Origin of the sequence: Streptomyces sp. NPDC101219 (genome assembly GCF_044767675.1) — a bacterium.
GTDB lineage: Bacteria > Actinomycetota > Actinomycetes > Streptomycetales > Streptomycetaceae > Streptomyces.
In genome coordinates, this window is sequence record NZ_JBIWOK010000001.1 from 330791 (window position 1) to 387508 (window position 56718).

The 56718-nt window shown below is 73.3% G+C and carries 49 protein-coding genes and 1 pseudogene (2 of these 50 only partly in view); 32 read left to right on the forward strand and 18 right to left on the reverse strand.

What is annotated here, in order from left to right; translation table 11 throughout:
• Positions 1-297: the 3' portion of a flavodoxin domain-containing protein gene (locus ACIRPP_RS01625; protein WP_403636987.1), read on the forward strand. 219 nt of this gene lie to the left of the window's left edge; only the last 297 of its 516 coding nucleotides appear in the window; its start codon lies beyond the left edge, outside the window; the stop codon is at positions 295-297.
• A gap of 182 nt (positions 298-479) precedes the next feature.
• On the opposite strand, the gene ACIRPP_RS01630 is transcribed toward ACIRPP_RS01625, so the two are convergent.
• Positions 480-2570 carry a SpoIIE family protein phosphatase gene (locus tag ACIRPP_RS01630; protein ID WP_403637569.1) on the reverse strand — a complete coding sequence of 697 codons (2091 nt, stop codon included), beginning with the start codon at positions 2568-2570 and terminating at the stop codon, positions 480-482.
• A gap of 238 nt (positions 2571-2808) precedes the next feature.
• Here ACIRPP_RS01630 and ACIRPP_RS01635 point away from each other — a divergent pair, with 238 nt between their 5' ends.
• Positions 2809-3153 (forward strand): DUF6343 family protein, encoded by a 345-nt coding sequence (locus ACIRPP_RS01635; protein ID WP_403636988.1) that lies wholly within the window; start codon positions 2809-2811, stop codon positions 3151-3153.
• Between the two features lie 42 nt (positions 3154-3195).
• Here ACIRPP_RS01635 and ACIRPP_RS01640 read toward each other — a convergent pair whose 3' ends face one another.
• The 7 genes from ACIRPP_RS01640 to ACIRPP_RS01670 all read right to left on the reverse strand — a co-directional run bounded on the left by ACIRPP_RS01640 (position 3196) and on the right by ACIRPP_RS01670 (position 8746).
• Positions 3196-3603: a helix-turn-helix domain-containing protein gene (locus ACIRPP_RS01640; RefSeq protein ID WP_403636990.1), complete on the reverse strand. Its 408-nt coding sequence runs from the start codon at positions 3601-3603 to the stop codon at positions 3196-3198.
• A gap of 101 nt (positions 3604-3704) precedes the next feature.
• Positions 3705-5102 (reverse strand): hypothetical protein, encoded by a 1398-nt coding sequence (locus ACIRPP_RS01645; RefSeq protein ID WP_403636991.1) that lies wholly within the window; start codon positions 5100-5102, stop codon positions 3705-3707.
• The gene (locus ACIRPP_RS01650) at positions 5099-6385 is read right to left on the reverse strand and encodes a glycosyltransferase (protein ID WP_403636992.1); all 1287 of its coding nucleotides are present in this window, start codon (positions 6383-6385) and stop codon (positions 5099-5101) included. Before ACIRPP_RS01650 ends, ACIRPP_RS01645 begins: the two co-directional genes overlap by 4 nt.
• Positions 6386-6583: 198 nt before the next feature.
• Positions 6584-7150, reverse strand: coding sequence for a cellulase (locus ACIRPP_RS01655; protein ID WP_403636993.1), 567 nt, complete (start codon positions 7148-7150; stop codon positions 6584-6586).
• A gap of 11 nt (positions 7151-7161) precedes the next feature.
• Positions 7162-7668 (reverse strand): SigE family RNA polymerase sigma factor, encoded by a 507-nt coding sequence (locus ACIRPP_RS01660; RefSeq protein WP_403636994.1) that lies wholly within the window; start codon positions 7666-7668, stop codon positions 7162-7164.
• Between the two features lie 271 nt (positions 7669-7939).
• Positions 7940-8290, reverse strand: a complete 351-nt coding sequence (locus tag ACIRPP_RS01665; protein ID WP_403636996.1) for a hypothetical protein — start codon at positions 8288-8290, stop codon at positions 7940-7942.
• A 78-nt stretch (positions 8291-8368) separates the two neighbouring features.
• Positions 8369-8746 carry a DUF6479 family protein gene (locus ACIRPP_RS01670; protein ID WP_403636997.1) on the reverse strand — a complete coding sequence of 126 codons (378 nt, stop codon included), beginning with the start codon at positions 8744-8746 and terminating at the stop codon, positions 8369-8371.
• A 94-nt stretch (positions 8747-8840) separates the two neighbouring features.
• Between ACIRPP_RS01670 and ACIRPP_RS01675 the strand changes: the two genes are divergently transcribed.
• A complete protein-coding gene (locus ACIRPP_RS01675) occupies positions 8841-9215 on the forward strand; it encodes a four-helix bundle copper-binding protein (RefSeq protein ID WP_403636998.1) in 375 nt (124 codons plus the stop codon).
• A gap of 114 nt (positions 9216-9329) precedes the next feature.
• A complete protein-coding gene (locus ACIRPP_RS01680) occupies positions 9330-10508 on the forward strand; it encodes an acyl-CoA dehydrogenase family protein (RefSeq protein ID WP_403636999.1) in 1179 nt (392 codons plus the stop codon).
• A 57-nt stretch (positions 10509-10565) separates the two neighbouring features.
• On the opposite strand, the gene ACIRPP_RS01685 is transcribed toward ACIRPP_RS01680, so the two are convergent.
• The gene (locus ACIRPP_RS01685) at positions 10566-12338 is read right to left on the reverse strand and encodes a PucR family transcriptional regulator (RefSeq protein ID WP_403637000.1); all 1773 of its coding nucleotides are present in this window, start codon (positions 12336-12338) and stop codon (positions 10566-10568) included.
• A gap of 218 nt (positions 12339-12556) precedes the next feature.
• On the opposite strand from ACIRPP_RS01685, the gene ACIRPP_RS01690 reads away from it, so the two are divergent.
• The 10 genes from ACIRPP_RS01690 to ACIRPP_RS01735 are packed head-to-tail and all read left to right on the forward strand — an operon-like array spanning position 12557 to position 22660.
• The gene (locus ACIRPP_RS01690; protein ID WP_164441458.1) at positions 12557-13045 is read left to right on the forward strand and encodes a general stress protein; all 489 of its coding nucleotides are present in this window, start codon (positions 12557-12559) and stop codon (positions 13043-13045) included.
• A 44-nt stretch (positions 13046-13089) separates the two neighbouring features.
• Positions 13090-14982: a molecular chaperone DnaK gene (gene dnaK / locus ACIRPP_RS01695; RefSeq protein WP_403637001.1), complete on the forward strand. Its 1893-nt coding sequence runs from the start codon at positions 13090-13092 to the stop codon at positions 14980-14982.
• Positions 14983-14991: 9 nt separating this feature from the next.
• Positions 14992-15615, forward strand: coding sequence for a nucleotide exchange factor GrpE (locus ACIRPP_RS01700; RefSeq protein WP_403637003.1), 624 nt, complete (start codon positions 14992-14994; stop codon positions 15613-15615).
• 6 nt (positions 15616-15621) lie between these two features.
• Positions 15622-16578: a DnaJ C-terminal domain-containing protein gene (locus ACIRPP_RS01705; protein WP_192230062.1), complete on the forward strand. Its 957-nt coding sequence runs from the start codon at positions 15622-15624 to the stop codon at positions 16576-16578.
• On the forward strand, positions 16575-16982 hold the full coding sequence (locus ACIRPP_RS01710) for a chaperone modulator CbpM (RefSeq protein WP_403637005.1): 408 nt from the start codon (positions 16575-16577) through the stop codon (positions 16980-16982). The genes ACIRPP_RS01705 and ACIRPP_RS01710 overlap by 4 nt, the downstream gene beginning before the upstream one ends.
• Complete coding sequence (gene clpB, locus ACIRPP_RS01715) at positions 16973-19612, forward strand: ATP-dependent chaperone ClpB (RefSeq protein WP_403637006.1); 2640 nt, start codon at positions 16973-16975, stop codon at positions 19610-19612. The genes ACIRPP_RS01710 and clpB overlap by 10 nt, the downstream gene beginning before the upstream one ends.
• Positions 19609-20067, forward strand: coding sequence for a thioredoxin (trxA, locus tag ACIRPP_RS01720; RefSeq protein ID WP_403637007.1), 459 nt, complete (start codon positions 19609-19611; stop codon positions 20065-20067). Before clpB ends, trxA begins: the two co-directional genes overlap by 4 nt.
• A 6-nt stretch (positions 20068-20073) precedes the next feature.
• The gene (locus ACIRPP_RS01725) at positions 20074-20334 is read left to right on the forward strand and encodes a UBP-type zinc finger domain-containing protein (protein WP_403637009.1); all 261 of its coding nucleotides are present in this window, start codon (positions 20074-20076) and stop codon (positions 20332-20334) included.
• On the forward strand, positions 20334-22115 hold the full coding sequence (locus ACIRPP_RS01730; protein WP_403637010.1) for an FAD-dependent oxidoreductase: 1782 nt from the start codon (positions 20334-20336) through the stop codon (positions 22113-22115). The genes ACIRPP_RS01725 and ACIRPP_RS01730 overlap by 1 nt, the downstream gene beginning before the upstream one ends.
• 47 nt (positions 22116-22162) lie before the next feature.
• On the forward strand, positions 22163-22660 hold the full coding sequence (locus ACIRPP_RS01735) for an Hsp20/alpha crystallin family protein (RefSeq protein WP_403637012.1): 498 nt from the start codon (positions 22163-22165) through the stop codon (positions 22658-22660).
• Between the two features lie 91 nt (positions 22661-22751).
• On the opposite strand, the gene ACIRPP_RS01740 is transcribed toward ACIRPP_RS01735, so the two are convergent.
• Positions 22752-22970 carry a hypothetical protein gene (locus tag ACIRPP_RS01740; RefSeq protein ID WP_403637014.1) on the reverse strand — a complete coding sequence of 73 codons (219 nt, stop codon included), beginning with the start codon at positions 22968-22970 and terminating at the stop codon, positions 22752-22754.
• A 143-nt stretch (positions 22971-23113) separates the two neighbouring features.
• Here ACIRPP_RS01740 and ACIRPP_RS01745 point away from each other — a divergent pair, with 143 nt between their 5' ends.
• The 3 genes from ACIRPP_RS01745 to ACIRPP_RS01755 are packed head-to-tail and all read left to right on the forward strand — an operon-like array spanning position 23114 to position 25924.
• On the forward strand, positions 23114-25045 hold the full coding sequence (locus ACIRPP_RS01745) for an MFS transporter (RefSeq protein WP_403637015.1): 1932 nt from the start codon (positions 23114-23116) through the stop codon (positions 25043-25045).
• Between the two features lie 21 nt (positions 25046-25066).
• Entirely contained in the window at positions 25067-25459 is a 393-nt protein-coding gene (locus ACIRPP_RS01750; RefSeq protein WP_362099999.1) for a DUF2267 domain-containing protein, read from the forward strand.
• Positions 25460-25495: 36 nt separating this feature from the next.
• The gene (locus ACIRPP_RS01755; protein ID WP_403637017.1) at positions 25496-25924 is read left to right on the forward strand and encodes a DUF2267 domain-containing protein; all 429 of its coding nucleotides are present in this window, start codon (positions 25496-25498) and stop codon (positions 25922-25924) included.
• A gap of 258 nt (positions 25925-26182) precedes the next feature.
• On the opposite strand, the gene ACIRPP_RS01760 is transcribed toward ACIRPP_RS01755, so the two are convergent.
• Positions 26183-26632 (reverse strand): DUF1931 family protein, encoded by a 450-nt coding sequence (locus ACIRPP_RS01760; protein WP_403637019.1) that lies wholly within the window; start codon positions 26630-26632, stop codon positions 26183-26185.
• A 248-nt stretch (positions 26633-26880) separates the two neighbouring features.
• Between ACIRPP_RS01760 and ACIRPP_RS01765 the strand changes: the two are divergent.
• From ACIRPP_RS01765 to ACIRPP_RS01780, 4 genes and pseudogenes are all read left to right on the forward strand, one after another.
• A pseudogene (locus ACIRPP_RS01765) lies at positions 26881-27972 on the forward strand (hypothetical protein).
• Between the two features lie 133 nt (positions 27973-28105).
• A complete protein-coding gene (locus ACIRPP_RS01770) occupies positions 28106-29023 on the forward strand; it encodes a DUF6891 domain-containing protein (protein WP_403637020.1) in 918 nt (305 codons plus the stop codon).
• Positions 29024-29243: 220 nt separating this feature from the next.
• The gene (locus ACIRPP_RS01775) at positions 29244-31508 is read left to right on the forward strand and encodes a tetratricopeptide repeat protein (RefSeq protein ID WP_403637022.1); all 2265 of its coding nucleotides are present in this window, start codon (positions 29244-29246) and stop codon (positions 31506-31508) included.
• Positions 31509-31568: 60 nt separating this feature from the next.
• On the forward strand, positions 31569-33137 hold the full coding sequence (locus ACIRPP_RS01780) for a phytoene desaturase family protein (RefSeq protein WP_403637023.1): 1569 nt from the start codon (positions 31569-31571) through the stop codon (positions 33135-33137).
• A gap of 30 nt (positions 33138-33167) precedes the next feature.
• Here the strand turns inward: ACIRPP_RS01780 and ACIRPP_RS01785 are convergent, their stop codons facing one another.
• Positions 33168-34946 (reverse strand): serine hydrolase, encoded by a 1779-nt coding sequence (locus tag ACIRPP_RS01785; RefSeq protein WP_403637024.1) that lies wholly within the window; start codon positions 34944-34946, stop codon positions 33168-33170.
• 214 nt (positions 34947-35160) lie between these two features.
• Here ACIRPP_RS01785 and ACIRPP_RS01790 point away from each other — a divergent pair, with 214 nt between their 5' ends.
• The 3 genes from ACIRPP_RS01790 to ACIRPP_RS01800 all read left to right on the forward strand — a co-directional run bounded on the left by ACIRPP_RS01790 (position 35161) and on the right by ACIRPP_RS01800 (position 39405).
• Entirely contained in the window at positions 35161-36273 is a 1113-nt protein-coding gene (locus ACIRPP_RS01790) for an NAD(P)H-dependent flavin oxidoreductase (RefSeq protein WP_403637026.1), read from the forward strand.
• On the forward strand, positions 36270-37829 hold the full coding sequence (locus ACIRPP_RS01795; protein WP_403637028.1) for an acyl-CoA synthetase: 1560 nt from the start codon (positions 36270-36272) through the stop codon (positions 37827-37829). The genes ACIRPP_RS01790 and ACIRPP_RS01795 overlap by 4 nt, the downstream gene beginning before the upstream one ends.
• Before the next feature lie 67 nt (positions 37830-37896).
• Entirely contained in the window at positions 37897-39405 is a 1509-nt protein-coding gene (locus tag ACIRPP_RS01800) for an acyl-CoA synthetase (RefSeq protein WP_403637030.1), read from the forward strand.
• 54 nt (positions 39406-39459) lie between these two features.
• On the opposite strand, the gene paaK is transcribed toward ACIRPP_RS01800, so the two are convergent.
• The 3 genes from paaK to ACIRPP_RS01815 all read right to left on the reverse strand — a co-directional run bounded on the left by paaK (position 39460) and on the right by ACIRPP_RS01815 (position 45076).
• Positions 39460-40755, reverse strand: coding sequence for a phenylacetate--CoA ligase PaaK (gene paaK, locus ACIRPP_RS01805; protein WP_403637032.1), 1296 nt, complete (start codon positions 40753-40755; stop codon positions 39460-39462).
• 202 nt (positions 40756-40957) lie between these two features.
• Entirely contained in the window at positions 40958-43300 is a 2343-nt protein-coding gene (locus ACIRPP_RS01810) for a sulfatase (protein WP_403637034.1), read from the reverse strand.
• A 117-nt stretch (positions 43301-43417) separates the two neighbouring features.
• The gene (locus tag ACIRPP_RS01815) at positions 43418-45076 is read right to left on the reverse strand and encodes an acyl-CoA synthetase (protein WP_403637036.1); all 1659 of its coding nucleotides are present in this window, start codon (positions 45074-45076) and stop codon (positions 43418-43420) included.
• Positions 45077-45285: 209 nt separating this feature from the next.
• Between ACIRPP_RS01815 and ACIRPP_RS01820 the strand changes: the two genes are divergently transcribed.
• From ACIRPP_RS01820 to ACIRPP_RS01850, 7 genes are all read left to right on the forward strand, one after another.
• Positions 45286-46086: a crotonase/enoyl-CoA hydratase family protein gene (locus ACIRPP_RS01820; protein WP_403637038.1), complete on the forward strand. Its 801-nt coding sequence runs from the start codon at positions 45286-45288 to the stop codon at positions 46084-46086.
• A gap of 22 nt (positions 46087-46108) precedes the next feature.
• Positions 46109-47053 (forward strand): Zn-ribbon domain-containing OB-fold protein, encoded by a 945-nt coding sequence (locus tag ACIRPP_RS01825; RefSeq protein WP_403637040.1) that lies wholly within the window; start codon positions 46109-46111, stop codon positions 47051-47053.
• A complete protein-coding gene (locus ACIRPP_RS01830; protein WP_403637042.1) occupies positions 47050-48123 on the forward strand; it encodes a thiolase domain-containing protein in 1074 nt (357 codons plus the stop codon). Before ACIRPP_RS01825 ends, ACIRPP_RS01830 begins: the two co-directional genes overlap by 4 nt.
• Complete coding sequence (locus tag ACIRPP_RS01835; protein WP_403637044.1) at positions 48120-49286, forward strand: thiolase domain-containing protein; 1167 nt, start codon at positions 48120-48122, stop codon at positions 49284-49286. The genes ACIRPP_RS01830 and ACIRPP_RS01835 overlap by 4 nt, the downstream gene beginning before the upstream one ends.
• Positions 49287-49392: 106 nt before the next feature.
• Complete coding sequence (locus tag ACIRPP_RS01840; RefSeq protein WP_164346907.1) at positions 49393-49635, forward strand: DUF397 domain-containing protein; 243 nt, start codon at positions 49393-49395, stop codon at positions 49633-49635.
• A gap of 176 nt (positions 49636-49811) precedes the next feature.
• Positions 49812-50714, forward strand: coding sequence for a universal stress protein (locus ACIRPP_RS01845; RefSeq protein WP_403637047.1), 903 nt, complete (start codon positions 49812-49814; stop codon positions 50712-50714).
• A gap of 112 nt (positions 50715-50826) precedes the next feature.
• Positions 50827-51324, forward strand: a complete 498-nt coding sequence (locus tag ACIRPP_RS01850) for a hypothetical protein (RefSeq protein ID WP_403637049.1) — start codon at positions 50827-50829, stop codon at positions 51322-51324.
• A gap of 93 nt (positions 51325-51417) precedes the next feature.
• Here ACIRPP_RS01850 and ACIRPP_RS01855 read toward each other — a convergent pair whose 3' ends face one another.
• On the reverse strand, positions 51418-52551 hold the full coding sequence (locus tag ACIRPP_RS01855; protein ID WP_403637051.1) for an aminoglycoside phosphotransferase family protein: 1134 nt from the start codon (positions 52549-52551) through the stop codon (positions 51418-51420).
• 232 nt (positions 52552-52783) lie between these two features.
• Between ACIRPP_RS01855 and ACIRPP_RS01860 the strand changes: the two genes are divergently transcribed.
• A complete protein-coding gene (locus ACIRPP_RS01860) occupies positions 52784-54277 on the forward strand; it encodes a hypothetical protein (protein WP_403637053.1) in 1494 nt (497 codons plus the stop codon).
• Positions 54278-54343: 66 nt separating this feature from the next.
• Here ACIRPP_RS01860 and ACIRPP_RS01865 read toward each other — a convergent pair whose 3' ends face one another.
• Positions 54344-55753: a SpoIIE family protein phosphatase gene (locus ACIRPP_RS01865; protein ID WP_403637055.1), complete on the reverse strand. Its 1410-nt coding sequence runs from the start codon at positions 55751-55753 to the stop codon at positions 54344-54346.
• A 307-nt stretch (positions 55754-56060) separates the two neighbouring features.
• Positions 56061-56718: the 3' portion of a chemotaxis protein gene (locus ACIRPP_RS01870; RefSeq protein WP_403637057.1), read on the reverse strand. It continues 437 nt past the right edge of the window; the window shows 658 of its 1095 coding nt (coding positions 438-1095); its start codon lies off the right edge, out of view — the gene reads right to left on this strand; its stop codon occupies positions 56061-56063.

Below are 56718 nucleotides of genomic sequence, written 5' to 3' on the forward strand. Positions count from 1 at the left end.
CGCCGGGACCTCGCCGGGATGCCGCTGTGGTTCTTCAGCAGCGGGCCGCTGGACGCCTCGGCCTCCGAGAAGGACATCCCGCCCGCCCCCGGCGTCCGCCGGCTCATGGACCGCACGGACGCCGTGGACCACGCGACCTTCGGCGGCCGTCTGGAGGACGGCGCGAAGGGCTTCGTCGCCCGGATGATCCTGCGCTCCGGCAAGGGCGGGGACTTCCGCGACTTCGACGCGATCGAACGCTGGTCCGCGCGGGTGGCGGGGGAACTGACCGGGGCCGGTGTCGGCGGCTCCGCCTGACCACCGGGTGCGCCGTCCGGGCGGCGGCGCACCGGGCCGTCGCCGGGGAGGCGAGTCCACCGACCGCCATCGCGCGGGGCCGCGGTGCGTCGCCCGGTCGGCCGCCCCGCGCACCGCTCCGGCCGACCGGACGCTGCGGTAGGGCAAGAGGCGAGCCCGGCTGAGGGCGGGTCCGGCCGTGTTCAGCCGCCGCCCGGGCCGGTGCGGGCCCGGGCCTCGGGGCGGATCAGCAGCAGCGCGATGTCGTCCCCCGGGGCGGGCACGTGCCGGACGAGGTTGTCGGCCATGGCGTCCAGGTCGGTCGGATCGGCGGCCTCCACCAGCCCGGCGAGGGTGGCGACCGCGTCGTCGAAGTCCACCCCGGGCGCCTCGACCAGCCCGTCCGTGTACAGGACGAGCACGCAGCCGGGAGGCAGCGGGAACTCCAGCGCCGGGTAGTCGGCGTGCGGTTCGACGCCCAGCAGCAGACCGGGCGGGACGCGGAGCAGAACGGTCCGTCCGTCCGCGTGCCGCAGCAGGGGCGGCGGGTGCCCGGCGGTGGCCAGGCGGACGCGGCGGCCGGCGAGGTCGAGGTGGGCGTACAGACAGCTGGTGAACAGGCCCGGGTCGAGGTCGGCGAGCAGCCGGTTGGTGCCCGTCAGGACGGTGTCCGGGGGAGCGCCGAGGGCGGCGTGGACGTGGACGGCGGTGCGCACCTGGCCCATGAGGGCGGCGGCGTCCACGTTGTGGCCCTGCACGTCGCCGATGGTGGCGACCACCGTGTGCCGGTCGAGCCGGATGAGGTCGTAGAAGTCCCCGCCGATGCCCAGGCCGCGGGCGGCGGGGAGATAGCGGGCGGTCACCTCGAGGCCGTCGACCACCGGAAGGGTGTGGGGGAGGAGGGCCGCCTGCAGCCGGTGGGCGAGGGCGTGCTTGCTGTCGTAGAGCCGGGCCCGGTCCAGGGCCTGGCCGACCAGCCCGGCCAGGGAGGTCAGCACGGCGCGTTCACCGGGCGGGAAGGAATGGGGCCGCTCGTAGGCGAGCAGCAGGGAGCCGATCGGGCGGCCGGAGGCGATCAGCGGCAGCAGTGCCCACGCGGACATCCCGTCCTCGTGCACCGCGCCCGGGTAGGCGCTCTTCAGTTCCGCGAAGGAGGCGAAGAAGTCCGGCTCACCCGTCGTCAGGGGCCTGACGGCGGGGATGTCCGGGGAGAGCGGCGCGGCGTCGTAGCGGTCGAGGACGTCCGCCTGGTACCCGCGGTGCCCGACGATCATCAGCCGGCCGTCGTCCGCGGTCATCAGCATCATGGCCTGTACGTCGAGCGCCGGCATCAGCTGGTCGGCGGTCTGGTCCACCACGTCCTGCACGCCGACCGCCTCGGTGAGCGTGGCCGCCAGGTGCATGAGGTGGTACAGCACAGTGGAGCGGCCCGGACCGGTGGCCGGCACGGAAGGGGGTTTCGGGGCGCCGTCGTCCGCCCGGCCGGGCAGGATGCGGACGCTGATGCCGGAGGAGTCCGGGTACAGCTCGAAGGTCAGCCACGTGCCCGGGGGCCGCAGCACCGTGAACACCTGCGGGCGACGGGTGACCAGCGCGGCCCGGTAGCGGTCCTCGACATGGGGGACGTCCATCCACGGCAGAGCCTCCCACAACAGGGCGCCCAGCAGGGCGGAGCGGTCTGCGGCCACCAGACCGGCCGCCTCGGGGGTGATGAACGTGATGCGGCCGCTGAGGTCCAGCGCGCACGAACCGCCGGGCAGGCGCTCGACGAAGGCGGTCATCGCGCGCGCCTCGGCGACGGGCCGGATCCGGGGCGGCAGCGGGGGGAGGACGCGGGGACGGCCCCTGGGCATCAGGGGGTCGCCGCGCTCGGCGCTCTGCTGCATGACGCGCCCCAGGTGCTGGCACCCGGCTTCGAGGGCCTCGCGCTCCGCTGGGCTCAGGTCCGGACCGTGGGAGGAGGGCCACAGCAGGACCAGCCCGCCCCACACCGACTCTCCGGCGGCGACCGGCGCGGCGGCCAGGGAGAAGTCGTAGGGCAGGACCAGCGCGGGTTTCGGGTAGCGGCGGGCCATCTCCTCCTGGCCCCCGATCCACACCAGGCGCCGGTGCCGCACGGCGTCCGCCACCGGAATGGGGTCGGTCAGGGCCACCCGCCGCCAGGGGGCGGCCATCTCCTGCGGAGCGCCGGCGACCATCACCAGCCACAGCGCGCTCCCGCCGGGCGGCAGCACGTACAGCAGCGCGCCGGTCGCCCCGCAGTCCCGCACCACCGTGGTCAGCGCCGTGTCCATCAACTGCCCGTCCCGGTCCGCGGCGGCGACGGTCGCGGTGGGGCGGTGCCGCACCGGCCGCACCGAGCGTCGTCCATAGGGGGACCATACGCCCGGCCCCCGGCAGCGGCATCCAGGCACGGCGCCGACGACCCGGGACCGGGGGTTTGCCCTGCCACCCCGGGGCTACGCGAAGAGGGGAGGCCGTGTGCGGTCGACGGTGCCGATCGGCCGCGCCGAGGCGTCGGAGGAGGACAGGATGCAGCACGATCAGCAGGCCCGGACGGGGGACCCCGCCCGCCGTCCGCACCACGGGGCGACCGGCCGGCGCTCCCGGCGCAGCGGCACCGAACCGGTGACGGCCCGGAGCCCGTTGGGGCTGCGCCTGCTCCTGTCCGGCTTCTTCCTGCCGCTGTTCGTCGCGGCGACCGTCCTGTTCGCCCTGTGGGCGGCGGACTCGGACGCCGGCGACAGCCCGGGCCGCGGCCCACTCGTCGGCATCACCGTGGCGTGCGCCGTGCTGGCCCTGATCGCCGCGGCGGACGTCCTGGTCGTCCTGCGGCGGCGCCGGAGCGAGCGCCGCGGCCGCACCGCCGGGCGGTGAGGCGCCGCGCCTTGCGCGGCCCCGTGGCGACGGGGGCGCCGGTCAGGGGTCCGGCTGCTCGCGGGCCTCGCGCAGGCGCCGGTTGTGCCAGAGGACGGCACGGTGGATCTCCGGCTCGTGCAGGCCGGTGCGGCGGGCGACCTCGGCGACCGTGAGGGCGGGCGGGCCCGCGCTGAGCGCCTGGGTGACCTTCGCGGCCCACAGCTCCTCCTCGACGAAGGGGCGGCGCCGGTAGTCCTCCCGGAGCTCCTCGAGATGCTGCTCGCCGCAGGCGGTGAGCAGGCGCAGGCCGTCGGCGCGGCCGCCGCGCCCCTGCGCGCAGGAGGAGTCGGGCACCAGGGCGCACACCGCCCGGTCGGCGGGGAAGACCGCGCCGCACTGGTCGCACAGCTCGACCGGGGGGATGTCGTCGCGGTGGGCATGCCCACCGCGCCGGGGGCGTTTCCACATGAGGACTCCCGCGGACGACGGCGCGACGGCTCGGCTGCGCCGCACCGGCGGATGTCGTCAGTCTGCCCCCTGCGGACGCGGCCGACACGGTCGGCTTCCGGTCACGGCACCCCGAGCTCGAACAGCACGTACCCCGCGTACGAGCCCGAGGCCAGCGCCGCCGTGCCCAGCACCACGGCCAGCGAGGGCCCGCGCAGGCGCCGCATCGCCAGGGCCAAGGGGATGACGAGCGGGAACAGCGGGAGCAGGTAGCGGGAGACGTTGCCGAAGATCTGCTGGGTGCCCATCACCATCAGGTAGGACAGCACCGTGTAGACGACCAGGACGGCCGGCGGGCGCAGCCGGACCAGCAGCACCGTGAGCACCGGCACCAGGAGCACCACCCCGACCCCGACGACGTCCTCGAAGGGCATCGCGAAGAGATAGTCGAAGTGGCCCACGGGCACGGAGGAGAGCACGTCGAGGGTGTGGCGGCCGTAGTCGAACCTGTGGGCCCAGGCGCCGTCCTGGAGGGTGCTGTAGCCGTTCCACTCGCCCATGCGGTATCCGACCCAGCCCAGGTATCCGGCGGTCCCGAGCGGCGCGATCAGCACCGCGGCCAGCGGACGGCGCAGACGCTCCCGGCGGCGCCACACCGCCACCAGTCCGGCCACCGCGAGGGCGGCGACCAGTGCCACGGCGGTCGGGCGGGCCAGCCCGGCCGTGAAGACGAGGACCCCGGCGGTGAGCCAGCGCCGGGTCAGGACGGCGTAGCAGGCCCAGGCCGCGAGCGCCGTGTACACCGACTCGGAGTACACCGCCCACTGCGCGCCCGACCCGGGCCACACCGCCCACAGCCCCACCGCGATCAGCCCGGCCCGGCGACCGCCCAGCCGGGCCGTCACGGCGTGGATCCCGAGGGCCGCGACGAAGGAGGCGACGACCGCGACGGCCATGCCGGAGCCGTACGGGCCGAGCCCGGTCACCTCCGAGACCATCCGCATCAGGGCCGGGTACAGCGGGAAGAACGCCGCCGAGTTGCCCTCCAGGGTGATCAGGCCGGTGGCGCCCGGGACGGGTTCCAGGGCGGGGTCGTAGCCGTGCAGGGCGATCTGCTGGTACCACCAGCCGTCCCAGCTGCCGAGGACGTCCCAGGGGTGCTCGCCGCCGCCGAACCGCGGGTGCTTCTCGCGGAAGTCACCGGCCGCGTCCAGCAGGTACATGAACACGGCGAACCCGGCCAGCTTCAGCACGCCGTACACGGCGAGCACCGGGCCGTGCTCCGCGGCCGCCCGGCGCAGCCACGCGTGCCGGACGGGCCGCCGCGCGGGGGTGCGGGTGGCCGGAGCGGGGTCAGGAGCGGGGTCCGGGGCGCGCGCCGGGACGACCGCGGCCGGGGTGACGGAAGCCGGGGTGCCGGCGGTCGGGGTGCCGGCGGTCGGGGTGCCTGCGGTCGGGGTGACGGCAGCCGGGGTGACGGCGGAGGGAGGCGGGCCGGTCCGGCCGGTGCCGGTGCTCATGGGCGGGGGGTTCCTGTCGTGCGGCGGGAGGCGGAACGGGAGCCGGGGAACACCCAGGCCCGCAGGAGGAGAAAACGCAGCAGGGTCGCGGCGAGGCCGGCCAGGACCAGGGTCAGCAGCTCGGCGCCGGGGGAGGCGCCGGGCACCGCGCGGTGCAGCAGGGCCAGCGAGCCGCTGGTCAGGGCCAGACCGACCAGGAAGGCGGCCAGGCCCTTCAGGTGATGCCGCAGCACCCCGCCGCGCCCCCGTACGCCGAAGGTGAGCCGGCGGTTCGCGGCGGTGTTGGCGAGCGTGCCGGCCAGCAGGGCGAGCGCGTTGGCCGCCTGCGCCCCGGTCCAGGGCCGCAGCACCGTGTACAGCAGCAGGTGGAACAGCGTGCTGGCGGCGCCGACCGCGGCGAACCGCAGCAACTGCGGGACCAGGCCGGGCGGCAGTCCGTCGGCGCGGCGCAGCGCGGTCAACGGCGGCCGCCCGCCGGCGAGGGCGCGCCCGAGCCGGGCCATGCCGCGCAGGTCGGCCAGGGCGGTGGAGAGGAGGTCGACCCGGCTGTCGGGGTCGTCCACCCAGTCCACCGGCACCTCGTGGATGCGCAGCCCGGCACGCTCGGCGAGCACCAGCAGTTCGGTGTCGAAGAACCACTCGCGGTCCTCGACCAGCGGCAGCAGGTGTTCGGCGACGTCCCGCCGCACCGCCTTGAATCCGCACTGCGCGTCGGTGAAGCCCACCGCGAGGGTGCCGCGGAGCAGGTGGTTGTAGCAGCGCGAGATGATCTCCCGTTTGGGGCCGCGCACCACCCGGGAACCACGGGCCAGGCGGGTGCCGATGGCGACGTCCGAGTGCCCGGAGATCAGCGGGGCGACCAGCGGCAGCAGGGCGGCGAGGTCGGTGGACAGGTCCACGTCGAGGTAGGCGAGCACCGGGGCGCGGGACCGGGTCCAGGCGGCGTGCAGCGCCCGGCCGCGCCCCTTCGCGGCCAGCCGGATCCAGTCGGTGCCCGGCAGCTCGCGGGCCAGGCGTGCCGCGATCACCGGGGTGCGGTCGGTGCTGGCGTTGTCGGCGACGGTGATGCGGAACGCGTAGGGGAACGTTTCCGTCAGGTGGGTGTGGAGCCGCCGGACGCAGGGCTCCAGGTCGTTCTCCTCGTTGTGCACGGGGACGACGACGTCCAGCACCGGATCCGGATGGCCCGCGGGGAGCGGCGCGCGGCGCGGCAGTACGGCCGGCGCCGCGGCGGTGGAGGGGGTGCGGCGGCCGGCCGGGGCGGACCGCCTCGCGGTACTCATGGCTGGATCACGGTCTCTCTCGGCGGGACGGAAACGGCGCGCCCGACTGACGGGTGCATGCCGAACAGGTCGGTGGACGGGTGCGGACGGACGGCTCACGGTCGTGGTCGAAACGATCGTGGTGAAAACGGTCGTGGTGAAGCGGTTGTGGGGAAGCGGTCGTGGTCGAAGGGGGCGCGGAACGCGCGCCGGGCGCCGCTAGCCGCTGCCGGCCGACTCCCCACCGGCCGACGACGAGGGTTCTCCGCCGGACGCGCCGGACGCGCCGGACGCGCCGGACCCGCCGGTCGGCGGGGGAGCGTCCGCCGTGGCGGACTGCGACGGGGTCGCCCCGCCCGTCGCCCGTCCGTCCGCCCCCTGGGGGGTGGAGGTCGGCGGCGTGGTCGGTGTGCTGTCGCCCGCGGGCGGCGTGGTGCCGGAGACGTCCGTGGACGACGGGCCGGTGGGCGTCCGGGACACGGTGGCGTCCGGGCTGGCCCCGGCCGTCTCCGTCGGCGTCGGGGCGGCCGGGGGCGGTGTCGGGCTGGTCGTGGGCAGCGGCCCGGGGCCGGCCGGCTCGGTCCGCGAGTCGACGCCGGGCAGCAGGGCCAGCCCGATGCCGAGGCCGGTCACCGCGAGGGCCGAGCCGCCGGCCCGCCACAGCGTCCGCGCGCGTCGGCGGGCACGGATGCCGTGCCGCAGCCGCTGTCGCTGCTCGTCCGCGAAGGGGGTCTGCTGCCGGGTGTCGCGCATCATGCGCGTCAGCTCCCGCTCGAAGTCGTCCATCGCTTCTCCCCTCAGCCCACGGGCCGGACGGCGTCGGACAGGATGCTGCGCAGGCGGGCCACGCCCCGGGAGGCGTGGGACCGTGCGGTCCCCACCGGGCAGCCGAGCGCCTGCGCCACCTGGGCCTCCGGCAGGTCCTCGCAGTAGCGCAGGACGACGGCCGCGCGCTGCCGGGGGGAGAGCAGCGCCAGCGCGGCCTCCAGACGGGAGCGTTCCGCCACCGTCGAGGACACGTCGTCCGGCAGCGGCCGGTCGGGCAGCGCCTCCACCGGGCGCTCGCCCCACCAGCGGCGCCGCGCGGACCGGGCCGCCAGCCGCACCAGGATCGTGCGGACGTACGCCTCCGGCGCCTGCTCGCCGACCCTCGGCCAGGCGAACCACAGCTTCACCAGCGATTCCTGCACCAGATCCTCGGCCCGCTGCCGGTCCCCGCCGGTGAGCAGCCGCGCGACATGGAGCAGCGTCGACCAGCGGGCAGCCACGAACTCGTCGAAGCCGTCGGCCCCGGACCGCTCCATCCCCCACCGCCCCCGCGTCCGAAAATCCCCTTACACAAGAGACAAAGACTCGTGGCCCCCCGGAACGATGCACCCGCCTGCTGTGATCCCGGTCACCCGGTCACCCGGTCACCCGGTCACCCGGTCACCCGGTGACGCGGCCGGTCGGGCGAGCGGTCACCCGGACATGCGGAAGGGCGGGCCGCGGGCACCTGACCGCCCGGAGGTGATCAGGGCCCCGCGGCCCGCCCGTGAAGGTCTCGGCCGTGGAGAAGGGGAGCGCGCCGGTGCGCTACGTGCGGTCGCCCTTGGGCTTGCCCCGCTGGTCGGGCGTGCCGTGCGGCGGCGGCCCGAAGGGCTGCGGCGAGGTGGCGGGGGTGACCGGGGAGCCGCCCCGGGCGGCGCCCGTCTCCGGGCGCAGCGCGCCCGGGTCGCCGGACGTCGGCTCGGCGCCCGCCCGCAACTGCTCCAGCCGGGCCGTCAGCAGTTCGGTCACCGGGAGCCGGTCGGCGTGCGTGCGCTCATAGGCCAGGAGTTCCTCGACCTCGGCGGTGCTCAGGGACCGCACCCGGCTCTCCAGGCCGCCGAGCGGCAGGTGGTCGTAGTCCGGCAGCGGCAGGGCGTTGTGGGCGGGGTCGGCCATGGTTCTCACTTCCCTGTACGGCGTACTGTGCGGGCGCGTCGCGCCGGCCGATCGACGGGCCCGTGCGACATCGCCGGGTCAGCGGGTTCCCGGGCCGCCGCTGCCGAACCCGCCGCTGCTGCCCTCGTCCCAGCGCGGCCGCTCCCGCGATGTGCCGGTCCGCGTACCGGAATTGCCGCGGCCGTCCATCTCATGGGGCGTCAGCCGCTGGTCGCTGCGCGGCATCTCGTTCGGCTCCCGCTGTTCCCGGGTCTCGCGGACGGGGCCGCCCTCGGGCATCCGGGGCTGCTCCTCGGGGCGGGGGCGGGCGGTGTCACCGCGCCGCACGCGACGGCTGCCGAGCGCGAAGGCGGCGATCAGCACGCCCACCACCACGACACCCACAACCAGTCCGATGCCCACGGCGCCGCGGCCCGCGGCGAGGTCGGTCGTCTCCATCCAAGCGGTGTTCACCATGGCCCGCGGGTACCCCCGGCCGTCCCGGACGAACACGCTCCCGTGTCCCGCCGCCGCCGGGTTTGACCGTACCGGGCCCGGCAACCCGCGCTGTGTGACGACGACATTTTCGCAGCAGGAGTTGTTCCGGTTCCTGGAGGACCGCTTCGCCTGCGCCCAGGCGTGCACCGAGTGCGCCCGGGCCTGCGCGCTGCGGGCGAGCCTGGTGGATCCGGACGGGACGCAGGACCAGGAACTGGTACGGCGCAAGGGCATCATGTGCGCGGAGGTCTGCGACGCGACGTGCCGTGTGCTGTCCGAGCAGAACCAGGTGGACGAGGCGGTCATCCGGTCGCAGGTGGAGTGGTGCCGGGAGGTGTGCCTGGAGGCCGCCCACGCCTTCGACGCACATCCCGGCGCCGAGAAGACGGCCCGGGCATGCCGCGACTGCGCGCGGGCCTGCACGGAGTTCCTCGACACCCTGAACTGACCGGCCGGGGCCGCCGGGAGCGGCCCCGGCGGGCACGCGCCCGCCATTCCCAATTACTGGAACAGGTTCTACCGTGTGCGCCGACAGGACCGCCCGGCCGAGCCTGGAGGCGCCGTGCATCTGGACCACACGCCCGAGCAGCGACGGCTGCGCGCCGAACTGCGCGCCTACTTCGCCACTCTGGTGCCCGACCGGGACCGCGCCCGGCAGGCCGACCCGGCCGCGCAGAAGCGGTTCTACCGGGACACCATCCGCCGCCTCGGCGCCGACGGGCGGCTCGGCGCGGGCTGGCCGCGGGAGTACGGCGGCAGCGGGCTCACCGCGACCGAACAGTTCATCTTCTTCGACGAGGCCGCCCAGGCCGGTGTCCCGCTCCCGCTCATGGCCCTGAACACCGTCGGCCCGACGATCATGCGGTACGGCACCGACGAGCAGAAGCGCTACTTCCTGCCCAGGATCCTCTCCGGCGAGATCGACTTCGCCATCGGCTACAGCGAACCCGAGGCGGGCACCGACCTGGCCGCGCTGCGCACCCGCGCGGTGCGCGAGGGGGACACGTACGTCGTCAACGGGCAGAAGATCTGGACCACCAACGGCGACACCGCCGACTGGGTGTGGCTGGCGGTGCGCACCGACCCGGACGCCCCCGCGCACCGCGGCATCAGCATCCTGCTGGTGCCGACCTCCGACCCCGGCTACTCCTGCACCCTGATCGACACCCTCGCCTCGCACGACACCACGGCGAGCCACTACGACGACGTACGGGTCCCGGTGAGCCACCGGGTCGGCCCCGAGAACCAGGGCTGGCGGCTCATCACCAACCAGCTCAACCACGAACGGGTCACGCTCGCCGCCCACGGCACGATGGCCGTACGGGCCCTGCACGACGTGCAGCACTGGGCGCTGGAGACCAAGCTGACCGACGGCCGCCGGGTCGTCGACCTGCCGTGGGTGCGCCGGCTTCTGGCCCGCACCCACACCCGGCTGGAGGCGCTCAGACTCCTCAACTGGCGCATGGTCGCCGCCGTCGAGGACGGCACCCTCACCCCGCAGGAGGCGTCCGCCGTCAAGGTCTACGGCTCCGAGGCCCGGCGCGACGCCTACGCCTGGCTGATGGAGATCGTCGCCGTCCCGGGCGCACTGAAGGAGGGCTCGGCGGGCGCCGTCCTGCACGGCGAACTGGAACGCGGCTACCGCTCGGCGGTCATCTTCACCTTCGGCGGCGGCAACAACGAGATCCAGCGCGAGATCATCTCCTGGATCGGCCTCGGGATGCCCCGGGTCCGGCGGTAGGACGCGGGTGACGAGGATCCCTGGCCGGCACACGGGCCGGTCTCATCGCCGGGCTCCTCAGCCGGGTCCGCCCAGCATGATCTTCCACACCCGGGTCGCCACCTGCAGGTTGAGGCGCTCCTCCACGTTCGTGAGGTCATGGCCGCTGAGCTCGCGGATGCGCTGGAGCCGGTAGCGGAGCGTGCTGCGGTGGATCGCGAGGGACGCGGCGGTCTCGGCGTAGTTGCCGCCGCAGTCGAAGTACCGGGACAGGGTCTCCACGAGCGCCGTACGGTGCCGGCCGTCGTAGTCGACGAGCTGTCCGAGCCATTCGTGAACGAACGCCTCCAGCTCCCGGTACTCGTTGCCGGGCCCCAGGATTCGGTAGAGGCCCAGGTCGTCGAAGAACGACGTGCCGTACCGCTGTCGGGACCGGCGGCGTACCTCCAGGGCACGCAGTGCCTCTTGGTACCGGCCGGGGATGCCGTCCGGGGTGTTGCAACGGGCGCTCACCCCGATCGTCCCGTCCCGGGTGCCGGTCTCCCGGGCGAGCGCCTCGTACAGGGCGTGGTCGTGCGGCCTGCCCTCGGCGACCAGCACCACGTGGTCGGAGCGCTGAGTCACCAGCGACGGCATGCCCACGTCCGAAGCCGTCCGGCCCACGGTCCGCGCGAAGGCGTCGTCCGCGGACCGTCCCCTCCACTGCACGACGATCACGTACTGGGTGCGGTGAAGGTCGTGTCCGGACGCCTCGGACCGGGCGTAGGCGCTCTTCTCGTCCGTTCCCTCCAGAAGATCGTCGACCAACTCGCGGCGCAGCCGCAGTTCGACCTCCGCCAGCCGGCGCTGGTGCGACAGTTCCAGGGCGAGTGATGTGGCGGCGTGCTCCAGAGCGAACACGGTGTACTCGTCGGCCTCGCCCCCGGGGTCGAGCAGGGCCAGCACCCCGAGCACCTCACCGCGTGGGCGTATCAGGGAGATGAGCCGGTCCTTGATCCGCACCGGTCCGTCTCTCCTGGCGACCCCCTGGAGCATCTCCTCATGGCGGGCGGGGTCCGGTTCCGGACAGGGGTCGGGTCGGCCGGGACCGGTCCAGGAGCGCAGTCGGCCGAAGCGGTCCTCGACCAGCACGGGAAGACCGGTGAGCGCATGCAGTGCGCCGGTGATGGCCTCCTCGCCGCCGCCCGCGGCCGCGACCCCGGCGAGGGCCTCGTGCACGGCTCGCTGGTATCCCCCCTCCACGAGCTGGGAGATCAGCCGCCGCTGGAGGGTTGTTCGTTCCCGTCGCAGTCGGTGCAGCTCCAGCGCCTCGTCCTGCCTGCGGCGGTGCGCGACGGCGACCGACAGGGCCGCGGCGGCGAGGCGCACCAGCGTGGTGAGCAGGAAGTGCTGGGCGTGGGTGGGCCGGGAGCGAGAGGTCACCACGAGGTAGCCGTGCAGTCCACCGGGCCCGTGCAGGGCCAGTGCCCGGCCCCGTGACCGGCCGGGAACGGGCACCGGGCTGTCTTCCCCCGTCAGCTCTCGCACCGCCCGGTCGATGGCCGACGCGCGGTCCTGCCCGGCCTGCGGGCCGGGGATCAGCCGGCCGTGCCCTCGGAGGTATCCGGCCTCAGCCCTGTACGGGCCGACGGCCGACACGTGATCCAAGGCAAGGCGCAGGATCTCACTCTCGTCCCGGGTGTCGAACAGGGCACGGGAGAGTGCCGGCAGCTTGCGGTATGCGAGGGCGGAAAGGGGCGGGCGGGAGCTTCTCCGCAAGATCGTGGGGTGCTGTCCCAGACGGACCGACGGAAGACGGCCTTCCTGGTCGGAACGGCGCCGGTACGTGTTCCTGACCCGGCTGCATGCCATGTGATCACTCCTGTCCCTGTGGCCTGGAGCGGTGACAGTGACCCTCCTCGACGACGTCCCGGAGCGAATACCACGATGCCCGGAATGTTCGTTTCGTGCTCGCGGGGGGACGGGCTCCGTCGTTCTTTGATCTGCCGGGTGGAGGCGTGGAGCCGCCCGGTTCGGGAGTCTGGGGCGTGTCGGGTGCCGCTGTGCACACCGGCAGGAAGGACTGGGCAATGACCGAGCAGCCTCGCAGGCCCGTTGCCGCGTACGAGACGTACCAGGAGGCCGAACGCACCGTCGAACACCTCTCGGACCAGGGGTTTCCCGTGGAGAGGGTGGCCATCATCGGCCAGGACGTCCGCCTCGTCGAGCAGGTCGTCGGGCGGATGGATTACGGCCGGGCCGCCCTGCACGGTGCGGTCAGCGGGGCGCTTCCCGGCGCGCTGATCGGCTGGCTCTTCGGCTTGGTCGACTGGGTGGACCCCCTCGTGTCCGCGTTGCTCGTCGCCCTCTACGGCCTGGTGTTCGGGGCGGTCGTGGGCGCGCTGTTCGGCCTGCTGCTGTACGCCCTGCAGCGTGGCCGCCGGGACTTCGCCTCCGTTCGCTCGATGGAGCCCAGCCGGTACGTCGTCGTCGTGGACGAAGCGGTCGCCGACGAGGCCGTACGGCTGCTCGGCGGCTTGCGGCCCACCGGTGCCGGCGGGCGTCCCGCCCATACCTGAACGATCAGTGCCGGCGCATGTCGCCGCACCGGGAGGAGTTCCTCATGGCCAAGGCAGTGGGCATCGACCTGGGCACCACGAACTCGGTGATCGCCGTGTGGGAGGGCGGCGAGTCATCCGTCGTGCCCAACACCGAAGGCAACCGCACGACACCGTCGGTGGTGGCCTTCACCGACACCGGGGAGCGGCTGGTGGGCCAGCTGGCCCGGCGCCAGGCGATCCTCAACCCCAAGGGCACCATCTACTCGGCCAAACGGTTCATCGGCCGGCATTTCGACGAGATCTCCGACGAGGCCAGGGCGGTGGCCTACGACGTCGTCGAGGGCGACGGCGGGGCAGCCCGCTTCAAGGTGCGCGACAAGCTCTACGCGCCGGAGGAGATCAGCGCCCAGGTGCTGCGCAAGCTCGCCGACGATGCTTCCAAGCAGCTGGGGGAGCGGGTCACGGAGGCGGTCATCACCGTACCCGCCTACTTCAACGACGCTCAGCGCACCGCCACCAAGGACGCCGGACGGATCGCGGGACTGGAGGTACTGCGCATCATCAACGAGCCGACCGCGGCTGCCCTCGCGTACGGCATGGACAAGAAGGAGCACGAGACCGTCCTCGTCTTCGACCTGGGCGGCGGAACCTTCGACGTGAGCATTCTCGACGTCGGCGACGGCGTCGTGGAGGTGCGCTCCACGGCCGGTGACAGCCATCTGGGCGGCGACGACTTCGACCGGCGGCTCGTGGATCACCTCGCGGACGGCTTCCAGAAGGAGAACGGCATCGACCTGCGCAAGGACCCGCAGGCGCTGCAACGCTTGTTCGAGGCGGCCGAGAAGGCCAAGACCGAGCTCAGTTCGGTGACGCAGACGCAGGTCAGCCTGCCGTTCATCACCGCCGACGCCTCCGGCCCGAAACACCTCACCGACTCCGTCATGCGGTCCACCTTCGAGCAGATCACCGGTGACCTGGTGGAGCGATGCCTGGGACCGGTGCAGCAGGCCATGTCCGACGCCAAGGTGGGCGAGAGCGACATCGACGAGGTCATCCTCGTCGGCGGTTCCACCCGCGTCCCCGCCGTCCAGGCGCTGGTGCGCCGGCTGACCGGCGGCAAGGAACCCAACATGAGCGTCAACCCGGACGAGGTCGTGGCCCTGGGCGCTGCGATCCAGGCCGGGGTGCTCAAGGGCGAGGTCAAGGACGTCCTGCTGCTCGATGTCACGCCCCTGTCGCTGGGTGTGGAGACGCGCGGCGGCGTCATGACGAAGATCATCGAGCGGAACACCACCATTCCGGTGCGTCGCACCGAGACCTTCTCCACCGCCGACGACAACCAGCCCGCCGTCGACATCGTCGTCCTCCAGGGCGAGCGCGAACTGGCCGCCGACAACCGGGTGCTCGGCCGCTTCCAGCTCACCGACATCCGCCCGGCGCCGCGCGGCGAGCCACAGATCGAGGTCACCTTCGACATCGACGCGAACGGCATCCTCAACGTCAGGGCCCGGGACCGGGACACCGGCAAGGAACAGGGCATCACCATCACCGAGAGCTCCAACCTGGACCGCAGTGAGGTCGAGCGCATGGTCCAGGAGGCCGAGCGCAACCAGGGCCAGGACCGGGCTCTGCGCGAGGCCGTCGATGCCCGCAACGAGCTCGACGCCGTGGCGTACCAGGTCGAAAAGCGCCTCGCCGAGCTGGGCGACGCCGCACCTGCGCACGAGAAGGCACGCGCCGAGATGCTGGTGTCGGATGCCCGGGCGGCAGTCAAGGAGGAGGCAGGCGTGGAACGAGTGCGGCCCCTGACCTCCGAACTCCAGCAGGTTCTTTCAGGACTGGCGGCCCATCACGGCGGCGCCACCACGGGCGGTCCCGAGCAGGACACCACCGGCGGCGGCCCGAGCGGCGGCGGGGACGACGACGTCATCGATGCCGAGTTCGACAAGGACTGAGGAACCGTCATGCCGATCCACCCCAGGGAGTCCGACCCGGCCGTGCCGGACCCGGCCGGCCAGGCTCCGGAGAGCGCCGTACGCTCGCCGGGAGGGGAGCTTCCGCCCTCGGGCCCGCCGGCCGGGCCGGGGTCCGACACGGACGAGGGACCCGGCCCCGACGCGTCCCGCGGTGGCTCCGCACCCTCCGAGGAGGAGCAGCACACGGCCGAGCTGAGGGAACTCGAGGACCGCTGGCGGCGCGCACTCGCCGACCTCGACAACCTCCGCAAGCGCCACGCCAGGGAACTGGAGCGGGAGCGGACGGTCGAGAGGTCCCGCACGGCGGCCGCCTTCCTGCCCGTCCTGGACAACCTCGAACTCGCCCTGGCGCACGCCGGATCCGACCCCGACGCCATCGTCGAGGGCGTCCGGGCGGTCCGCGACCAGGCGGTGAACGTCCTCGAACTGCTCGGCTACCCGCGGCACGCCGAGACCGGCGTCGCCTTCGACCCGGCCTGGCACGAGGTGGTCGGCGTCGTCAACGAACCCGACGCCCCACCGGGCACGGTCGTCGAGGTGCTGCGCCCGGGCTACGGGGACGGCGAACGCCAGCTCCGGCCCGCCGCCGTCACGGTCGCGAAGCGGGAGTGACCCGTCATGGCACAGGACTTCTACCAGGTGCTGGGCGTGTCACGGACCGCGAGCCAGGACGAGATCCAGCAGGCATATCGCAAACTGGCCCGCAAGTACCACCCCGACGTCAACAAGGACCCGGGGGCGGAGGAGCGCTTCAAGGACCTCAACGAGGCGTACAGCGTCCTGTCGGACCCCAGGACCCGGGCCCGCTACGACCGCTTCGGCGAGGACTTCCGGAAGGTCCCCGAGGACTGGGAGGAGCGGGTCGGCGCCGGCGCCGGACCCGGCGGCGGCTTCCGCGCCCGGCGGACCGCGGGTGCGGGCGGCCCTCGTGTCCGGTACACCGGCTTCGGCGACGACTTCGCAGCGGAGGGCGTCGACATCGACGACCTGCTCGGCTCGCTCTTCGGAGCAGGCGCCGCCCGCGGCGGTGTACCGGGGGCGGACCAGGAGGCCGAGCTGCCGCTCACCGTCGAGGAGGCGTACCGGGGCGGCCGCCGCACCGTCACGCTCGCCGGTCCCACCGGGCAGCCGCGGCGGTACGAGGTCGATGTACCGCCCGGCGTCACCGCCGGACAGCGCATCCGGCTGGCGGGCGAGGGCGGACGGGGCAGTGGTGACGCCGCCGCGGGAGACCTGTATCTGCGGGTCCGCATCCAGCCGCACCCCCGGTTCCGGCTGGACGGCCGGGACGTGTACGTGCAGCTTCCGGTCACCCCCTGGGAGGCCGCGCTGGGCGCCACGGTTCCGGTGCCCACCCCCGGCGGCGGCACGGCCAAGGTCACGGTGCCCGCGGGCTCGTCCAGTGGCCGGCGGCTGCGGCTGCGCGGCGAGGGCATGCCGAACCCGCGCGGTGCCGACGGCAACCTCTACGCCGAACTCCGCGTGATGGTGCCGCCCAAGCTGAGCGACCGGGAGCGCGAGCTGTTCGAGGAGCTCGCCGCCACCTCTTCGTACGATCCCAGGAGGACGTCATGAGCGACCGACCCTCATGGGGGGTGACCGGTGGCGGGCCCGCCCGGGCCGGCGGGGGCGGGCCTCCCGCACGGACGGGCGCCGGCTCCACGGCCGTGCGGTACGCGCTCGTCCCCGTGCCCAGGCTTTCCCTGGACACCGTGGCCCGCCGCGCCGGAGTCCATCCCGACCTGGTCCGCCGGTTCGTCGCCCTGGGCCTGGTCGACGCCGAGCGCGACGCTGCGGGGCGCCTGGTGTTCGACTCCAGCGCCCCGGCGGTGCTCGCCCGCGTCCAGCGACTGCGCTCCGGCCTGTGTCTCAACTACGCATCCATCGGTCTGGTGCTCGATCTGCTGGACCGCATCACCCTGCTCGAAGCCGCACTGCGCCGCGCCGGTACGAGGAGTGACATACCGCCATGGACATGAACCGTCTCACCCAGAAGTCACAGGAAGCCCTTCAGGAGGCGCAGACCGTCGCCGTCCGCAGGGGACAGACCGAGGTGGACGGTGAGCATCTGCTGCTCGCGCTCCTCGACCAGGAGGACGGTCTCATCCCGCGGCTGCTGCAACAGGCGGGCAGGGAGCCCCAGGAACTCCGCGCGGCCGTGCGGGAGGAACTTTCCCGCCGGCCCAAGGTGACCGGCCCGGGCGCCGCGCCGGGCCAGGTGTTCGTCACCCGGCGCCTGTCCCGGCTGCTGGACGCGGCCGAGCGGGAGGCCAAACGCCTCAAGGACGAGTACGTGTCCGTGGAACATCTCCTGCTGGCCCTGGCCGAGGAGGGCTCGTCCACCTCCGCCGGACGGCTGCTCAAGGAGCACGGCATCACCCGGGACTCGTTCCTGAGCGCGCTCACCCAGATCCGCGGTAACCAGCGCGTCACCTCGGCCAACCCCGAAGTGGCGTACGAGGCCCTGGAGAAGTACGGCCGCGACCTGGTGGCCGAGGCCAGGGACGGCAAGCTGGACCCGGTCATCGGCCGCGACGCCGAGATCCGCCGCGTCACCCAGATCCTCAGCCGCAAGTCCAAGAACAACCCGGTCCTCATCGGCGACCCCGGCGTCGGCAAGACCGCCATCGTCGAGGGCCTCGCCCAGCGCATCGTCCGCGGCGACGTACCCGAAGGACTGCGCGACAAGACCGTGTTCGCACTCGACATGGGCTCCCTGGTGGCCGGGGCGAAGTACCGGGGCGAGTTCGAAGAACGCCTCAAGGCCGTGCTGTCCGAGGTGAAGGCCGCCCAGGGGCACATCCTGCTCTTCGTCGACGAACTCCACACCGTCGTGGGCGCCGGCGCCGCCGAAGGAGCCATGGACGCGGGCAACATGCTCAAGCCGATGCTCGCCCGCGGCGAACTCCACATGATCGGCGCCACCACCCTCGACGAGTACCGCAAGCACATCGAGAAGGACGCCGCCCTCGAACGCCGCTTCCAGCAGGTCCTGGTCGAGGAGCCGAGCGTGGAGGACACCATCTCCATCCTGCGCGGACTGCGCGAACGCCTCGAGATCTTCCACGGCGTGAAGATCCAGGACACCGCGCTGGTGTCCGCGGCCACCCTCAGCCACCGCTACATCACCGACCGGTTCCTGCCCGACAAGGCCATCGACCTCGTCGACGAGGCGTGCGCCCGGCTGCGGACCGAGATCGACTCCATGCCCGCCGAACTCGACGAGATCACCCGCCGCGTCACGCGCCTGGAGATCGAGGAGGCGGCACTGTCCAAGGAGACCGATCCCGCCAGCAAGGCCCGCCTGGAGGAACTGCGCAGGGAACTGGCCGACCTGCGCGGCGAGGCCGACGCCAAGCACGCCCAGTGGGAGGCCGAACGGCAGGCGATCCGCCGCGTGCAGGGGCTGCGCCAGGAACTGGAGCAGGTCCGCCACGAGGCGGAGGAGGCGGAACGGGCCTACGACCTCAACCGCGCCGCCGAACTCCGCTACGGCCGCCTCCAGGACCTGGAACGCCGGCTGGCGGCCGAGGAGGAGCAACTGGCCGCGAAGCAGGGGCAGAAACGGCTGCTGCGCGAGGTCGTCACCGAGGAGGAGATCGCCGACATCGTCGCCGCCTGGACCGGCATCCCCGTCAGCCGCCTGAAGGAGGGCGAACGCGAGAAGCTGCTGCGCCTCGACGAGATCCTGCGCGAGCGTGTCATCGGCCAGGACGAGGCCGTCCAGCTCGTCGCCGACGCCATCATCCGCGCCCGCTCCGGTATCCGCGACCCCCGCCGACCGATCGGCTCGTTCATCTTCCTCGGCCCCACCGGCGTGGGGAAGACCGAGCTGGCCAAGACCCTCGCCCGGGCCCTGTTCGACTCCGAGGACAACATGGTCCGGCTCGACATGAGCGAGTACCAGGAGCGGCACACCGTCAGCCGGCTCATGGGCGCGCCGCCCGGATACGTCGGCTACGAGGAGGGCGGCCAGCTCACCGAGGCGGTACGCCGCAAGCCGTACTCGGTGGTGCTGTTCGACGAGATCGAGAAGGCCCACAGCGAAGTCTTCAACACCCTGCTGCAGGTCCTCGACGACGGCCGTATCACCGACGCCCAGGGCCGTACGGTCGACTTCCGCAACACCGTGATCATCATGACGTCCAACATCGGCTCCGAGCACCTCCTCGGCGGTGCCACCGCCGACGGTGAGGTCAAGCCGGACGCCCGCGCCCTGGTGATGGGCGAGCTGCGCGGGCACTTCCGCCCGGAGTTCCTCAACCGCGTCGACGACATCGTGCTGTTCAGGCCGCTCGGTGAGCGGCAGATCGAGCGGATCGTGGAGCTGCAGTTCGACGAGCTGAGGCAGCGCCTCGCCGAACGCCGCATCACCGTCGAACTCACCGACGCGGCACGCGAGCTGATCGCCCACCAGGGTTACGACCCCGTGTACGGGGCCCGGCCGCTGCGGCGTTACATCTCCCACGAGGTCGAGACGCTGGTGGGGCGCGCCCTGCTGCGCGGCGACGTACCGGACGGTGCGCAGGTCCGCGTCGACGCCGCGCACGGAGAGCTGGTGGTCACCTACGACCCGCCCGAGGACGAGAAGGGAGCGCGGGCGGCATGAGTACCCTGCACGCCACCCACGTCACCTGCCCCCACTGCGGGCGCACCAACCGGGTGCCCGCGGCCGCCGAGGGCCGCCCCAAATGCGCCAACTGCAAGCAGTTCCTGCCGTGGTCGGCCGAGGCGGGTGACGACGACTTCACCGAGGTCGCCGAGCAGGCCACCGTGCCGGTCGTGGTCGACCTGTGGGCCACCTGGTGCGGCCCCTGCCGCATGGTGAGCCCGGCGCTGGAGAAGGTGGCCGCCGATCTCGCGGGAAGGATCAAACTGGTCAAGGTCGACATCGACAAGAACCCGCGCCTCGCGCAGCGCTTCGAGGTCCAGGCGGTACCGACGCTGCTGATCCTCGACAAGGGACAGACCATCGCCCGGCAGGCGGGGGCCGCACCCGCCCCTGCCCTGCGGCGATGGGTGGAACAGTCGATCGCCGGCCGCGGACCGGCCGGGAAAGGATGACCGGCCATGACCGTACGGACCGACCCCCACCTCGCCCTCGTACGCCCCGTGACCCCGCGCACCGCGGGATGCGAGGAGTGCCTGGCCACGCGTTCGCCCTGGGTCCACCTCAGGCTCTGCCTGACCTGCGGCCACGTCGGCTGCTGCGACTCCTCGCCGAACCGGCACGCCCGCCGTCACGCCGCCGCCGACGGTCATCCGATCGCCGCGTCGCTGGAGCCCGGCGAGAACTGGCGGTGGTGCTTCGTCCACGAGGCGTTCGTGTGATGCGCGGCGACGAGACACGGCCGGGCTCAGCACCTGCGCCGGGCGAGCAGGAGGAGAGCGTCCCCTTCGAGACTCCTGACGTCTACGGCGCCTATCCGCGCCTTTCGGACGACCAGCTGGCCCTCCTGGCACAGCGAGGCCGGCGGCGCACGGTGGACGCCGGTGATGTGCTGATCCGGGAGGGGGAGCGGTGCGAGTCGTTCTATGTCGTCCTCAGTGGGGCGCTTGCCATCGTGGAGGGCTACGGCACGCCTGACGAACGGCTGCTACGCGTGCACGGCCCCGGCCGCTTCATCGGCGAACTCGGTCTCCTGAACGGACAGGTGGCCTTCTACACCGCCGTGGTCAGGGACCCGGGCGAGATCCTGGTGCTGTCCATGGACCAACTGCGTGACCTGGTGACCCGGGACTCCGCACTGGGCGATGTGGTGCTGCGCGCCTGCCTCGGCCGCCGTGCCCTGCTCGTCGGGCAGGGCGCCGGTTTCCGCATCATCGGCTCACGCTACTCGCCCGACACCAGGCGGATGCGCGAGTTCGCCGCCCGCAACCGTCTGCCGCACCGCTGGATCGATCTGGAGACGGACCAGGAAGCCGAGGCACTGCTGCGCCGCTTCGGGGTCGGTCCGGAGGAGACACCCCTGGTGATCTGGCGGGACACGACCCTGCTGCGCAATCCCAGCAACGCCGAACTGGCCCGGCTGATCGGCCTCCCGCCCCTGCCGTCGGGCGACAGCCACGGCGACCTCCTCGTCGTCGGGGCCGGTCCGGCCGGTCTCGCGGCCGCAGTGAACGCCGCCTCGGAAGGCCTCGGAACAACCGTGGTCGAGGCGCTGGCCACCGGCGGCCAGGCGGGGACGTCCTCCCGCATCGAGAATCTGCTCGGCTTCCCGTCCGGCATCTCCGGCGCCGAGCTCACCGAGCGCGCTGTGCTCCAGGCGGAGAAGTTCGGCGCCCGGATCGGCATGCCGGCGGAGGCTGCCCGGCTCGAACGGCGGGGCAGCCACTACGCCGTCGGGTTCACCGACGGCAGCGAGGTCACCGCCCGTACCCTCGTCCTGGCCACCGGCGCCCGCTACCGCCGCCTCCACGTGCCCGGCATCGAACCGCTGGAATCCGCGAGCGTGCACTACTCGGCGACCGTCTATGAGGCCCAGCAGTGCCGTACCGACCCGGTGGCGGTGGTGGGCGGCGGCAACTCCGCGGGCCAGGCCGTGCTCTTCCTGGCCGGGTACGCGCCCGAGGTGTACCTGCTCGTCCGCGGGCCGAGCCTCGACGAGCACATGTCCCGCTACCTGATCGATCACATCGAGCGTCACCCGCGGGTACGCGTGCTCCTGCAGACCGAGATCACCGAGGCGCGCGGCGACAAGGTCCTGGAGGCGGTCACCGTGGTCGACCACCGTGCGGGCACGCACCGCCGGCTCGCAGTGCGGGCCCTGTTCGTCTTCACCGGCGCCGACCCGCACACCGAGTGGCTGTCCGGCGCGCTCGCCCTCGACGCGCGCGGCTTCGTGCTCACCGGCGCGGACGCTCAGGCCTGCTCGGTCCCCGAACTGTGGCAGAGCCAGGGCCGCGACTGCCTGACGCTGGAGACCACCCTGCCCGGCGTCTTCGCCGCCGGCGACGTCCGCAGCGGCTCGGTGAAGCGCGTGGCCTCCGCCGTCGGCGACGGCGCGATGAGTATCCACTTCGTGCACCGCTACCTGGGCCACACGGTCGAGCCCGGCGGTACCGACGACTCCCCGCAGACCCGTCCGAAGGAGTCCGCTTGGCTCGCTTGACACCAAGGGGGCGACGAGATCACGAGAAGGAGAAGGAGGCGATGGGAATGGCCACGCCCGTCCGGCACCGCCGAGGTGCCACAGCACAGGCCAGGCCGCTCGGCTGGGCCCGCAATCCGCTGACGGAGTTCGACCAGCTGCTCAGCGAGATGAGCGGGCTGATCGAATCCACGGTGGGAGGCGCGGCGACCGCAGTCGCGTGGACACCCCTGGCGGATGTCACGGAGTCCGACGACGCCTTCCACGTCGAGATCGAACTCCCCGGCGTCAAGAGCAAGGACATCGACGTCGAGGCGAGCGGCCAGGAGCTGGTGGTCACCGGAGAGATCAAGGAGAAGGAACGCAAGGGCGTCCTGCGCCGGAGCACCCGCCGCACCGGGGCCTTCGAGTACCGGCTGCGGCTGCCCGGAGAGGTCGACACCGAGAAGATCGGCGCGCAGATGTCGGACGGCGTGCTCACCATCACCGTCCCCAAGGCCGAGGTCGCCAAGCCCCGGCGCGTCGAGATCAGCGAGTCGAGTGAGGGCACCGGAAGCAGCGGCTGACGCGAACGCCGCGGTTCCGGACACCCGTCCGGCACCGCGGCTCGGCCGCCGAGCTGCGACATCCGGGGTCGGTCATCAGGTGCGTCCCGTGTCACCCCTCACGCGGTGGAGACCCGCCGCCGGCTTCCTTGCGGCGCCGCAGGCGCCAGCTGCGCAGCAGCCGGAGAGGAAGCAGGCCCAGCGGTGTCCGTCGGCCCATGTCCGCCAGGTCCTCGCGGTCGAACGCCCGTGCGTAACGCTCGGCGTCCTGGGGCGTCGGATACCGCTTGCTTCCCTTCGCTCCGCACTCGCGCGCGCAGCGCCAGAGCATCGTGTCGCCCTCATGCAGAAAGCGATAACGGTGTCCGAGGAGGTGGCAGCGCAGCACAGATGACCACATTAGGCGGACCGGCCCACTCCGGCCTGTTCTGTCCCTCACGGAACGGACCATGGCCCTGAACGAGGAGGCATGGCATGACCACCACCGCCGAGCTCGGTGTCGTCACCACCAAGGTCCCCGCCCGGCTCGACCGGCTGCCATGGTCCCGGTTCCATTGGCGGATCGTCATCGGCCTGGGAACCGTCTGGATCCTGGACGGACTCGAAGTGACGATCGTCGGGGCGGTCGCCGCCCGGATGACCGAGCCGGGCAGCGGCATCAACCTGACCAGTGCCGACATCGGGACTGCCGCCGCCATCTACGTGGCAGGCGCATGTGCGGGCGCTCTCCTGTTCGGGAGGCTCACCGACCGCTACGGGCGCAAGAAGCTGTTCATGCTCACGCTCGGCATCTACATCCTCGCCACCGTCGCGACCGCGTTTGCGCACGACGCCTGGTTCCTCTACCTCGCCCGCTTCGTCACCGGTATGGGCATCGGCGGAGAGTACGCCGCGATCAACTCGGCCATCGACGAGCTGATTCCGGCCCGTAACCGCGGGCAGACGGATCTGGCCATCAACGGCAGCTATTGGATCGGTGCGGCGCTCGGCAGCCTGGTCGCCGTGCTGCTTCTCAACGAGAATCTGCTGTCGGCCGACCTCGGCTGGCGGCTGGCCTTCGGCCTGGGCGGCGTCCTGGGCCTGGGCATCATGCTGGTACGCCGGCATGTACCGGAGAGTCCACGCTGGCTGTTCATCCACGGGAAAGAAGCCGAGGCGGAACGCATCGTCGACCGGATCGAGGCCGAGGTGCGCCAAGAGATCCAGCGCGAGCTGCCGGAACCGGGCGAAGCGGTGACCGTACGGCAGCGCGACGTCATCCCGTTCAGGGAGATCGCCGGCGTGGCTGTGCGGCGGTACCCGCGTCGCGCTGTTCTCGGTCTGGCGCTCTTCGTCGGACAGGCGTTCCTGTACAACGCGATCGTCTTCGACCTGGGCACGATTATGAACGGCTTCTTCGACATCGGATCGGGCTCGGTCCCCTACTTCCTGGCCCTCTTCGCCGTCGCCAACTTCCTCGGACCACTCCTCCTCGGCCGGCTGTTCGACACCGTGGGCAGAAAGCCGATGATCGCGGGCACCTACTTCGGCTCCGCCGTCGTGGCAGCCGTCCTCGCCGTCCTGCTGGTCAACGGCGCCCTGACGGCATGGTGGTTCTTCCTGCTGGTCTCGCTGACCTTCTTCGTGGCCTCCGCGGGAGCGAGCTCCGCCTACCTGACGGTGAGCGAGGTCTTCCCCATGGAGACCCGGGCCCTGTCCATCTCGCTGTTCTTCGCGATCGGCACGGCCGTGGGCGGAATCACCGGCCCGCTGCTGTTCGGTCATCTGATCCACAGTGGCGACGCGGACCTGGTGGCCATCGGATTCCTGGTCGGGGCGGCAGCCATGGCGCTGGGCGGGCTGGCCGAGGTCTTCTTCGGTGTCCGGGCCGAACAGCAGTCTCTGGAGAACATCGCCCGGCCCCTCACCGCTGAGGAAGCCGAGGCGGCCTGGCGCGACGAGCCCGCGCCGCAGGACGCCCGGGACCGCCGCCTGCCCGAGCGCGACCGGCGGGCCGCGGACGAGCGGCAACAGCGGATCGCCGACCGCACCGCGCGCCGCCGGGAGCGGGAGCGCACCGGAGCCCGCCGCTACCGCCCGGGCACCGGGCAGGGAAGCCGGATGTACTCGCCGGGGATGGCCGGCACCGCGGGAACGGCGAGCCGTACGTCCGCCATGGCCGAACAACGCCTCGACGACGAGGTCGAACAGATCACCCAGGCGCTCCAGGAATCAGGTCCGACGAGTCGCGACCAACTCGAACAGGCCGTGGCCGGCCGCTCCTGGGGCCCCGGACGATTCCGCCGTGCCCTGCGTGAGTCCGAGCGGGAGGCCAGGATCAAGGGCGTCGGTAGGGGCACCTATGCGCCGGCGGACGGACGCGGCCGGTCCGGCAGCGCGCCGGACGACCCCCATGACCAGCGGTGACCAGTACAGAAGGAGGCAGCAATGAAGTACGACGCATTCCTCGCCCGGGTACGCGAGCGAGGCGAGTACAAGGATCAGGACGAAGCCGAGCATGTCACCAAGGCCGTGCTCGAAGTGCTGGCCCAGCGGATCAGCCCCGGAGAGGTCAGGGATCTGGCATCCCAGCTGCCCGGCCCGCTGGGACAGTTCCTCCACGACGCCACGCCACAACGGGCGCAGAGCTTCGGGATCGAGGAATTCCACCGCCGGGTCGCCGAACGCACCAACGCCCGGCCCCGTACGGCGCAGTGGGACGCCAGCGCGGTCCTGAGCACCGTTGCCGACGCCGTCACCGGCGGCGAACTGAATCAGATCATCAGCCAGCTTCCCTCGAGCTACGCGGTCCTGTTCGGCAAGGCCGACCTCGCGGACTGAGCCCTCGAGGCACCCCGGAACGAAAGGCCCGCACACATGGTTGAAACAGGTTTCTCCTCGTTCGACACCATGGTGGACAAAGCCAATCGCCTCCTCAAGGAGGTCGAGGAGGCCTTCGGATGGCCCAAGGAACGGCGTAAGCAGTCCTACGCGGCGCTGCGGGCAGTGCTGCACCCGCTCCGGGATCGTCTCCCGGTCGAGACGGCCGTGCAGTTCGGCGCTCAGCTGCCGACCATCGTCAGGGGCGTCTACTACGACGGCTGGAAACCGGCCGAAACGCCTGTGAGGATGAGCAATGAGGAGTTCCTGGCACGGGTCCGGAGTGAATTCCCCTATGCCGTCGAGGGCGGCACCGAGAAGCTGGTGCGCACGGTCCTGAAAACTCTGGCGCTTCATGTGAGTGCCGGCGAATGGGAGCACCTCAAATCCCGGGTGCCGAACTCGTTCGCCGCGCTCCTGCCGTGACCCGGCGAAGAGTGGTCCTCGGTGAATACGTGGTCGAACGCGTCGCCACCCGGTTCGTACGCAGGCTCCACAGCCGCCGTCGAGACAACCCGCCCGGTGCCGATGGAGGGAGGGAGGAAGGCGCTCACCGTTTCCGTGGGCAGCTGCACCGCCCTGGCACGCATGCGCTGGGCGATGGTGTCCCCCGACCCGGCGGACGCGTCCGTGTCCATGCGTTCGATGGTCCCCGCGACGACGGGCCCCCACGATCCGCGCGTCCTACAGGAGCAGGTCGAAGACGGCTCGGGCTTCGTCCCAGTGCTGGGTCTGGGGGTTCTTCAGGTCGGGGTGAAGGATCTTGAAGCTCTGGGCAAGGGCGAGGCTGAGTCCGCCGATGATGTCCGGATAGGCCGCCTCGGTGTCCTGGTCGGGTGTGCGGTCGAGAGGGGGGTGGGTGGCGAGCTGTTCGAGGATCGGCTTGAGTTCCACTTCCTCGTCGATCGCCCGGAAGCGATGGATGCTCTCCTGCAGGCCCTTCGTGATCGGCAGGTCGCACGTGCGGATGATGTCGCGGTCATTGGCCTTGGCTGTGGCCTGGGCGACGGTCAGCAGATCGTAGAGCTTGGCGTCGACGAAATCGCTGTATCGCTTGAGGTCGTTCTTGTCGACGTTCAGCCCTGCGGCCGCACGGAAGAACCTCTCGAACCTGGCGATGGACATCACGGTCATGATGGCAACCTCCGGCTGCGGGCGCCGGGCGGCTCCCAGCCCCCTGTCCTTCAGACCCAGCTTGACCGATGGGGCATGGGAACACTTGCGCATGCCGGGCCCAACCGACCCACCCCGCATTGCCCCGTCAGGACCAGGAGGCGACCCGGCGGCAGGGATCCGACGTGTCACGTGGCGACGGCGGCAATCCGGGGGCATCCTGTGGGCACTTACGGTCTCGTGGGGCAGCCGACGAGAAGGGTCCAGCCATGCCGAAGCCGTCGCAGGGCGTCACGGTCGTGGCTCTCCTGGCAGATCCGGACACGCCGACGGAGATCGCTGAGCGGATGGCCCGGAGACTTTCCGACCGGCTCTCCAGAAAGTCGGGCACGGGGCGACGGTTCGACGTCGGGGTGGTCAGTGAGCCCGTCACCGCGGGGAGCGAGGACCCGCCCACCGTGATGCGTCGGATCAGGGAACGCGCGAACGCGGAGGACTGGGACGTCGTCGTGGCGCTCACCGACCTTCCGCTGCACGCGCACGGACGCAAACTCGTGGTGGATCTGAATCACGAATACCGCCTGGCGCTGCTTTCCCTGCCCTCACTGGGGGCTGGCGGCTGCAGACGAGGGCTCAGAGGGCGGTGGAGGAGGCCGTACTCAGCCTGACGGGTCGGCGGGACGCGCCGCCGCGGGCCTTCGACGATCCTCTCGCGCCGGTCCGTCCAGGCCCGGTCGACGAGGACGACACCGCCGATCTCCGGTACACCACCGGCGGGCCCCGCGGCTACCTCAGGGTGCTCGGCGGCATGGTCCGGGCCAACCGGCCGTGGCGGCTGGTGCCGGGCTTGTCGAAGGCCATGGCGGCCGCACTCGCCACGGGAGCGATCGCCACCGTGAACGCCACCGTCTGGAGCCTTGCCGCGTCCCTGAGCACCCCCCGTCTCGTGATCGCCATGGTCGGATCCATCGCGCTCATGATCGGCTGGCTGATCGTGGACGCGCATTCTGTGGCATCGAACGGCGGAGATCTCGCCGGAAGAGAGGAAGAGGGCGGCTCTGTACAACGCCTCGACGGTCGTGACCGTGGCTATCGGGGTGCTCGTCTGCTACGCGGGGCTGCTGGTCATCAACCTGATGTGGGCGCTTTTCATCCTCAACGACCAGGTGTTCGCTTTCATGACGCGAAGCCCGTTGCACCTCACGGAGTACCTGACGCTCGCCTGGTTCGTCGCTTCGGTCGCCACCGTGGGCGGTGCCCTGGGATCAGGCTTGGAGAGTGACGAGGCGATCCGGGCAGCCGCCTACTCCAAGCGTGAACAGGAACGTCGGCGCAGGCTCGAGGACGACCACGAAGACTAGCCGGGGTCCGGTGCGGGACACACGGCGCTGGTCGGTGCGGGACACACGGCGCTGGTCGGTGGTGGTCCGGATGCGCCACGGTCGCTGACCGGTGCGGGTGCCCGCTGTCAGTGGGGTGTGCCAGAGTCTGCGCATGCTGGAGATCGTGGTGGAGACGGAGAACCGGGAGCGGCACGTCCGTGTGTCCGCGGAGGCGCTGGCCGGGCTGGTCCGGCGCATCGGCGGGCCGGGCGACCGGTTCCTGGTCCTGCAGCGGATACCCGACCTGCCCGACGTCTTCGCCCAGGTGTGGCACGAGTCCGGCGGCGACTACACCCTGGAGCACCGCGACGGCGCCCCGGACCGGCACCGGCGGACGTCGGCCGACGGGTCCGGGACCGTGATCGCGGCGCTCACCGGCTGGGCCCGCCAGGAGGCCGGGTGGGACAGCGGGCCGCGGTGGTCGCCGCTGGACCCGGGCCCCGCCCGCGAGGTGCCGCCGCTCGACCTCGGCGCGGAGGAGCGCGAGCAGTTGGAGGCGCGGGTCCGTGAGGCGCTGGCCGGCGGCTACGTCTCCCGCGCCGACCTGGCGGAGATCGCCGAGGACCACCTGGTCACCGGCGACCGCCGGCCCGTCTCCCGGGAGCAGGCACGGGCGCTGGCCGACCGACTGTGGCTGGAACGGGTCGCCGAGCAGGCCGGCTGGCAGGGGGAGACGGACCCCGAGCGGCTGACCCGCGCGTTCTCCGCGCTGGAGGCCGCCGGGATCACGGCCTGCGAGAACTTCACCTGCTGCCGGAACTGCGGCGATTCCGAGATCGGCGGAGTGGGCCGGCCGGACGCCCGCGGCTTCGTCTACTTCCACTCCCAGGGCACGGACTCCGCCGCGGCCGGCCACGGACTGCCGCTCCTGTACGGCGGTTTCGACGGCGCACCCGCGACCGCGGCGGCCGTCGGCCGGGAGGCCGTGGCCGCCCTCGCGGCGGCCGGCCTCCGTACCGAGTGGGACGGCGACCCCGGCCGGGTCGTCACCGTCACGCCTCTGGACTGGCGCCGCCGCCTGACCGGCTAGCGGCCGGCGGCGGCCGGGGAACCGGACCGGCCCGCACGAGGGCGGGGCGGCCGGGAGGGTCCTGACCCGGCCGCGCGCCGTCCGGGCCGGGGCGGACGCCGGTCCGGCGGATGCGCCCGCGGATGCACGGCCGGGCACCGTACAAAGTCGGACGAGATGTCGCCATACTGGTCGGGCCAGGGGAGGGCGCGGCGGACAGCGACGGGGGCGGGCAGCGGAGATGGGGGACACCAGACTGATCCACGGCCGGTACCGGCTGCTCGACCGGATCGGGCGCGGCGGCATGGGTGAGGTGTGGCGGGCACGGGACGAGTCCCTGGGCCGGCAGGTGGCGGTGAAGTGCCTCAAACCGATCGGCCCCCAGCACGACCAGGCGTCCGGCCGGGTCCTGCGGGAGCGGTTCCGGCGCGAGGCCCGGGTGGCCGCGGCGCTCCAGCACCGGGGCATCACGGTGGTGCACGACTTCGGCGAGGACGGCGGCGTGCCGTACCTCGTGATGGAACTGCTCCAGGGCCGCAACCTCAGCCAGTTGCTGGAGGACAACAAGCAGCACCCGCTGCCGGTCGACGAGGTCGTGGACATCGCCGGCCAGGTCGCCTCGGCCCTCGCCCACACCCACGACCAGGGCATCGTGCACCGCGACCTGAAGCCCGCCAACATCGTGCGCCTGCACGACGGCACCGTGAAGATCTGCGACTTCGGCATCGCCCGCCTCGGCCACGACATCGGCTACACCTCACGGCTGACCGGCACGGGCATCGCCATGGGCACCCCGCACTACATGTCCCCGGAGCAGATCGGCGGCTCGGAGGTCGACCGGCGCAGCGACCTGTACTCCCTCGGCTGCGTGCTCTACGAGATCGCCACCGGCGTCCCGCCGTTCGACCTCGACGACGCGTGGGCGATCCTCGTCGGCCACCGCGACACCCCGCCCCCGCCGCCCCGCGAGCACCGTGCCGAACTGCCCGAGCACCTCGAACGCATCATCCTCGACCTGCTGGCCAAGGAGCCCGGCGGGCGCCCGGACAGCGCACGCGAACTGACCCGGCGGCTGGCCGCGCTGGGCGCCGGAGGGGACCGGCCGGCCGCCCCGCGTGACCGGACACCGGCCGCCGTCACGGCCCGGCCGCCCGGCCCCCACGCCCAGCCCGCGGCCACCGGCCGTGCCGCCCGCCTGCCCTCCTGGACCCGCGGTATGACCACCGGACGCAAGGCGGCCGGGGCGGCCCCGGCCGCGCCCACCGAGGACCCGGCGGCCGCACTGTCCGGGGAGTGGATCGCCCGTCCCGCCGGGCGACGCGACGAGGAGCCCCCGGCGGACACCCGGCCCGCACCGCCGGAGCAGGCGCTGACCACCCTGGCCGGCCGGCACAACGCGGGCCTGAGCCTGGGGCGTCTGGGCCGCTGGACGGAGGCGGGCGAGGTGCACCGCGCGGTGGCCGCCGAACGCGAGCACCTCCTCGGCCCGGACCACCCCGACACCCTGTCCAGCCGCCACGAGGTCGCCCTCAGCCTCAGCCGCACCGGGCGCACCGCCGACGCGCTGCGCGAGTTCCGGCAGGTGACCGACGCCCGCCGGCGCGTGCTCGGCGCCGACCACGCCGACACCCTCTCCGCCCGGCAGGAAAAGGCCCACGTGCTCGGCCGCATGGGCCGCCCCTTCGACGCGCACCAGACGTACCTGGCGGTGCTCGCCGCCCGGGAGCGCACCCAGGGGCCCGACCACCCGGACACCCTGCGCTGCCGCCACGACCTGGCCTTCAACCTCGGCCGGCTCGGCCGGCTGGAGGACTCCTGCACCATGGCCCGCGACGTCGCGGCGGCCCGCGCGCGCGTGCTCGGCGCCGAGCACCCCGACACCCTCGCGACCCGCTTCGAAGTGGCGTACACCCTGGGCCAGCTGGGCCGCTGGGACCAGGCGCTGGAACTCCACCAAGAAGTCGCGCGGGTCCGTGCCGCGGCACTCGGCGCGGACCACCCGGACACCCTGGCCGCCCGCTACGAGACCGTCGTCGGCCTGGGCCGCCTCGGCCGCACCGCCGAGGCGCTGGAGGTCTACCGCACGCTGGTGGCGGACCGGAGCCGGGTGCAGGGCGCCGAACACCCCGAGACGCTGCGGACCCGGCACGGCCTGGGCGTCGCCCTCGGCCGGCTCGGCCGCTGGGAGGAGGCCCTCGCCGAGGCGCGCGCCGTGTGCGCGCTGCGCGAGAACGTCCTGGGCGCCGACCACGCCGACACGCTGGTCAGCCGCCGGGAGATCGCCGTGGCCCTGGGCTGGCTGGGCCGCTGGGCCGACGCGCTGACCGACTACCGGCGGGTTGCGGACGCCCGCGAGCGGGTGCTCGGCGCGGGCCACCCCGACACCCTCGCCGCCCGCAACGACGAGGCGCAGTGCCTGCAGCGGCTGGACCGGACCGGCGAGGCGGCCGAGGTGTACCGCACCGTGGCGGCGCTGCGGCAGCCGGGGGCCGCCGGGGGCGCCTGAGACCCGGTGGGCCGGGGGTGCCGTCTGGCCGGTGCGGATCACCGCGTGCTACGAAGAACCATGACCGCACCCGAGGGAACCGGAACCTACGACGTCGTCATCGTCGGCGGCGGCCACAACGGCCTCGTCGCCGCCGCCTACCTGGCCCGTGCCGGACGCTCCGTGCTCGTCCTGGAGCGCCTGGACCACACCGGCGGCGCGGCGGTCTCCACCCGCCCGTTCACCGGCGTCGACGCCCGGCTGTCCCGGTACTCGTACCTCGTCAGCCTGCTGCCCGGGAAGATCGTGAGCGACCTGGGCCTGGACTTCCGGCTGCGCACCCGCTCCATCTCCTCGTACACGCCCACCGTGCGGGACGGACGGCCCACCGGTCTGCTGGTCGGCGGCGGCGAGGAGCGCACCCGGGAGGCCTTCGCCCGGCTCACCGGCTCCGACCGCGAGTACGAGGCGTGGCGCCGCTTCTACGCCCTGACCGGCCGCGTCGCCGAACGGGTCTTCCCGACCCTCACCGAACCGCTGCCGACCCGCGGGGAACTGCGCCGCGCCGTCGACGACGAGACGGCCTGGCGGACCCTGTTCGAGGAGCCGATCGGGGTCGCCGTCGAGGACCACTTCTCCGACGACCTGGTGCGCGGCGTGGTCCTCACCGACGGTCTGATCGGGACCTTCGCCGACGCCCACGACCCGTCGCTGGCCCAGAACCGCTGCTTCCTCTACCACGTCATCGGCGGCGGCACGGGCGCCTGGGACGTGCCCGTCGGGGGCATGGGGGCGCTCACCGACGCGCTCGCCGACGCGGCGCGCGCCGCCGGCGCCGTCCTCGCCACCGGCCACGAGGCGATCCGCGTCGACACCGACGGCCGCCGCGCCGAGGTCGCCTACCGCACCGCCGACGGCGAGGGCGTGGCCGCCGCCCGCCACGTCCTGGTCAACGCCTCACCGCAGGCGCTCGCCGCCCTCACCGGCGACACCCCGCCGGCCCCGGCGGAAGGCGCCCAGCTCAAGGTGAACATGCTGCTCGAACGGCTGCCCCGGCTGCGCGACACCTCCGTCGACCCCCGCGAGGCGTTCGCCGGGACCTTCCACATCGCCGAGGGGTACGGCGAGCTGGCCGCCGCGCACGCCCAGGCCGCCGCCGGGAAGCTGCCGGAGGCACCGCCCTCCGAGATCTACTGCCACTCCCTCACCGATCCCGGCATCCTCGGCCCGGACCTGGCCGCGCGGGGCTTCCACACGCTCACCCTCTTCGGACTGCACACCCCGGCCCGGCTGTTCGAGCGGGACAACGACGCGACACGTGAGCAGCTCCTGGCCGCCACGCTGGCCCAGCTCGACGCGCACCTGGCGGAACCGCTCGCCGAATGCCTGGCCCGCGACGCGGACGGACGCCCCTGCCTGGAGGCCCGCACCCCGCTGGACCTGGAGCACGACCTCGGGCTGCCCGGCGGCAACATCTTCCACCGCGAGCTGTCCTGGCCCCACGCCCAGGAGGGCACCGGCCGCTGGGGTGTGGAGACCCGGCACGCGGGCGTCCTGCTGTGCGGCGCGGGCGCGGTGCGCGGCGGCGGGGTCAGCGGGATCCCGGGCCACAACGCGGCCATGGCGGTGCTGGAGGCCGGGGACGGGTGACAGCGGCCCGCCCCGAGCGCGCAAGAACGCTCAGTCGGCCGACCGCTCCCACCCCAGGGCGGTGACGCGGGCCGCGTCCGCGGGCCGTCCCTCGTCGAAGAGGACGCCGCGGGACGTCTCCACGCGCAGGGCGTCCACGTAGGCGCCCCGCCCGACGTACAGCCGGTCGGTGGTGTAGCGCCAGCGCAGGGTGAGGTTCCGCGCGTCGGGCAGGGACGCACCGAGCGTGTGCCAGACGCGGCCCGACCAGCCGCCGGCCGCACCCGAGGGGTGCGGCCGGGGCTCCGCTCCCGGGCGCCGGGTGTCGAACGGCACCGGCGACCAGGCCGTGCCGCCGTCGGTGGACGCCTCCAGCACCAGCGTGTCGGAGCCCGGTTCGGTGTCCCACCACAGGGCGCAGCGCAGGCGGGCACCGCCGGCCGAGGTGTCCAGCGGGGGCAGCGTCAGCGTGGCCGTGGCCGAGCTCTCCATGCCGGAGAACCAGGCCGTCCGGCCCCGGGCCGGCCGTACCGGCACCGCCCGGGACAGCTGGTTGGCCGTGGCCACCCGGGGAGCTGATCCGGAGCGCCAGCTGCGCACCGGGTGGACGGAGTTGCCCAGGACGACGAGGAAGGAGTCGGTGCCGGGGTCCAGGACCAGGGACGTCCCGGTGAAGCCGGTGTGGCCCGCCGTGCGCGGGGTGGCCATCGCGCCCATGTACCAGTGCTGGTACAGCTCGAAGCCCAGCCCGTGCTCGTCGCCGGGGAAGCCGGTGTTGAAGTCGGTGAACATCAGCTCCACCGACTCCGGGCGCAGGACGCGCGCCCCGGCGTACACGCCGCCGTTGAGCAGGGTCCGCCCGAGCACCGCCAGGTCCTTCGCGGTGGAGAACACCCCGGCGTGACCCGCCACCCCGCCCAGGCTGTGGGCGTTCTCGTCGTGCACCTCGCCCCACACCAGGCCCCGGTCCAGGCCCGACCAGGGCCGGCGCGCGTCCTCCGTGGCGGCGATCCGCGGACGCCAGGCGGCCGGCGGGTTGTAGCGGGTGCGGCGCATCCCCAGCGGGCCGGTGATGTCGTCCCTCAGCAGCACGTCCAGGGTGCGTCCGGTGACCCGCTCCAGGAGCAGCTGGAGCGAGATCAGGTTCAGGTCGGAGTACAGGTACGCGGTGCCCGGCGCGCCGACCGGCTCCTCGTCGTAGACCAGCCGGATCTTCTCCTCGCGGGTGGGGGCCGTGTAGAGCGGGATCCAGGCGCGGAAACCCGAGGTGTGGGTGAGCAGCTGGCGGACCGTCACGTCCTCCTTGCCCGCCCGGCCGAAGCCGGGCAGGTACGAGGCGACCTTCCCCTCCAGTTCCACGGCGCCGCGCTCGATCTGCTGCACGGCGAGGATCGAGGTGAACAGCTTGGACACCGACGCCAGGTCGAAGACGGTGTCCCTGGCCATGGGGATCTGCCGGTCCGGGGGGAACTCGACGCCCGTGTCGGTCTCCTCGTCGTACGCCCGGTAGCGCACCGCCATGCCGATGGGCTCGTGCAGCGCGATGGTGCCGCCGCGCCCGGCGAGCAGCACGGCGCCCGCGTACCAGGGGTGGGTGGGGGAGGGGCCGAGGAACGCCTCGGCGTCGGTGACCAGCCGGCGCAGCGGCCCGGGCAGCAGACCGGCGCGTCGCGGTGATCCGTACCGCAGGGTCGGGCGGCGGCCGTGGCGCCCGGAGCCGGCCGCGGCGGGGTCGGCGGGGAGGGCGGCGAACACCAGCGCGCCTCCCAGTGCCGCTGCCCCTGCGCCCAGTTGACGACGGGTCATTCCCCGTGCCGTCGCGTCCGCCATGACGTTCCTCCCGTGTCGTGGCCGCACCCCGGCCTGAAAGAATCTTTCGGGATCGTCTCGCGGGGTGAAACTTTCCTGTCAGGTGCGGGATGTGTCAATGGGGCGTGCGCGCCGGACGGGAGGTCCGGTGCCCGGCGTCCCCCGAACGCACACCGAACTGACGAAGCGTCAGAAACCTCTTCCGTGGTACGGCCGGCTGCGGCATCCTGCGTCCATGCAGACGGAGTTGAGCCGCACCCTCGGAATCGAACACGCCGTCTTCGGCTTCACGCCCTTCCCCGCCGTCGCCGCGGCCGTCAGCCGGGCCGGCGGCCTCGGCGTGCTCGGCGCGGTCCGCTACACCGCCCCCGACGAGCTGCGCCGCGACCTCGACTGGATCGAGGAGCACGTCGACGGACGGCCCTGGGGACTGGACGTGGTGATGCCCGCGCGCACGGTGGGAAGCGTCACCGAGGCCGAGGTCGAGGCGATGATCCCGCAGACCCACCGGCGGTTCGTGCGGGACGTGCTGGCCCGCCACGGCGTTCCGGAACTCGCCGACGGGGAGCCCTCCGGATGGCGTGTCACCGGCTGGATGGAACAGGTCGCCCGCACCCAGCTCGACGTCGCCTTCGACTACCCCGTCCGCCTGCTCGCCAACGCGCTCGGCTCCCCGCCCGACGACGTGGTGGCCCGCGCCCACGACCGGGGCATCCGCGTCGCCGCCCTCGCCGGCAGCGCCCGGCACGCGCGCAAGCACCGCGACGCCGGCATCGACATCGTCGTCGCCCAGGGCTACGAGGCGGGCGGCCACACCGGGGAGATCGCCTCCATGGTGCTCACCCCCGAGGTCGTCGACGCCGTCGCACCGCTGCCCGTGCTGTGCGCCGGGGGCATCGGCAGCGGACGGCAGGTGGCCGCCGCGCTGAGCCTCGGCGCCCAGGGCGTGTGGCTCGGCTCCCTGTGGCTGACCACCACCGAGGCGGACCTGCATTCCCCCGCCCTGACCCGCAAACTCCTCGCCGCCGGCTCCGCCGACACCGTCCGCTCCCGCGCCCTGACCGGCAAGCCCGCCCGCCAGCTGCGCACCGAGTGGACCGACGCCTGGGACGACCCGGCCGGACCCGGCACGCTGCCCATGCCGCTCCAGGGCCTGCTGGTCGCCGAGGCGGTCTCCCGCATCCAGAAGTACGAGGTGGCCCCGCTGCTCGGCACGCCCGTCGGGCAGATCGTCGGCCGGATGAACGAGGAACGCGCCGTCCAGGACGTGTTCGACGACCTCACGCGCGGCTTCGAGGAAGCCGTCGACCGCGTCAGCCGCATCGCCGGAAGGAGCGGCCCGTCATGACCGACCCCAGCACACCCCCCACCGGATTCTGGGCCCAGGCCACCGCCGACCCCGCCCGCACGGTGCTCGTCGCCCCCGACGGCACGCACTGGACCGCGGGCCGCCTGCACACCGCCGCCAACCAGCTGGTGCACGGCCTGCGCGCCGCCGGACTGCGCACCGGCGACGCCTTCGCCGCCGTGCTGCCCAACGGCCCCGAGTTCCTCACCGCCTACCTGGCCGCCACCCAGGCGGGCTTCTACCTCGTCCCCGTCAACCACCACCTCGTCGGCCCGGAGATCGCCTGGATCGTCGCCGACTCCGGCGCCAAGGTGCTCCTCGCCCACGCACGGTTCGCCGGACCCGCCCGCACCGCCGCCGACGAGGCCGGCCTGCCGCCCGCCCACCGGTACGCGGTCGGCCCCGCCGAGGGCTTCCGCCCCTACGCCGAACTCCTCGCCGGACAGCCCGGATCGCCGCCCGCCGGCCGCACCCTCGGCTGGGTCATGAACTACACCTCCGGCACCACCGGGCGCCCCCGCGGCATCCGCCGCCCGCTGCCCGGCACACCCCCGGAGGACTCCCACCTCGGCGGATTCCTCGGCATCTTCGGCATCCGGCCCTTCGACGGCAACGTCCACCTGGTGTGCTCACCGCTCTACCACACGGCCGTCCTCCAGTTCGCGGGCGCGTCCCTCCACATCGGGCACCCCCTGGTGCTGATGGACCGCTGGACCCCCGAGGAGATGCTCCGCCTCGTCGCCGCCCACCGCTGCACCCACACCCACATGGTGCCCACCCAGTTCCACCGCCTGCTCGCCCTCCCCGAGGACGTGCGCTCCCGCTACGACGTCACCTCCATGCGGCACGCCGTCCACGGCGCCGCCCCCTGCCCCGACCACGTCAAACGGGCCATGCTCGCCTGGTGGGGCCCCTGCGTCGAGGAGTACTACGCGGCCAGCGAGGGCGGCGGCACCTTCGCCACCGCCGAGGACTGGCTGAAGAAGCCCGGTACGGTGGGCAGGGCCTGGCCGATCAGCGAACTCGCCGTGCTCGACGACGACGGCAACCGGCTCCCGCCCGGCGAACTCGGTACCGTCCACATGCGGATGACGACCGGTGACTTCACCTACCACAAGGACGCGGCCAAGACCCGCGAGAGCCGGGTCGGCGACTTCTTCACCGTCGGCGACCTCGGCCACCTCGACGAGGACGGCTACCTCTTCCTGCGTGACCGCAAGATCGACCTGATTATCTCCGGCGGCGTCAACATCTACCCCGCCGAGATCGAATCCGCGCTCCTCGCCCACCCCGCCGTCGCCGACGCCGCCGCCTTCGGCATCCCGCACGACGACCGGGGAGAGGAGGTCAAGGCGGTCGTCGAACCGGCCCTGGGCCACGAACCGGGCCCCGCCCTGGCCGCCGCGCTCCTGGACCACTGCGCCGGCCGGCTCGCCCCCTACAAGCGCCCCCGCAGCGTCGACTTCGTCACCGAGATGCCCCGCGACCCCAACGGCAAGCTGTACAAGCGGCGGCTGCGCGCACCGTACTGGGAAGGACGCGCCCGCCCCGTGTGACGACACCCGCCGGCCCGCGCCGCCCGGCCCTTGACCTTCCCCGGCCGTGAACCGAGGATCGTCAGTCATGACGGCAGGACACGGCAGCACGGTGGACGGACTCCTGCGACGCAGCGCCCGGCGCACGCCGGCCCGCGTCGCCGTCGAGTACGGCGACCGCACCTGGACCTACGGCGAACTCGACACCGCGGTCTCCCGCGCGGCGGGCGTCCTGCTCGCCGAAGGGCTGTCCCGGGGCGACCGGGTCGCCGCCTACGGGCACAACTCCGACGCCTACCTGATCGCCTTCCTCGCCTGCGCCCGCGCCGGCCTGGTGCACGTCCCGGTCAACCAGAACCTGACCGGCGACGACCTCGCCTACCTCGTCGGCCAGTCCGGCAGCTCCCTCCTCCTCGCCGACCCCGGCCTCACCGGCCGGCTCCCCGGGGGCGTGCCCGTCCTGCCGCTGCGCGACACCGACGACGCGCTGCTCGCCCGGCAGGCCGACGCCGACCCCTACGACGGCCCCGAGCCGCGCACCGAGGACCTGGTGCAGCTGCTGTACACCTCCGGCACCACCGCGCAGCCCAAGGGCGCGATGATGACCCACCGGGCCCTGGTGCACGAGTACCTGAGCGCCATCACCGCGCTCGACCTGTCGGCCGGCGACCGGCCCGTCCACTCCCTGCCGCTGTACCACTCGGCGCAGATGCACGTCTTCCTGATGCCCTACCTCGCCGTCGGCGCCACCAACGTCGTCCTGGACGCCCCGGACGGCGACCGGATCTTCGACCTCGTCGAGGCGGACCGCGCGGACAGCCTGTTCGCACCGCCGACCGTCTGGATCGCCCTCGCCAACCGCCCCGACTTCACCACCCGCGACCTGAGCGGACTGCGCAAGGCGTACTACGGTGCCTCCATCATGCCGGTGCCCGTCCTGGAGCGGCTGCGGGAACGACTGCCCTCGCTGGCCTTCTACAACTGCTTCGGCCAGAGCGAGATCGGCCCGCTGGCCACCGTCCTCGGCCCGGCCGAGCACAAGGGGCGCCTGGACTCCTGCGGGCGGACCGTCCTGTTCGTCGACGCGCGGGTGGTCGACGAGGACGGCAAGGACGTGCCCGACGGGACGCCCGGCGAGATCGTCTACCGCTCCCCGCAGCTCTGCGAGGGTTACTGGGACAAGCCCGAGGAGACCGCCGAGGCGTTCCGGGACGGCTGGTTCCACTCCGGCGACCTCGCGGTGCGCGACGCCGACGGCTACTTCACGATCGTCGACCGGGTGAAGGACGTCATCAACTCCGGTGGCGTGCTGGTCGCCTCACGGCAGGTCGAGGACGCGCTCTACACCCACGAAGCGGTCGCCGAGGCCGCCGTGATCGGCCTGCCCGACGACCGCTGGGTAGAGGCCGTCACCGCGGTCGTCGTACCGCGCTCAGACACCGGCGGGGACGCGCTGGAACAGGAGCTGATCGCCCACGCCCGCGAGCGCCTCTCCCCGTTCAAGGCGCCCAAGAAGGTGCTGTTCGTCGACGAACTCCCGCGCAACGCCAGCGGGAAGATCCTCAAACGGGAACTGCGGGACCGCTTCGCCGGATGAGCCCCGGCCCGGCCCGGGGCGTGACGGGTCCCGGGCCGCGCGGTGCGGGAGGCGCTATCCGGCCCGCAGGTCCACGATCCGGCGGATCTTGCCCACGGACCGCTCCAGGGTCTCCGGATCCACGATCTCCACCGTGACCGACACCCCGATGCCCTCCTTCACGGCCGCCTCGACGGACCGGGCCGCCTTCTCACGCGTCCCGCTGTCGGCGTCGGGCCGTGCCTCCGCCCGGACCGTGAGACAGTCCAGGCGGCCCTCCCGGGTGAGCCGGAGCTGGAAGTGCGGGGCGACCCCCGGGGTGCGCAGCACGATCTCCTCGATCTGCGTGGGGAAGAGGTTCACCCCGCGCAGGATGACCATGTCGTCGCTGCGGCCGGTGATCTTCTCCATCCGCCGGAACACCCGCGCCGTGCCCGGCAGCAGCCGGGTCAGGTCCCGCGTCCGGTACCGGACGACCGGCATGGCCTCCTTGGTCAGCGAGGTGAACACCAGCTCACCGCGTTCGCCGTCCGGCAGCACCTCACCGGTGACCGGGTCCACGACCTCCGGGTAGAAGTGGTCCTCCCAGATGTGCAGTCCGTCCTTGGTCTCCACGCACTCCTGTGCCACCCCGGGGCCGATCACCTCGGACAGCCCGTAGATGTCGACCGCGTCGATCGCGAACCGCTCCTCGATCTCGGCCCGCATCTGCTCCGTCCACGGCTCCGCCCCGAAGATCCCCACCTCCAGTGAGGTGCTCCGCGGATCGATGCCCTGCCGTTCGAACTCGTCCAGCAGCGTCAGCATGTAGGACGGCGTCACCATGATGATCCTGGGCCGGAGGTCCTGGATCAGCGTCACCTGGCGGGCCGTCATGCCGCCGGAGGCGGGAATCACCGTGCAGCCGAGCCGCTCGGCACCGTAGTGCGCGCCCAGACCGCCCGTGAACAGGCCGTAGCCGTACGCCACGTGGGCCGTGTCCCCGGGCTGCCCGCCGGCCGCGCGGATCGAACGGGCCACCATGTCCGACCACATGGACAGGTCGTCCTCGGTGTAGCCGACGACCGTCGGCCGGCCGGTGGTGCCGCTGGAGGCGTGGATCCGGCGGAGGCGCTCACGGGGCACCGCGAACATGCCGTAGGGGTAGTGCGCCCGCAGGTCCGCCTTGGTGGTGAACGGGAACCGGGCGAGGTCGGCGACCGAACGGCAGTCGTCGGGGTGGACACCGGCCGCGTCGAAGGACTGCCGGTAGAACGGCACGTGGTCGTAGGCGTGCCGCAGCGAGGCCCGCAGCCGCTCCAGTTGCAGCGCCCTCAGCCCCGCCTCGTCCAGCCGCTCCGCCGGGTCCAGCAGGTCCGCCGCCTCGGTCATCCGACTGTCTCCTCACCCTCGCGTCACAGGCGACCGATCGTTCGGTCGACCCTCCGGGCATCAGTAATCCAGGCGTACGCCGCGAGGGCAAGAGGGGGACCCGCACGAATTCCCGGCGCCCGCGTGCGGCAGCGGAATCTCTGGCTCCGCGAGACCGCCGGGGGACCCCGGCGCGGGTCGGGGCGGACGGCACCGCCCCCGGTCAGTCCCGCGGGCCGGGGACTCCGGTCGTCCCGCCGTCCGGTCCGTAGGCCGTCATGAAACGGTCGCGGAACCGGTCCATGCCCCAGCTCGGCGCGTCGGGGGCGGGCTTGAGACCGTCGGTCCAGCCCCAGTCGTCGATCCGGTCGAGCACCTTCTTGTCACGGGCCACGACCGTCACCGGCACCTCCTTGCTGGGGCTGCCGTCGACGACCGCCGGGACCGGCTGGTGGTCGCCGAGGAACACCACCACGGTGTCCTCGTCGCCGTACCGCTCGATCCATTCGATCAGGCTGCGCAGCGAGTACTCCACCGCCCGCCGGTACTCGGTACGGATGCTCTCGGGGCTCTTCCAGACCTCCTTGGGGTCGGTGCCCTCCTCCTTGATCCGGTGGAAGACCGACCCGTCCCCGAGGTCCTCCCAGTCGATCATGCGCGCGATGGGGGACCAGGGGTTGTGACTGGACGCCAGGATGATCTCCGCCATGATCGGCGGGCGGTCCTCCTTGCCGTGCTCCAGCCGCTCGAACGCCTCCATGCTGAACTGGTCGGGCACGGGCGTCCAGCTGAAGTACGGGCCGTGATAGCCGAGGTGCTCGGAGTCGTAGATGTGGTCCAGGCCGAAGAACTTCCCCTCCGGCCAGGCCCGCCGCACCCCCGGCACGATGCCGACGGTGCGCCAGTCCCCGGCCCGGCGGAAGTAGCTGGTGAGGGTCATCCGGTCGCTGGTCGTCAGGCTGCGGTACCGCTGCTGGTTCTTGATCCACAGGCCGGACAGGAAGGTGGAGTGGGCCAGCCAGCTGCCGGCGCCGGTCACCGGGGACTTCAGCCATCCGCTGCGGGACCCGAATCCGGCCGCGTCCAGGCGGCGGGTGCCCTCGGTCAGCGCCGCGTCGGTCTCCGCGGCCATCTCCGGATGGTCGATCGCGGTCCGGCCGTAGCTCTCGACGAACGTGAACAGCACGTCCTTGCCGCGCAGCCCGGTCAGCAGCTGGTCGGGCGGGGTGTCCGCGAACGCGTCGACCGCCGCCTCCTTTTTGAACACGCGGGCGTCCCGGATGCCCGCGCGCACCTGTTCCACCCGGTTGCCCAGCATCTCCGTGGTGCCCTTGGTGGCGACGGGCACGCCGGAGACCTGCACGCCCAGGGTGACGCAGGTGATCCACACGACGCACAGGACCAGCGTCGTGCGCGCGGCGACGGGACGGTGCCGGGCCATGAGGCGGGCCAGCCGGGCCGTGGCGAGCGTCATGAGCAGGAGCAGCACCACGAACAGCACGAGCACCCCGGCGACGGCCAGTATCTGACCGCCCCGTCCGAAGGACTCGCGGACGAAGTCGGTCGCGTCGTCCAGCAGGATCCAGTCGAGGACCAGGTCGAACGGCCGGGCCAGCACCTGGTGGAAGCCCATGTCGAGGAACTTCAGCACGGTGAGCAGCCCGAGCAGGACACCCGTCACGACCGCGGTGATCCGCCGGGGCCGGGGCGGCAGCGCGAGCAGCAGGGCCGCGAGGAGGATGCCCTCGGCGGGGATGCGCAGGAACGCCTCGGGCGCGAGCCGTTCCACCCGGTTCGGCACCAGCAGCGCGAACAGCACCAGAGCGCCGGCCAGCACCGTCGTCCCCACCGTGACCCCGCGCGAGACCCGCGGCCACCGGCTCCGCCAGCCGAACCAGCCCTCCCGGACCGCCGCCGCCGACGGCGCGTCGCCGGGCACCGGGTCCGCCTCCCGGGCGGGGTCGGGGTCCGCCTCCGGGGCCGGCTCCTGTCCTGTCTCCGGGTCGGGGGCCGGTCCTGCCCCCGGGTCGGGTTCCGTCGCTGCGTCCCCGCCGGGTTCAAGCTCCGCCTTGCCGGCCGACGCCTCCCGCGCCTCGTCCGCGGTCTGCGCCTCCCGCGCCTCGGCGGTCTGCGCCTCCCGCCCCTTGTCCGCGGTCTGCGTCTCGCGCGCCTCGTCCGGGGCCTCCGCCTCCCGCCCCTCGTCCGGGGCCTCCGCCTCCCGCGCCTCGTCCGGGGCCTCCGCCTCCCGCGCCCCGGCGGCCTCCGTCTCCTCCGCCCCGGCGGTCCCTGCCTGTTTCGCCTCGGCGGCCTCCGTGTTCTCGGCCCCTGCGGCCTTCGTCTCGTCCGCCCCGGTGGCCGGCTCGTGCCCGGGGTCCGTGCCGTCCACGGCCTCGGCGGTGGCCCCGGCGCTCCCGGCAGGCTCCGCCGTGTCCGCCGCGTCGCCGTCGTGGTCGTCGTGGTCGTCCCGGGGCTCCCGGGGTGCGGGCGTCGTCCCGGGGGTGTCGTCCGGGTCCGCCCCGCTCGCGGGAGCGTCCGACAGCCTGCGCGGGCGAGTGAAGAGCGACACCCGGAGGTCCTTCCGTACGGGTACTGCGACGGCATGGCGAACAGGACCCTTCACGGGCCTGCTCCCAGCCAGTACGTCCGCACCGCGCGCCGCGTTCAATGCGACCTGCACGAACGCTCAGCCGCCCGCGGCCACCACCTCCCGTGCCCACCGGTAGTCGGCCTTGCCGCTCGGCGACCGCCGGATCGATCCGGCGACGACCAGCCGGCGCGGGATCTTGTACCCGGCGAGGCGGCTGCGGCAGTGCGCCTGGATCTCCTGGAGCGACGGCGCCTTCGCGCCCTCGCGGATCTGCACCACCGCCGCCACCCGGTGTCCCCACCTGCTGTCCGGCACGCCGGCCACCAGCGCGTCGTAGACGTCCGGGTGGGACTTCAGAGCCTGCTCGACCTCTTCCGGGTAGACCTTCTCGCCGCCCGTGTTGATGCACTGGGAGCCGCGGCCGAGGACGGTGACGACGCCCTCCTCGTCGACCGTGGCCATGTCACCGAGCAGGACCCACCGTTCCCCGTCCCGTTCGAAGAACGTCTCGGCCGTCTTCCGCGGGTCGTTGTAGTAGCCGAGCGGCACGTGGCCGCACTGGGCGATACGTCCGATGCTGCCCGGCGCCACCGGCTCGTTCGTGGCCGGGTCCACGACCCGGGTGCGGGCGTTGACCCGGACCCGGAAGCCCCGCTCCGGTCCCGCGTCCTCGGTCGCCGTGCCGTTGAAACCGGACTCCGAGGAGCCGAAGTTGTTGAGCAGCAGGGCGGTCGGGACCAGCTCCTGGAACTGGCGGCGCACCGTCTCCGACAGGATCGCCCCGGAGGACGACACGCTGAACAGCGACGAGCAGTCGATGCCGCGCAGCGGTCCGGCCAGGGCGTCGACCAGCGGTCGCAGCATGGCGTCGCCGACCAGGGAGACGCTGCTGACCTGTTCCTTCTCGATGGTGCGCAGCACCTCCTCCGGCACGTACCCGCGGTGCGTGACCACTCGCTGCCCGAAGTGGAACCCGATGAACGCGGTCAGGGTGGAGGTGCCGTGCATCAGCGGTGCCGTGGGGAAGAAGGTGATGCCCGAGCCGCCCGCCGCGACCCGCTCGGCCAGTTCCTCGGGCCGGCTCACCGGATCGCCCGTCGGTGCGCCGCCGCCGAGACCGGCGAAGAACAGGTCCTCCTGGCGCCACACCACCCCCTTGGGCATGCCGGTCGTGCCACCGGTGTAGATGATGAACCGGTCGTCGCCGGAGCGCTCCGGGAAGCCCCGGCCGGGCGAGCCGGACGCCTCGGCGTCCGCGAAGTCGACGGCGCCGGCGGGCCGTTCGCTGCCGCCGCCGACGGTCCGCTCGGCAGGGAGTACGCCGAGGGGCCCGGCGGGGCTGCTCACCCGGATCAGGTGGCGCAGCCGCTCCGCGCGCGGCACGGCCACCGCCACGCGGTCGGAGAACTCCGCGTCGAAGACCAGCGCCGTCAGGTCCGCGTCCCGGTAGAGGTAGGCCAACTCGTCGGCCACATAACGGTAGTTGACGTTGACCGGGACGATCCGGGCCTTCAGGCAGGCCAGCACGGTCTGCAGGTACTCCACGCCGTTGTACAGGTGCAGTCCCAGGTGGTCGCCGGGCCGCACGCCCCGGTCGAGGAGGTGGTGGCCGAGGCGGTTGGCGGCGGCGTCCAGCTCCGCGTAGGTCAGGCGGCGCTCCGCGCCGGTGCCGGGGTGGTCGGCGTGCACCAGCGCCTCGCGGCCGGGGACGACGTCGACGACCGACTCGAACAGGTCGGCAAGGTTGTACTCCACCGCTCCTCCTGACCCCGAAGCGCGCCCGGCAACCGTCCGTTCGCCGGTCATCAGAGCAAAGGGCGGCCCAAGGGGGAAGGTCTGCGGTCAAGAAATCTGACTGACTGTCAGAAAAGCCCTTGTACTGCCACCCCGGCTCCTGCAACCTGTTCTCGTTCCGTGGACGGAACGCAGACCCCCGCGGTGCCCACGACGGACGGAGGGCCGCCATGGCCGGGACCGAACACCTCACCGTGCGGCGCGAGGGCGCCACCCTGGTCCTCACCCTCGACCGACCCCAGGCACGCAACGCCCTCTCCCTGCCCATGCTCGTCGGCCTGTACGACGGCTGGACGGAGGCCGACCGGGACGACACCGTCCGCTCGATCGTCCTCACCGGCGCGGGCGGCGCCTTCTGCGCCGGCATGGACCTCAAGGCGCTGGCCGGCGACGGCATGACGGGGGAGGAGTACCGGGACCGCATCGAGGCCGACCCCGACCTGCACTGGAAGGCCATGCTGCGCCACCACCGCCCCCGCAAGCCGGTCGTGGCCGCCGTCGAGGGGCCCTGCGTGGCGGGCGGCACCGAGATCCTCCAGGGCACCGACATCCGGGTGGCCGCCGAGTCCGCCACCTTCGGACTCTTCGAGGTGCGCCGCGGCCTGTTCCCCATCGGCGGCTCCACCGTCCGGCTGCCCCGCCAGATCCCCCGCACCCACGCCCTGGAGATGCTGCTCACCGGCCGCGCCTACAGCGCGGCGGAGGCCGCCGCCGTCGGACTCGTCGGACACGTCGTCCCCGACGGGACCGCCCTCGCCCGGGCCCTGGAGATCGCCGACCGCATCAACGCCTGCGGACCCCTGGCGGTCGAGGCGGTGAAGGCGTCCGTGTACGAGACCGCCGACCTGGCCGAGACCGACGGGCTCGCCGCCGAACTCGCCCGCGGGTGGCCGGTCTTCGACACCGCCGACGCCAAGGAGGGCGCCCGCGCCTTCGCGGAGAAGCGGCCGCCCGTGTTCCGACGCGCCTGACCCGCCCGAGGAGGCCGCCCCGATGCCCGAAGCGCTCAGCGCCCCGCTCGTCGTCGAATTCCCCTTCACCCGCTCCCTCGGCCCCGTCCAGAGCGCCTTCCTGACGGGCCTGCGCGAGCGCACCGTGCTCGGGGTGCGCACCGCCGACGGCCGCGTCCTCGTCCCGCCCGTCGAGTACGACCCCGTCACCGCCGAGGAGACCGGCGACCTCGTCCGCGTCGCCCCCACCGGCACCGTCACCACCTGGGCCTGGAACCACGCCCCCCGCCGGGGCCAGCCGCTCGCCACGCCCTTCGCCTGGGTCCTGGTCCGCCTCGACGGCGCCGACACCGCCCTCCTGCACGCCCTCGACGCCCCCGGCCCGGACGCCGTGCGCACCGGGATGCGGGTACGCGTCCGCTGGGCCGCCGAACCCACCGGCGCCATCACGGACATCGCCTGCTTCGAGCCCCACGACGGCCCCCCGGCCCCCGGCCCCGAGCCCTTCACCGGCACCTTCGACGCCCCCGTCACCGGCATCGTCACCCCCGCCCGCCTCGACTACACCCACGCACCCGGCCGGGCCCAGACCGCCCACCTCACCGCGCTCGCCGAACGGCGGATCGTGGGCGAACGCTGCCCGTCCTGCCGCAAGGTGTACGTGCCGCCCCGAGGCGCCTGCCCCACCTGCGGAGTGGCCACCGGGGACCCCGTCGAGGTGGGCCCGCGCGGCACCGTGACCACCTTCTGCGTCGTCAACATCAAGGCCGCGAACCTCGACATCGAGGTGCCCTACGTCTATGCCCACATCGCCCTCGACGGCGCCGACCTCGCCCTGCACGGCCGGATCGGCGGCATCCCCTACGACGAGGTCCGCATGGGCCTGCGGGTCGAACCGGTGTGGCGGGACGGCGTCCGCCACCCCGACCACTACCGCCCGACCGGCGAACCCGACGCCGGCTACGACACCTACCGGGAGCTGCTGTGACGCGCGGAACGGACCCGGGCACCGGCCCCGACATCGCCGTCGTCGCCTTCGCGCAGACGGACCACCGGCGCACCAGCGACGACGTCTCCGAGGTCGAGATGCTGCTCCCGGTCCTGCACCAGGTGCTCACCCGGACCGGCCTGCGCACCGCCGACATCGGCTTCACCTGCTCCGGCTCCTCCGACTACCTCGCCGGACGCGCCTTCTCCTTCACTCTCGCCCTGGACGGCGTCGGCGCCTGGCCGCCCGTCTCCGAGTCCCATGTCGAGACGGACGGCGCCTGGGCCCTGTACGAGGCGTGGACCCGGCTGCGCACCGGCGCCGCCGACACCGCCCTCGTGTACGCCTGCGGCAAGTCCTCGCCCGGCTCCCTGCGCGACGTCCTGTCCCGCCAGCTCGACCCGTACTACGGGGCACCCCTGTGGCCCGACTCCGTCGCCCTGGCCGCCCTGCAGGCACAGGCCCTCATCGACACCGGCGCGGCCGGCGAACCCGAGTTCGCCGCCGTCGCCGCCCGCAACCGTCAGGCCGCCACCGCCAACCCGCACGCCCAGCTCACCGGCCCGGTGCCGCACGGCGGGTACGAGGTACGGCCGCTGCGCACCGGCGACTGCCCGCCGGTCGGGGACGGCGCCGCCGCCGTGATCCTCGCGGCCGGGGAACGGGCCCGCGCCCTGTGCGACCGCCCCGCCTGGATCCGGGGCATCGACCACCGGATCGAGGCCCACGGGCTCGGCGTGCGGGACCTGACCGACTCCCCGTCCGCCCGGCTCGCCGCCGAACACGCCGGCGCCTTCGCATCGCCCGTGGACACCGCCGAGTTGCACGCGCCCTTCACCTCCCAGGAGATCGTCCTGCGCCGCGCCCTGCGGCTCGGCGACGACGTCGACGTCAACCCCTCCGGAGGCGCCCTCGCCGCCCACCCGGTCATGGCCGCCGGACTGATCCGCATCGGCGAGGCCGCCGCCCGCGTCCACCGGGGCACCTCCGACCGCGCCCTCGCCCACGCCACCTCCGGGCCGTGCCTGCAGCAGAACCTGGTCGCCGTACTCGAAGGGGATCCGCGATGAGCAAGGAGCCCGTGGCCGTCGTCGGCATCGGCCAGACCAGGCACGCCGCGGCCCGCCGGGACGTCTCCCTGGCCGGACTGGTCCGCGAGGCGGCCCGCCGCGCCCTCGACGACGCCGAGCTGACCTGGGCGGACGTCGACGCCGTCGTGATCGGCAAGGCACCGGACTTCTTCGAGGGCGTCATGATGCCCGAGCTGTACCTCGCCGACGCGCTCGGCGCCGTCGGCAAGCCGATGACGCGCGTCCACACGGCCGGGTCCGTCGGAGGCTCCACCGCCCTCGTCGCCGCCGACCTGGTCGCCGCCCGCGTGCACGGAACCGTCCTCACCGTCGCCTTCGAGAAACAGTCGGAGTCCAACGCCATGTGGGGGCTGTCCCTGCCCGTCCCCTTCCAGCAGCCGCTGCTCGCCGGGGCGGGCGGCTTCTTCGCCCCGCACATCCGCGCCTACATGCGGCGCAGCGGAGCCCCCGGCACCGTCGGCGCGATGGTCGCCCTCAAGGACCGCCGCAATGCGCTGAAGAACCCCTACGCCCACCTCCACGAACACGGCATCACGCTGGAGAAGGTCCTGGCCGCGCCCATGCTGTGGGACCCGGTCCGCTACTCCGAGACCTGCCCCTCCTCCGACGGCGCCTGCGCCATGGTCCTCACCGGCCGTGCCGGGGCGGCCCGCGCCCCCCACCCGCCGGCCTGGGTGCACGGCGGCGCGATGCGCAGCGAGCCGACCCTGTTCGCCGGCAAGGACTTCGTCTCCCCGCGCGCCGGGCGGGACTGCGCCGCCGACGTCTACCGCCAGGCCGGCGTCACCGACCCGCGCCGGGAGATCGACGCCGCCGAGATCTACGTGCCGTTCTCCTGGTACGAGCCGATGTGGCTGGAGAACCTCGGCTTCGCGGAGCCGGGCGAGGGCTGGAAGCTCACCGAGTCGGGTGCGACCGGGCCGGACGGCGACCTGCCGGTCAACATGTCCGGCGGGGTGCTGTCCACCAACCCCATCGGCGCCTCCGGCATGATCCGCTTCGCGGAGGCCGCGCTCCAGGTGCGCGGCCGGGCCGGGGAACACCAGGTCGACGGGGCCCGCCGGGTCCTCGGACACGCCTACGGCGGCGGATCCCAGTTCTTTTCCATGTGGCTGGTGGGCAGCGCGCCCCCTGCCTCCTGACCCCTCGGGAACACCCGCGCGTGAAGGCACTCCTCACATGGCCTGTCGAGCACCCGGACCGCTCGCTAGGCTGGCCGCGGACGACGACGTCGGGAGGAGCACGGACGTGGCCGAGAGCACCACCCAACAACGCCCGCTCACGGGCTGGGACAAGCCGGACCTGGACCTCAGCAAGGCACAGTGGCAGTCCAGCAGCCGCGGCCTGGGCGATGTCCAGATCGCCTTCGTGGAGGGCTTCATCGCGATGCGCAACAGCGGCCGCCCGGAGAGCCCCTCCCTGATCTTCACCCCGGCGGAGTGGGGCGCGTTCGTGTCGGGAGCCCGGGAGGGGGAGTTCGACCTGACGTGACCGGGCCTCGGCGCCCGCACCCGTCCCCGGGGGGCGCACCCGGCGGGCGGTCCCCCCGCCGGCGGGGTGTTCCCGTCGTTTTTCCGGACACGCGACAAGGAAGACCGCGCCCGGGCCGCGCCTGAGCCACGCTGACCCGGGGGACCCGTACGCCGTATCCCGGAGGCGAGACATCCATGAGCATCCAGCCGGTCGTGGCGGCCGTCGACGGTTCGCAGGACAGCCTGCGCGCCCTGGACTGGGCCCTGGACGCCGCACGCCGGCGCGGAGCCGCCCTGCGGGTCGTGCACGTCCGGCAGTACGCCCCCTGGCCCCAGGCCGAGGCCCTGGCCGCGGCGCCGCCCGACCCCGACGACGACGCCGTGCTGGAACAGGTGCGCGGCCACCTGAAGGACCGTGCCGGTCCGCCCGCCGTCGAGTACACCGCCCTCGACGGCGCCCCCGGCGCGGTCCTGTCGGAACTCGGCGCCACCGCGGGGCTGCTGGTACTCGGCTCCCGGGGCCGCGGCGGCTTCGCCAGCCTGCTCCTCGGCTCCAACTCCCTGGCCGCCGCCCGCGATGCGGAGTGCCCGGTTGTCGTGGTGCCCCGCCCCCGCGCACAGGACGGCGACGACGCACCGGTCGAGCCCGGCCCCCGGGTGGTGGCCGGGCTCAACGTGGACAGTCCGGACGAGGCCACGCTCGGCTTCGCCTTCACCGAGGCGGCCCTGCGCGGTGCCCGGCTGTCCGTCGTCACCGCCTACCCGTGGCCCCTGCAGACCTGGATGCTGCCCGGCGAGATGCCCCCGCCGGAGATCGACCAGGACGCCGTCGAGCACGAGAACCGCGTCCTCGCCCGGGGTTTCCTCGCCCCCCACCGCGAACGGCACCCCGATGTGGCCGTCGAGATCCTCACCCTCCCCGGCGACGCCGCCGGCCACCTCGTGGACGCCTCGCGGGGCGCCGGCCTGGTCGTCGTGGGACGTCACCGGCGGCGGCTGCTGGCACCCGCCCGCATGATGGGATCCGTCACCCAGGCGGTGCTGCTGCACGCCGTCAGCCCCGTCGCGGTCGTCCCGCCGGCCCCCGCCGAGGAGTAGCCGGGCCGGGCCCCGGGCGACCGTCCCGCCGGTCACCCGCACGTCCGTACGGCCCGTCCGCCCGGCGGCGGCCGACGATCCGTCCCGCGGCCCGGGCACGTACCATGGCGGCATGTCGTTCCTCCGCCGCCGCAGCGCCACGCCCGCCGGGCCCGACTTCGACGTACTGGCCATGGACCCGGGTGACTGGCCCGGCAACCTCGGCGCCGGCCTGCTGCCCGCCCCCGACGGCAGTTGCCAGGGCGTCTTCCTGCGGTACGACCTGTTCGGCGGCCGCGGCCCCGCCATGATCATCGGCAATCTGCCGGAGGGTTCTCCCGCCCGGGACATCCCCGAGGACGAGATTCCCTTCGAGGTCGGACAGCTGCTGCTGGCACTGGAGAACGACGAGGACATCACCGTCGTCGGCACCGAGGACGTGCCGGTGATGCAGGGCGACAACCTGCTGATCGTGCGCCGCGTGAAGCTCTCCGAGAGCCGGATCTCCTGCGTGCAGTTCGACCGCAGCGACAACGTCCTGGTCACCATCGCCGCCTGGGACCGTCCCATCACCGACGACCTGTACGCCCTCCTCAAGCCCCTGCCCGCGGAGCTGTTCCAGCAGAGCTGAGCGGCGGGGCCGTCCCCTCGCATGCGACGCCGGACGCACGAAGGTCCGCGGTCCATCCGGCTACGGACAGACCGCGGACCTTCGTGCGCCGCGTCAGCGCGTGCCGACCGCCGCGCGCACGGCCCGGCGGGCCAGCTGGCAGTCATCGTGCAGCCGCCGCAGCAGCAGCCGCTGCTCCTCGCCGGACGGCACGGCACCCGGATGGGCCATCGGGGCCGCCGGGGTCGCCTCCTGCATCGAACGCTGCACGGCCGTCTCGTAGGTGCGGATCTCCCGGGTCAGCACGAGCATCAGGTTCACCAAGAAGGCGTCGCGGGAGGCCGGACCGGCCGCCTGCGCGATCTGGCTGATCTGCCGCCGGGCCACCGGGGCGTCCCCGAGAACCGCCCACAGGGTCGCCAGGTCGTAGCCCGGCAGGTACCACCCCGCGTGCTCCCAGTCGACCAGTACGGGGCCCGCCGGTGACATCAGGATGTTCGACAGCAGCGCGTCGCCGTGACAGAACTGGCCCATGCCCTGCCGCCCGGCCGCGTGCGCGATGCCGTGCAGCAGCTTCTGCAGGTCGCCCAGGTCCCGGTCGGTGAGCAGGCCCAGTTCGTGGTACCGGGCGATGCGGGCCGCGTAGTCCAGCGGCGCGTCGAACGTGCCCGCCGGCGGCCGCCAGGCGTTGAGCCGGCAGACCGCGCCGAGGGCCGCCCTGATGTCCGCCCGGGGCGGCGCCTCCACCGGGTGCCGCTGGAGCGCGGCCGCCCGGCCGGGCATGCGCTCGATCACCAGCGTGCAGTTGTCCGGGTCCGCCGCGATCAGCCGGGGCGCCCGCACAGGCGGGCGGTGCCGGACGAACGAGCGGTAGGCCGCTATTTCGTGGCGGATCCGCTCGGACCAGGCCGGGGAGTGGTCCAGTAAGCACTTGGCGACGGCCGTGCTCCGGCCGGTCGTGCCGACCAGGAGGACGGACCGGCCGGTCCGCCGCAGCACCTGCACCGGCGCGAACTCGGGGCAGATGCGGTGCACCGAGGCGATCGCCGTGCGCAGCTGCGCGCCCTGGGGGCCGGAGAGGTCGAGCCGGCCGCTGAGCGGCTGGGTGCCCGGTCCCGCGGCGCGCCGTGCCCTGGGTGCGCCCAGGGCGGGGGCCGCCGGGCGTGCGGGGGCGAGGTAGGGGCCGCTGTCCGAAGGACGCGGACGCGGCCGGGGCGGGGCGGACACGGAGGACGATGCTGCGTACATGGGCGAAACAGATCCCTTCGTGTGCCTGCGACGACATCGCACCACCCGGCCCGGAGCCCGGCGCACCCTGGGGAGTGTCCCCGCGGCTGCCGGGTCGTGGTGGCGCATTCCTACTCGACACCCGATGCCCCCTGGCACACCATCTGGCGCACCCTGGCGAACCCTGGCGAATAGTCGCCCGGCAACTCTCCCGGGGCTACTGTCAACTCAGCCGAGAACCTGGGGGCTTGACGTGAGCGGACAACCCAATACCCGGCTCTCGGACCTGTTCGGCCTGGCCGGCTGGTCCAAGGGCGAACTCGCGAGGCTGGTCAACCGGCAGGCGGCGGCCATGGGCCACCCCCAGCTGGCGACCGACACCTCCCGGGTGCGGCGGTGGATCGACATGGGAGAGATCCCGCGCGATCCCGTGCCGCGGGTGCTGGCGGCGCTGTTCACCGAGCGTCTCGGCCGTGTCGTGACCATCGAGGACCTCGGTCTGGTCCGGCACGGGCGTACGGGGAAACGGTCGCGCGACGGGAATGCGGAACATCCCGACGGCGTGCCGTGGGCGCCCGAGCGGACGGCTGCGGTCCTCACCGAATTCACGGGAATGGACCTCATGCTCAACCGACGCGGCTTGGTGGGCGCGGGCGCCGCGCTCGCCGCGGGCTCCGCACTCAGCAGCGCCATGCACGACTGGCTGCACTCCGACCCTGCCCTGACGGCCGATGCTCCCGGCCTCAACCGTCCCCTGAACGCCGACCACATCGGGTCGGACCGTTACGAGGCCGCCCCCATCGGCTCGCAGGAGATCGAGGAACTGGAGCGGTCCGTGGAGGTGTTCCGTGCCTGGGACGCCGCCCGGGGCGGTGGCCTCCAGCGCAAGGCGGTGGTGGGCCAGCTCAACGAGGTGGGCGGCATCCTCGCCTACCGCCACCCACCCCATCTCCAGCGCCGCCTGTGGGGCGTCGCGGCCAACCTCGCGGTCCTCGCGGGCTGGATGTCGCACGACGTGGGCCTGGAACCCACGGCCCAGAAGTACTTCGTCATCGCCGCCCATGCCGCTCGCGAGGGCGGCGACCGGCCGCGGGCCGGCGAGGCACTCTCCCGGGCGGCCCGCCAGATGGTCCACCTGGGCCGGCCGGACGACGCCATGGACCTGATGAAGCTGGCCCAGTCGGGCTCGGGCGAGGAGGTCCTGCCGCGCACCCGCGCCATGTTCCACACCGTGGAGGCGTGGGCGCAGGCGTCCATGGGCAAGGGGCAGGCGATGCGCCGCACCCTGGGCCGGGCCGAGGACCTGTTCGTCTCCGACAAGGGCGACGTGCCGCCGCCGAGCTGGATGCAGCTGTTCAACGAGGCGGACCTGTACGGGATGCAGGCGCTGGCGTACCGCACGCTCGCGGAGTTCGAGCCGGGAGCGGCGACGCACGCCCAGCACTACGCGGACAAGGCGCTGGCGCTGCGCGTCGACGCCCAGCAGCGGTCGAAGATCTTCGACTTCCTCTCCATGGCCTCGGCGTGCTTCATCGCCGACGACCCCGAACAGGCGGACCGGTTCGCCCGTCTCGCCCTGGTGTCGATGGGGCAGAACTCCTCGCACCGCACCTGGGACCGGCTGCGCGAGATGTACCGGCTGACCGCCGAGTACGCGGGCTATCCCCGGATCGAGGAACTCCGGGAGGAGATCGAGGTCGCGCTGCCGAAGCCGCGCGGGAAGGGCGGCGAGGGCACGCGGGTGTGACCCCCGGGGTGGTGGCCGGGCGGCGGGCACCGCCGGCCGTGACCGCAGAGATGCCCGGGGTGCCGCCTAGCCGGTGACCCTGGCGACCAGCAGGCAGCCGTCGTCCTCGCGTCGCTCGCCGGCGACCTCGTGCGCGACCGCGCGGACGCAGTCCTGCGCGGTGGTGGCGCGGGTGAAGCGGGGGGCCAGGGCCAGCAGTCGGTGTGCGCCCGCGGCCCGGCCGTGCCCGGGAACCAGCCCGTCGGTGTGCACGAGCAGCAGGTCGCCGGGTTCCAGGGTCTCGGCCGCCTCTCCGTAGCGGGCGCCGGAGGACGCGCCGAGGAGGAAGCCGTCGGGCGCGTCCAGGATCCGCCCCGTCCCGTCGCGGAACAGCAGCGGGGCGGGGTGTCCGGCCTGCGCCCACACCAGGGTGCGGGTGCCGGGCCGGTAGCGCAGGCAGACGGCGCTGCCGAGGACCGGGTGGACCGTGCCGTCGGTCAGCCGGTTCAGGCAGGCCATCAGGGGCCCCGGGGACGTGCCCGCGGTGCCCAGGGCGCGGGCGGCGCCGAGGAGCATCGCCAGGGCCGAGGACACCCCGACCCCGTGCCCGGTGAGATCGCCGGCGCCGAGCTGCGCCGTGCCGTCGGGCAGTTCCAGGGCGTCGTACCAGTCACCGCCGACCCGGGGCGCCGCCGACGCGGGCAGGGACAGGGCGGCGACCTCCAGGGCGCCCGGTCCGGTGTGCGGGATCCGCAGGGAGCCGCGCCACACCGGCCGTACGGCCTCCCGCAGTTCGGTGGCGACCCGGTCCTCGGCGGCCGGCGGTGCCGGGCGCAGGGAGGCGCGGCTCTCGCTCACCGCCCGGCGGCAGCGCCGCAGTTCGCTGACGTCCCGCAGGACGGCCCACATCGAGGCGGTGCTGCCGTCGGCGCCGAGCACCGGTTCGCCCATCATGTGCACGGTCAGTACGGCGCCGTCCGGGTGGACGACGCGGAACTCGCCGTCGATGGGCCGGGCGTCGATCAGGCAGTCGGTGACCATGCCGGTCAGGGTGGGCCGGTCCTCGTCGTGCACCAGCGAGGGCAGTTCGTCGAGGGTGAGCGGGACCGAGGACGGGTCGCGGCCCAGGATGCGGTAGAGCTCCGCCGACCAGGTGGCCTCGTCGGTGAGGAGGTTCCACTCGGCGCTGCCGACCCGGCTGAGCAGCGAGCCGCGCCGGAGTGCGGGCGGTGCGAGGGGCGCCGGGTCGTCGGCGGCGAGCGGCGGTCCGTCCCGCAACTGCGACAAGTGCCGTCCGACGTCGTCGAGCTGATGGACCGCCAGGTCGTACAGTGCGCGCTCCCAGCGGTCCTCGGGGTCCGTCCCGTCGGCCGGTGTCCCCCGCCGCACGGCGTCCACGTCGCCCTTGAGCCGCCGGGCCCGGGAGATGAGCGTGTCGACGGGGCCGCGTCCCGGCGGCTGGGCGGCGGGGCGGTCCGCGGAGAGGGGGGACGGCATGACGCACTCCGATGCGGGACGGTTCGGCCAGAGGCGGAGAAAGGGACCGTCACGACTGTCGCACAGCCCGCGACGGCCCGTAAGGGATTTGGCAACACACGATACGGCGGTGCCCCCGGCATATGTCAGCGTCTTCGCGGAGTTACTCCGGGGTACCCGCGTGGTGCCGGTCTTGCGATCCAACTCCGATGTGATGAAGCGTAGTTGACGCGCCGTACGGTGCGGCACCACCCGTCACTCACGTGTTCGACATGCGAGCGCGTGTGCGCATGGCGGAGCCGGCGGGGAGGAACCCCGCCGGCCCGTCTCAGTACCTCAGCACGCCGGCCATGCCCACCTCGTCGCCCAGGGTGCCGTCCGGGACGAAGCGGACCTCGGCGCCCGTCTCCAGGCACTGCTCCACGATCTCGTCCACGATGTCCTCGCGGGCGTCCAGGTCGCCCTCCTCGGCGAGCACCAGGTGCTCGCCGTCGTCGCGCACCGTCAGCCGCAGGTTCTCCTCCACGGCCAGCAGCCCGACCCGGCCCTCCCGGGCGCTCCGCCACAACTCGTCGACGCCCGCGGCGAACTCCTTGCGCCCGCGTGCCGCTTCCAGCTCACGGGTGACCTCCTCGGTGCGCCGCCGGGCCTCCTCCTCGAGCACCGGGCGCAGGGCCTGCCACACCGCGTCGGGCGTGCCGTGGGCCAGTCCGCCGTGCGGCACGTGCACGGCGTCCCGGGTGACCGTGCCCGCGTCGTGCAGCAGGGACAGGGCCGCCGGTTCACCGGTGACGTAGAGCGGGCGCGGCCGCTCGCGCAGGACGTCGGCCACCGCCGCGTCGGCCTCCCGCAGGAACCGGCGGGTGTCCTCGTCCCGGAAGGCGCTCGGCTGGTCCCCCACCCGTTCGAGCCGCTCCGGGTCGAAGTTCGGCTCGTCGCGCTCGAGCGGGAAGCGGCCCGTGGACTCCTCGGTGACCCGGTCCACG

Bases quoted from the DNA above. Each gene is read 5' to 3' on its own strand.
- ACIRPP_RS01665 (WP_403636996.1), bottom strand. From the start codon at position 8,290: ATGGCCGACCCCGCCCACAACGCCCTGCCGCTGCCGGACTACGACCAC.
- ACIRPP_RS01635 (WP_403636988.1), top strand. From the start codon at position 2,809: ATGCAGCACGATCAGCAGGCCCGGACGGGGGACCCCGCCCGCCGTCCG.
- trxA (WP_403637007.1), top strand. From the start codon at position 19,609: ATGAGTACCCTGCACGCCACCCACGTCACCTGCCCCCACTGCGGGCGC.
- ACIRPP_RS01760 (WP_403637019.1), bottom strand. From the start codon at position 26,632: ATGACCGTGATGTCCATCGCCAGGTTCGAGAGGTTCTTCCGTGCGGCC.
- ACIRPP_RS01685 (WP_403637000.1), bottom strand. From the start codon at position 12,338: ATGGCATGCAGCCGGGTCAGGAACACGTACCGGCGCCGTTCCGACCAG.
- ACIRPP_RS01800 (WP_403637030.1), top strand. From the start codon at position 37,897: ATGACGGCAGGACACGGCAGCACGGTGGACGGACTCCTGCGACGCAGC.
- ACIRPP_RS01700 (WP_403637003.1), top strand. From the start codon at position 14,992: ATGCCGATCCACCCCAGGGAGTCCGACCCGGCCGTGCCGGACCCGGCC.
- ACIRPP_RS01725 (WP_403637009.1), top strand. From the start codon at position 20,074: ATGACCGTACGGACCGACCCCCACCTCGCCCTCGTACGCCCCGTGACC.
- ACIRPP_RS01850 (WP_403637049.1), top strand. From the start codon at position 50,827: ATGTCGTTCCTCCGCCGCCGCAGCGCCACGCCCGCCGGGCCCGACTTC.
- ACIRPP_RS01670 (WP_403636997.1), bottom strand. From the start codon at position 8,746: ATGGTGAACACCGCTTGGATGGAGACGACCGACCTCGCCGCGGGCCGC.
- ACIRPP_RS01790 (WP_403637026.1), top strand. From the start codon at position 35,161: ATGCAGACGGAGTTGAGCCGCACCCTCGGAATCGAACACGCCGTCTTC.
- ACIRPP_RS01785 (WP_403637024.1), bottom strand. From the start codon at position 34,946: ATGGCGGACGCGACGGCACGGGGAATGACCCGTCGTCAACTGGGCGCA.
- ACIRPP_RS01650 (WP_403636992.1), bottom strand. From the start codon at position 6,385: ATGAGTACCGCGAGGCGGTCCGCCCCGGCCGGCCGCCGCACCCCCTCC.
- clpB (WP_403637006.1), top strand. From the start codon at position 16,973: ATGGACATGAACCGTCTCACCCAGAAGTCACAGGAAGCCCTTCAGGAG.
- ACIRPP_RS01705 (WP_192230062.1), top strand. From the start codon at position 15,622: ATGGCACAGGACTTCTACCAGGTGCTGGGCGTGTCACGGACCGCGAGC.
- ACIRPP_RS01820 (WP_403637038.1), top strand. From the start codon at position 45,286: ATGGCCGGGACCGAACACCTCACCGTGCGGCGCGAGGGCGCCACCCTG.
- ACIRPP_RS01640 (WP_403636990.1), bottom strand. From the start codon at position 3,603: ATGTGGAAACGCCCCCGGCGCGGTGGGCATGCCCACCGCGACGACATC.
- ACIRPP_RS01835 (WP_403637044.1), top strand. From the start codon at position 48,120: ATGAGCAAGGAGCCCGTGGCCGTCGTCGGCATCGGCCAGACCAGGCAC.
- ACIRPP_RS01845 (WP_403637047.1), top strand. From the start codon at position 49,812: ATGAGCATCCAGCCGGTCGTGGCGGCCGTCGACGGTTCGCAGGACAGC.
- ACIRPP_RS01630 (WP_403637569.1), bottom strand. From the start codon at position 2,570: ATGGACACGGCGCTGACCACGGTGGTGCGGGACTGCGGGGCGACCGGC.
- ACIRPP_RS01755 (WP_403637017.1), top strand. From the start codon at position 25,496: ATGGTTGAAACAGGTTTCTCCTCGTTCGACACCATGGTGGACAAAGCC.
- ACIRPP_RS01735 (WP_403637012.1), top strand. From the start codon at position 22,163: ATGGCCACGCCCGTCCGGCACCGCCGAGGTGCCACAGCACAGGCCAGG.
- ACIRPP_RS01730 (WP_403637010.1), top strand. From the start codon at position 20,334: ATGCGCGGCGACGAGACACGGCCGGGCTCAGCACCTGCGCCGGGCGAG.
- ACIRPP_RS01690 (WP_164441458.1), top strand. From the start codon at position 12,557: ATGACCGAGCAGCCTCGCAGGCCCGTTGCCGCGTACGAGACGTACCAG.
- ACIRPP_RS01780 (WP_403637023.1), top strand. From the start codon at position 31,569: ATGACCGCACCCGAGGGAACCGGAACCTACGACGTCGTCATCGTCGGC.
- ACIRPP_RS01660 (WP_403636994.1), bottom strand. From the start codon at position 7,668: ATGGAGCGGTCCGGGGCCGACGGCTTCGACGAGTTCGTGGCTGCCCGC.
- ACIRPP_RS01825 (WP_403637040.1), top strand. From the start codon at position 46,109: ATGCCCGAAGCGCTCAGCGCCCCGCTCGTCGTCGAATTCCCCTTCACC.
- paaK (WP_403637032.1), bottom strand. From the start codon at position 40,755: ATGACCGAGGCGGCGGACCTGCTGGACCCGGCGGAGCGGCTGGACGAG.
- ACIRPP_RS01795 (WP_403637028.1), top strand. From the start codon at position 36,270: ATGACCGACCCCAGCACACCCCCCACCGGATTCTGGGCCCAGGCCACC.
- ACIRPP_RS01855 (WP_403637051.1), bottom strand. From the start codon at position 52,551: ATGTACGCAGCATCGTCCTCCGTGTCCGCCCCGCCCCGGCCGCGTCCG.
- ACIRPP_RS01710 (WP_403637005.1), top strand. From the start codon at position 16,575: ATGAGCGACCGACCCTCATGGGGGGTGACCGGTGGCGGGCCCGCCCGG.
- ACIRPP_RS01655 (WP_403636993.1), bottom strand. From the start codon at position 7,150: ATGGACGACTTCGAGCGGGAGCTGACGCGCATGATGCGCGACACCCGG.
- ACIRPP_RS01775 (WP_403637022.1), top strand. From the start codon at position 29,244: ATGGGGGACACCAGACTGATCCACGGCCGGTACCGGCTGCTCGACCGG.
- ACIRPP_RS01645 (WP_403636991.1), bottom strand. From the start codon at position 5,102: ATGAGCACCGGCACCGGCCGGACCGGCCCGCCTCCCTCCGCCGTCACC.
- dnaK (WP_403637001.1), top strand. From the start codon at position 13,090: ATGGCCAAGGCAGTGGGCATCGACCTGGGCACCACGAACTCGGTGATC.
- ACIRPP_RS01770 (WP_403637020.1), top strand. From the start codon at position 28,106: ATGCTGGAGATCGTGGTGGAGACGGAGAACCGGGAGCGGCACGTCCGT.
- ACIRPP_RS01740 (WP_403637014.1), bottom strand. From the start codon at position 22,970: ATGCTCTGGCGCTGCGCGCGCGAGTGCGGAGCGAAGGGAAGCAAGCGG.
- ACIRPP_RS01865 (WP_403637055.1), bottom strand. From the start codon at position 55,753: ATGCCGTCCCCCCTCTCCGCGGACCGCCCCGCCGCCCAGCCGCCGGGA.
- ACIRPP_RS01745 (WP_403637015.1), top strand. From the start codon at position 23,114: ATGACCACCACCGCCGAGCTCGGTGTCGTCACCACCAAGGTCCCCGCC.
- ACIRPP_RS01750 (WP_362099999.1), top strand. From the start codon at position 25,067: ATGAAGTACGACGCATTCCTCGCCCGGGTACGCGAGCGAGGCGAGTAC.